A 57671-nucleotide genomic window follows, 5' to 3' on the forward strand; every position below is an offset into this window, starting at 1 on the left:
CAATGCCTTGCCTAAATCGCTTTTTATTCCAACTGACACTCGCATCTTGAGATGGCTTGGATATAGTGCTTTATCAGTTTAAAAAAGTGATGCATTCAACCATAAATGTAAAGCGATACTTGCAGCGTAACCTAGTGCAATAACTGGAGCCCACTTTAAATGGCCAAAGAAGGTATAATAACCACGAGCTTGCCCCATTAATGCAACACCCGCAGCTGAGCCTATAGATAATAAACTTCCGCCAACACCCGCAGTTAAAGTTATTAGTAACCACTGCCCGTGAGACATTTCAGGCTGCATAGATAGCACCGCAAACATAACAGGAATATTGTCTATTACAGCTGAAATCACCCCCAAAAAGATGTTTGCAGAAGTCGCTGACCAATTACCATATAGCATCTCAGACATAAGGTTTAAATAACCTAAAAAGCCGAGCCCACCAACACACATTACAATTCCGTAGAAAAACAATAAGGTGTCCCACTCAGCACGTGAAACTTTACTAAATACGTCAAACGGTACAACACTGCCCAGTTTAGCTAAGCGATCATTATCACCAATTTGTTCAGCATGTGCCTTTTTGCGTGCTAATGAACCAGGCAAAGTCATTCTTAAAAAATAACCAAAAAATTGTAAATAACCTAACCCCATCATCATGCCAAGTACTGGCGGTAGGTGTAAAAAACTATGACATGCGACAGCTGTTGCTATGGTTAATAAGAATAGACTTAAAATGCGAAGTGCCCCACGTTTTAGCTCTATTTCTTCGTACTGCGCCGAAGGCTGCTTATCGGCAACATAAAAACTCATAATTGCAGCGGGAACAAGGTAGTTTGCTAATGAAGGGATAAATAACACTAGAAATTCATTAAAATGAACAAGGCCTGCTTGCCAAACCATTAATGTAGTAATATCGCCAAATGGACTAAATGCACCACCAGCATTGGCAGCAATAACGATATTAATACAACTTAAGTTAATAAATGGCTTATCCCCTTGCGCCACTTTCATCACCACCGCACACATCAACAGTGCCGTGGTTAAGTTATCGGCAATCGGCGAAATGAAGAAAGCTAAAAACCCAGTGATCCAAAACAGGTTTTTATAATTGAACCCTTTTTGAATCATCCAAGAACGTAAAGCATCAAACACCCGTCGCTCTTCTAATGCATTAATGTAGGTCATAGCCACTAACAGAAATAACATCAGCTCTGCAAACTCTAACAAATTATGCCTAAATGCAGATTCGGTGATAGCGGGTATATCATTGTTTACATAATATGCGCCAATTAAAATCCAAATAAGACCCGCGGCAACGAGCACTGGCTTTGATTTACGTAAGTGGAGTTTTTCTTCAAGCATGACAACTGCATAAGCAATACAAAATATAAAAATGCACAGCATGCCGATAGTTGAGCTGGTTAGATCTAATTGGCCCTCACTCGCCCACGTTGGGGAGCAAAATAAAAGTAACACTAAGCTAAATAAATTAAAGCCTCGTAGTAAGTTTTTCACACGGTACGTCCTGTTTTAATTTCAAAAACGGTATTTTTATAACGATTTTTATTATTAATTCTTATGAATGGGGGGTTGTTATAAAAAAGTTGCTGTAAGTTACCATGATTTAACATTAAGGCTATTATACTCAAGTCTAAATATTCATTGTTAATAGTTATGTTTGTGATAAAAACTATGAATATTCCCAAACCAACTTATAGCACTTTTAACAACGATGAGAGTAAGTGTCTGTGAAACGCCCAACGGGTTGGTTTAAAAGCGATTTATACTGCGTTATTGATTTTAACAATAGAACCACTATTACTTGCAAACAATGCCTTGCCTAAATCGCTTTTAATTCCAACGACGCTCGCACCTTGAGGTGGTATGGGTATATATGTATGCTCTGATGGTAAATTCAGTAAAAATAACAACATTAAGGTATTGTATGCGATTCGGACCAGGCCTCTTAGTCACTGCCGCTTTTATAGGACCAGGCACAATTACTAGCGCAAGTATTGCAGGCGCAAATTTTGGTTTTACTTTGGCATGGACATTATTATTTTCAGTAATAGTCACCATCTCATTGCAATCAATGGCGGCACGATTAGGGGTAGCAACAGGACAAGACTTAGCACAAGCATTACGTGCTCATATACACACACCTATATTTAAAGTAATCGCAGCTATATTAGTGATCAGTGCCATTGGTGTAGGAAGTGCGGCTTATGAAGCCGGCAACCTAAGCGGTGCAAGTTTAGGTTTAATAGGTATTTTCCCAGAGGTTAACTCACACGTTTGGACACCCTTGATTGCCATTTTTAGTGCTTTGCTTCTTTATAGTGGGAAACATAAAATGGTGGAATCTGCACTTATAATACTCGTCCTTTTGATGAGCTTAGTGTTTATCTCAACATTGATAATTGCAGCCCCCCCAATTGAACACTTACTGAAAGGGTTTATACCGAGTATTCCTGAAGGCTCAATGACCACAGTACTTGCCTTAATAGGGACTACCATTGTCCCTTATAACTTATTTTTGCATTCTGGCATTCTGGCTGCAAAACACGACAAAAACAGCAATACCGACAAAGTCATTAAACAAACCAATCTCGATACAGGTATATCGATTACCTTAGGTGGGGTTATCACGCTAGCCATCTTATCTACAGCGTCGGTTGCATTTTATGGGACCGATGCGGGTAAAATCAGTGCTGCAAATATGGCTTCACAATTAGAGCCATTACTTGGTAATGCTGCGCAGTACTTTTTTGCAGTTGGTTTATTTGCCGCAGGTTTAACTAGCGCAATAACAGCACCATTAGCGGGTGCATATGCCGTGTGTGGTATGCTCGGATGGTCAAATGATATGAAGAGCCGTCAGTTTAAGTGGGTTGCACTGGTTATTTTAGTATTTGGGGCAACAGTTGCTTCTCTTCGCTTAGATCCTATTGCAGTCATCATATTTGCTCAAGCCGCTAATGGCTTGCTTTTACCTATTGTTACTTTTTACCTCGTTTGGCTGGTAAACCAAAAGGCGGTAATGGGAAAATACACCAACTCACTACTTGTTAACCTGCTAACATTACCAATGTTATTGCTTATACTGGGGTTAAGTAGCTACAAACTTATCAACATGATTGTTTAACAATAGTAGATTACTCCCTGAAACGTGCCGCTCTTATTTAGCTTTATGGGCTCATTAGACTTGGCTACACACTACTGGTTATAAATAGTCAGCGCCTTTTATTTAAAGGGCGCTGAGTTAACACTGAAAAAACAGAGCCGCCTACAGCACCTGCTAACAGTTGAGTATAAAATCCCCACCCTCTTGCGCCAGCAATAATATGTATATTCATAATTGATTCTATGACAATGAGGACGGTTGCAAACGCGACTATACCTGCCACTATAAATAATGGAAATCTTAAATTAGTATGTTTTTTCGCAAGCCATTGAGCCACAGTAAACGCTATAGCTAATGCAATGGCAATAATTGCCCCATAAGTAGGTAATAACCCTAACCAATCAGAAAGGGTTAAGCTAACACGATCACTTAAAGCAATTTCAACATCTACATTAACTAATTGATTGACAACGTATTGACTATGAAACAAGCTAGCAAGCGTGAATGTAAGTAACCAGGAAGCTAAAAATGAAGGCAACAAACGAGTTAAAAATGGCATGGTTTTCTCAACTTAAAATAAATCATCTCATTCACATTACCAAAGGCTTAAACACTAAACAATGTATCAGTTTTTTATTGCTCTTTGGCCTCTTTACAAGCTACGTAAACGCAGCTGCTATATTACCCACCAATAAGTACAACATTACAACAATTGCAGATGAGTTAAAGTCTCCTTGGAGTATGGTAAAGCTCCCTGATGGCACGTGGTTAATTACTCAGCGCGACGGCCATGTTGTTGTCGTCAAAGAAGGCCAACAGTCTAATATCAAATTAGACTTACCAGGGCTATATGTTGGCGGACAAGGCGGCTTACTTGATGTAGTGCTAGCACCGGACTTTATACGCTCTAAAGAAATTATATTTACTTATGCTCAAGGTAAACTTGATGCAAACCGCCTAGTTATTGCTAAAGCTATATTTGATGGTATCCAATTTTCAAAGCCAGATATTATTTATAAAGTCGCGACAGATAAAAATACACCGCAACACTACGCTGGCCGTGCACTTGTTTTACCCGATGATACATTATTAATTTCAAGTGGTGACGGCTTTGACTTTCGCGAACAAGCACAAGTCAAAACAAGTCAACTTGGCAAAGTATTACGCATTCATTTAGATGGCACTATACCTAAAGATAACCCGTTCATTAATCATGAAAATCGCCGTGCTCACGCTGTTTTTTCACTTGGCCATAGAAATACACAAGGGCTTATTTACGACTACGACGCTAATCACATCATTAGCCATGAACACGGACCTGCAGGTGGAGATGAACTAAATTACTTAACCGCAGGCACAAATTATGGTTGGCCAGTTATAACCTATGGCAAAGATTACTCACAAGCGCGCATATCTCCTTTTCAAGACTATCCTGGTATGAAAAAACCATTAGTCGACTGGACACCTTCAATTGCGCCTTCAGGTATGGCTTATTATGGCTCAAAACATTCAGCATTCCCGTCATTACACAAGCATGCACTGATCACCACATTAGTCGATAAAAAACTCTACGCCGTTGATTTAACGACAGGCCAGTTTGATCAATCGGCTGTTTTTCCTGAAATTTCTGGGCGTTTGAGAGATGTTTATATCACCCCACAAGGCAACATAGCCATACTTACCGACGGAAAAAGCGCCAACTTATTACTCATAAAACCTGAATAACCTAATTATAAATATACACTGAGGTGATTAAGCAAGTACTGTGTTTTTAAATTCTAATTAACGTAAAAGGTATCGATAAAAGATAACGCCTTGCTTACTTATTTGCTGTTGCGAAAATCCGCATTTCTCTAGTAGTTTTATCGAACCATTATTACTCTGGTCAACGCCTGCGATAAGCGATGACCATGTTTTTATAACCTTTGCTTCAGCGATAAAGCCATTTAATAGTTCACTAGCAAAGCCGACTCCCCACTCCTCTTTGGCAAGTAAGTAACCAATATGCGCACTCTGTTCAGTACCTGTAGAAATAAATAAAAAACCAATTATATGTTCAGGTGCTGTCCTGACGACCAACAAGCGGCTTTGCGAGAGCATGCTTTTCAACCAAACATTAGCTGAATCAACACAATTAACACTTTGAAAATGTGGTGGTAAACTTTCTACGACAGCGGAGGTTAAAATATGGGGTACGCGCTCTAGCAACTCATTGCACTTTAACAATGGTTGGTCGTGATCAATTTCTGTAACAATCAACCTGCTTGTATTAAACTCGATAGCCATACTCATTTCTCTTTTTATAACCAAACTAGCAAAAGATTGTCTATGTTAAAAACCTGAATTGGGTTGTTTCAAAAATTCAATTTCCTCAGCTGTAGAACTTCGCTTTAATATGTTGTTCCGATGCGGATAGCGGCCAAATTTATCAATAATTGCTTTATGTTTATATTCAAAGTCAATATTACTTTGAATACCAAGACGATTAAATAACTTAACGGCTTCTTGATGTATTGCCATTGATTCGCTGTGCATGAATGGCATATACAAAAATACGCAGTGTTGCGCAGAAAGTTGCGTGTCAAACCCTTTTTCAATGGCGCATTGAGCCAATGCAAGTGCCAGTGAATCTGAAGCAAAAGATGTGGGAGTATCGCGGTAAATGTTACGTGAGAACTGATCCAACATAATAATTTCAGCCAAACTACCTAGCTCAGTTTCACGCCAATGTGCCAACTCACACGCAATCGCTTGATTATGTAGTTTACCAAACCGGGATTTAATCATTTGATCAAACTCAGTGTCTTTTTGCCACCATTGTTTAGGCTCAAGTTCAGTAAACCAAAAATCAATAATTTCTTTATACATAATAATGCCTCATACACTAAAGAGCCGAGCCTAAGCTCAGGTTTTATAAATATTGCAATTTGATACTAACTTCGCCACCAACGTGAAAAAGCGAGTACAAGTAAAAAAGTATTGCTTGTTCTGGTTTTATGCATTTACGCTAAACGCTCATACAAACCTGATGCGCGGCTGACTGATTTATTCATCGCCATAAGTAATACTTTTTTATCGGCCACCAGCTCAAAGGTTTTCTTTGCACGGGTGATACCGGTGTAGACCAATTGGCGATTTATACCTGCGGTTGCTTGATTTGCAGGGGGTAAAACCATGGCGGTGTAAGCAAACTCTGAGCCTTGTGATTTATGTATGGTCATTACATACACTTTATCGTGGGCAGGGAGTCGTGCGGGTGAAAATGCACGTTCATTGCCCTGCTCGTCAATAAATACCGCTTTTAGCTGCGCGTTTTCATCATGCAGTAGAATACCAATATCGCCGTTGAACAGTTTTAATTGGTAGTCGTTTTGCGCAATCATAATAGGTAAACCTAGATAATGGCGGTTATTTGCATGGGTTTTGATTAGACCAAGATTATGTAATTGCTTTTCAATGCGCAAGTTTAAGCTGTTTACGCCATAATCACCTTCACGCACGGCGGCGAGTAATTGGTATTGTGTAAACGCATGATGAATATCTGCACTCGGCGCGCCTTGCTTAATGAGCTTTAAATACTCACTGTAATGGCGAGCAGCGCTTTGTACCAGTTTTTCAATTGGCTTAGTGACAATATCGTAATCTAAAACAACGTCGTTAAATTTGCCTGAATAGATTTCCTGCTCAACATAATTGAGCTTACCTGAGTTGTTGGTGTTAACCGCAAAAGCCAGCTCGCCAATACCACTTTTAGCATCAAAGCGATAACTATGTTGTAAAAACGCGATGCAATCGGCCAATGCAAATGGGCTTTGCTGCGATTGTAGTTTTTGCTCGCCATTAAAACACAACTGATTAAGCTCGGTGCAGCGGGTATCAGAATAACTCGGCGTTTGCCCAAGAGATAATCCTTGGCATAAGTCGCTCATTACACTGCCGGTATCTACCGACGCTAATTGGTCTTTATCGCCGAGCAATATTAATCTTGCGCGAGCAGGTAATGCCTCGATTAATTTAGCCATGAGTGATAAATCAACCATAGACGCTTCATCGATGATCAATACATCAACGTGTAATGGGTTGCTGCTGTTATGTTTAAATTTATTGGTAAAGGGTTTAACCCCAAGTAAACGGTGAATCGTTTGCGCAGTTTGCGGTATATGCGGCTCAACATTGTCTGGAATATCTGCTTTTAATTGCTGCTTAGCCCCTAGAATAGATTCACTTAACCGCGCGGCGGCTTTACCCGTTGGGGCCACCAGCTTAATGCTTAGCGGCGCACTTTGGTACAGTGATTGTAATATGGCTAATAGCTTGGTGACCGTGGTGGTTTTCCCTGTGCCTGGGCCGCCGGTGATAACACTAAACCCCTTTGTGGCCGCCATAGCACAGGCTACTTTTTGCCAATCGAGCCCTTCTTTTGGTGCTTTATCTTCAGGGAAATAATCATTGAGTAACTTGGCAAGCGCTGCATTGTCTATTTTAATTTCGCGCTTACTCATGCCTAATAACCGTGAAGCCAGCGTTTGTTCGTACCCTGCAAGGCGTGCAAAGTAGAGCCTAGTGCCAAATAAACACAGTGGTTTTTGCTCACCTACACTTGGGTGCGACTCTAAACAACGAACCGCTTGCTGAATATCAAACTCATCACTAAATGGGCTGATTGTATCGGGTGATGAGCCTTGTGCTTTATTAAAGTCAGACTTTCGTAAGTTAAAAGGATTTTGCCAATTTACATCATCTAAATTTAAACAGCTGTGCTGGCTTTGCCCTGCTAAGCACAGCAACAAAATTAAGTTAAATACATCGCTATTGTCAGCACTGCTCGCTGCATGTTCGGTTAAAAGCTCAGCGAGTTTTACATCAACCACTCGCAGGCGCCCTTCACTTACTAAAAAGTCAATTAACGGCACGGTATCTACTGTATTATCAGCCTCAGCGGCCATTAATGGTAATTCATTTATTGCATCAACTTCACTCATGATGCCTCTCCTTTTTTAACCGCGGGTTGAGTAAATAAGCCATCTAAAATAGCTACTTGCTCTGTGGTGAGTTTATTAAAGAAAATGCCTTTCCCTTCACCCATACCCCGTAAAAAGGTGTAGTAAACGCCGCCTAAGTGTTGCTCTGGGCTATAATTTGCAATGCGCTGTTTTAACAAACGATGAAGCGCCACTGTGTAAATTAAATACTGTAAATGGTATTGATGGCTGCTCATGGCTTGCTCAAGGGAGTCTTGTTCGTAGTCGCTTGGCTTGTTCCCTAAGTAATTCGATTTATAGTCCAAAATATAATATTGGCCTTCAAAGCAAAATATTAAATCAACAAAGCCTTTTAATAACCCTTTAACATCAAAAAACTCAAGGTTACTTTGGTTAAAACCAAAGTGTTTTATAAGTACCGCATTAAGCTGTTTGGCGTTTAAACTCTCAAGGGGTAAATTAAACTCCATTTCCACTAAGCAATCACTCGGCGGCAATACACTTAAACTGAGCCCTTCGTCATTCAGTGGGCATTGCAGGGCGCTGAGTATCCACTGCTCTGCAGTTTCTTGCCAACTGCTATCTATGTGGTATTTTTTTAAGCTTTTTTCTACAACACCCGCGAGATTTTGTTCATCGTTGCTTGGGTGCGTTATGGGGCTGGTGAAATCAATCTGCTCAAAAATTTCATGTAAGCAGCTACCGGGTTTTGCGCCCTTAGGGAAGCTGTATGGCGATTTAACATCTTCTTGCTCTGCGGCAAATTCGTCTTTTTCGTGATCTTCATCACTGCGCCCAGGTTGTATGTGATCAGTATGTTTTTTAAAACTCAAGGCACTAAAGCTGGTGGCACGCCAATCTTTTTCAATGTCTACGGTGACATTATTAACGCTGAGATTGTGACTTGAGCTTTGCGTTGAAGTCAATTGCAAGGTGCCCTGCTCTAGCAACTCATCACTGGTAAATTCAGTGTATTGCATTGCTTTGTTTTCATCACAAAATTCTTTTAAGTGGCTGCGCCATACTTCGCTGCTGGTAATATCAAGCCCTGCGAAGAGTACATGGCCCAACGAGCTGCTTTGTATTGCCAGTCGCTTACTTTGTCCTTGCCCTAGGTTATACATGCCGATGGCGCAAAAATGAATGGCGCGCGTGAGTGCCACGTACAATAAGCGTAAATCTTCTGCTAGGCGTTCTTGCTCGGCTTTTTGCAGGGCATCGTCGGCTTTACTTAAATCGTAAATAAGTTGCCCATCTTTATGATACAAAGCCTCTTTGGTTTCACGGTAGCCACTGGCAAATGGCATAAACACCAGCGGGAACTCAAGCCCTTTTGAAGCGTGCATGGTCACAATACGCACTAGGTTTGCGTCACTTTCAAGGCGAACTTGCACCGCTTCACCATCTTGTTGGCTAACCTTTTGTGCAAACCAACGTAATAGCCTCAATGTGCCCTCAAGCTCAATTTGCTTTTGTTGCAGTATTTCACTTAAATGGCGGTAATCGGTGAGCCAGCGCTCTACGTTATACCCTAAACCCTGCCACTTCGCGCTTAATTGATTGTGGCTCAACAGGTGCTCTAGCATCGCCATGGCACCTTGTTTGTGCCACAGCGCCGTTAAGTAAGCAAAAAAGTTAAGGTGCGATTGCCACTGCTCTTCATCGTCAGCCAGCGCGTAAATCTCGTTATAACTTAAACAAAATAGCGGCCCCGCCAATACACCGCGCAGTAATGATTCATTGTATTGACCATGCAGTGCGGTTAAAAAGTTAAGTAAATGATGGCTAAGCTCTTGGCTAAATACGCTGTCGCGGGATAAATACACACTGGCAATTTTAGCGTCGCTCAGCGATTTTTTAATAATTTGTGCTTCTAATCGGTCGCGTACCAAAATACAAATATCGGCAGCAGTTACCGGTGCCTCACCAATGCAGGCACGGCCCTCTTGTGCTTGGCTTAGCAAAGTGACGACTTTATTTGCAAAGTGGCTTGCTAAATGATGCTGCCCAACCCCTTTGTTGGTGGGTTTTTTACTGTCATCGGCGGCGGTGTCGGCAAATACACAAAACTCAAAAGCCTTGGCAGGTTTACCGTCAATTAAAAATGATTCATCGGTCTTTTTACCTTTGGCTGCAACCGGATTAAATGGAATGGCCTCATTATAAATAAAGCTGTTGTCGTGCTTGGCAAATAGCTTATTAACACTGCTTACTACATCACTGCTTGAGCGAAAATTAGTGCCTAAGGTAAATTGTTGCTCCTGCGCAACTTCATGCTTTGCACCAATATAGGTAAAAATATCAGCCCCCCTAAAGCCATAAATTGCTTGTTTAGGGTCGCCAATCATCGCAAGTGTGGTATTTTCTTGGCCATAAATTTTACTAAAAATACCGTACTGAATGGGGTCGGTATCTTGGAATTCATCAATCATCGCCACGGGGAATAACTGGGCTATTTTTTGCGAAAGTGTATCGCCTTGCTCACTGTTAAGCGCACTGTGTAAATTACTTAATAGATCATCAGGGGTGATCACACTTTGCTCTGTTTTACGTTTAACAATGGCTGTTTTAACCCAGCTTGCAGCATGTTGAGCAATGGCTATGCCAAGCCCTTGGTTAATGGTGCTGCTGAGCTTGGCAAGCTCATCAAACTGAGGCAGTAATTCATGGCTAAATAAAGGCTGATTTTTTTTATAGTTGCCCGGGTCACTTAAGTTATCGCTACTCCAAACTTCAAACGAATACTTACTTGTGCCAAATTTAAAAAATAATTCATCGCCACGGCAAAAATCCTCAAGGGCTTGTAGGCTGCCTTTACGTCCCGGAGTTTTAGAACCACTGAGACCTGACGCTTTAATTGCACCAATAAACTCGCTGTCTAAACACGCTTGTTTAAAAGTGGGTATTTTATCTAAGTACGCTTCACGTGCTCGCCATACATCATCAAGGTTAATCGTCGGTGTAATGAGCGCATTGCCTTTATTTAGTAGGCTCGATACTTGACTAAACAGTGATTCAGGGGCTGGGAATACATCTAAAATAGCGTCGGTTTTTTCTTTATTTAGCGGGTAGACAAAAGTACGCCAAAAATCTTTAATGGTCTCAAGTAAAATTTCGCGCTCATCGAGTATAAATTCTAAGTTAAACGCCACGCCAGATTCAAACGCATGTTGTTTGAGCATGCGCTGACAAAAACCATGAATAGTAAAAATGGCCGCTTCGTCCATCGATTTTGCCGCAGCATCAAGTAAATCAAAGGCGCGGTGTTTATCTTCGATGTGTGCAATGAGCTCGCTTACCAACTCATCTTTGGTTTTAAGCCCGAGTAATGCATCGCGCGCGGCGATTATACGAGCACGTACTCTGTCTTTAATTTCTTGCGTGGCGGCCTCAGTAAAGGTTACAACCAAAATTTGTTCAACACTCAGTGGCTTATTTACCTCACAATGCGGATCATCCGCTATTTGCATACCGAGTAAGTAACGTAAATACAAGCCGGTAATAGTATACGTTTTACCGGTGCCAGCACTGGCCTCAATTAAACTTTGCCCCGTAAGAGGCATGTTGAGCGGGTTAAGCGCTTGCATAATCGCTCTCCTTAGCGTTATCAATTAGTGGCGTAAGAAGTGTATTGCTCCAATGAGTAAATTCTTCTTGGCAATCTAATAGCGATTGCGTAGTTAAACGAATATACGGGTTTTCTCCCTCGCCGCGGCCTATGTATTGCGGGCTAAATTTATTAATCGCTTTATTAATATCGCCCTCAGTTTTTACGTATTCATAACTACTGGCCGGAAAAAACGCCACTGGCGATTGTCTAAGCGCCGCGTATAAACTAAACCATTGGTTTAATTGTTGCTGCGCATACTCAGTATCCATCGGCGCAAAAGCGATTTGTTTATCTAAACCTAAAATTAGGGTTTCCACAGGGTGACCCATCACTTGAGCCGTTAAATGATAAATAAAGCCCTTAATTAGATCTTTCGCTTTAATACTGGCACTTCTGTAAAACACTTGTTTTTGCATGTAAATATGATTGAGCCAGCCTTCAAGTTGGCTGCTTTGCGTTTTGCCATCAGCATCCTCACAGTTGAGTGTTAAAGACACTTCAACAGGTTCATTTTTGCCAGTCGCTATATGGGCTTTCACTTGTCCTGCAAGCGCATCAACCCGGTACTCCATGCTTTCAAAAATCAAATCACCGACATGAGCTTGAGGCAGCTCCCCTCGTTGCAGTATTTGTTCACGACTCAGGGGTCTATCGAAAATGGCCGCTTCAAGTATTTCATCTAAATAAAAATAGCGTTTTAGCGCATCAACACTAAAGGGTTCTTCATCTTTGGCCACATCGTTAAACTCAGGTAAGCGTAGGCCCAACGTTTGCTGATAAAAGCTTTCATGGGGGTTACAAACACTGCGAATAAACACATCAAGGTCGAGACTTTCAGGCATTGCCACATCAAGTTTGCTAAGTGGCTCAGGGGTTATTGCCTCTGCCGGCAACCATACTGGGTTATAGCTGTGCTCATTAACCGCTAATTGCGTTGGTGTTTGCTCGCTTGGCATATAGTAATGGTAATTAAATGGTTGAAGGCGCTGCGCTTTAACTAAACAGTCTGGCAGGGTTCGCTCGCTTTGCTCAGTTAAGGTAAAGCTTCTACCAATGTACTCTAATAACTCACTTACTAGTGTTGATGGCATACGTGGTTGGTTGTCAAAACACGAACGACCAATATAGCTCATATATAAATTATCTCGGGCACTGAGCAGCGCTTCTAAAAATAGATAACGGTCATCAAGTTTTCGTGATCGGTCACCTTTTTGCTTTTTAGAATACGGCACTAAATCAAAACCAATGGGTTGCACAGTACGCGGGTAGTCGGCATCGTTTAGCCCTAGCATACACACTACTTTGAATGGTACGGCGCGCATCGGCATCAAAGTACAAAAATTAACTTGGCCGACTAAAAATCGCTGGCCAACGCCCTTTTCTTGAATGCCTTGTTTGATTAAATAGCTGACAATGCGCTGCGACACCGCTTGAGTATAATCACCATTCTCATGGTGTTTTTTCAGCTCATCGAGCACTTTTTTAAGTACTAAAAGATCCCAGCTGTCATCGCTTTCACTTTCATAAATGGCTTCGAGCAGCTCATCTAAAATATCCGCTTTATTCGTGAGAGTATCATCTGGGCTTAAGCGTTCTTTAAATGTTTGCAGTACGTCAATAAAATGCACCAATTTATTGAGTGTATCGAGTGCCATGCCTTCAACTTCATCGGCGCTGTAAATGCCCGCAAATGGGATTTGCTCATCGCGCTGTGCTATCCCGAGCAATAAACGGTTTAAGCCATGTTGCCAGGTGTTTAAATCTATTGTTGGTAAGTCAAAGCCACTTTTATGCTCGGCGTTAATGCCCCACTTTACCCCTACTCGCTCCAACCAGTATTGAATTTGCTCGTACTCATGAGGCTCTAAACTAAACTTTTCGGCAATTTGTGTTACTTGCAGTAAATCTAAAATGTCAGACACGCCAAAACGCGAAAACGGTAAGTTGGCTAAACTGGCAAACGAGCTAAGTACAGGTTTTTCTTGCTCGATGGCTAAATCGGCTAACGCATACGGAATATGGCGCTTACCGTGAGCACCACCAAATACCGCCTCGATATACGGGCTATAGGTGCCTACATCTGGCATCATCACGATAATGTCTTTTGGTGTAAGAGCTGGGTTTTGATGAAACAAATTAAGTAAATAATCATGCAAGCGCTCAACTTCGCGCAGTGGCGTATAACAATCACTTACAATAATACTGCTGTCAGTCTCGCTAATCGGCAATTTACCTTCGTCATTGATAAACCACTCTTTATCTAGCGTTAATGCTTCACCTTTAAATGCGAGTTGGTATATTTCACTTTGAATTTGACCTAATAGTGAGTCATCAAAACTGTCGGTGAAGCCGTCAATCCAGCGGGCATCTAATTGTACTAGTTGCTCAAAATAATCACGGCCTAATTTACCCCACGATGATAAAAGTGGGTTACCAATAAAGTAATATTCATCATCGGGTTTACTTTGAGTATGCTGAGCGGCATCAAGTAACGGTGTTTTGGCGTATTTGGCGGTAATTTTTGCTGCGGTTTTTTCATCAACCACATCTCCCCAATAATGCTCACTGGGGTTAAAAAAGAATAAAAACACCTGTGTTTTTTTACTTAGTGCATCAAAAATTTCCAATTGAGAGCTGGCTATGGCAGATATACCAAATAGGCTAATGCGTTTTGGCAATAGGCTCTCGTCCATGGTTTTAAGTGCTGCCAGTAATTTGCCTTGCATATTGGCACGATGAAACTGGCTTTGCCCAAGCTCAACACTTAAAGCAACAATGCGTCGCCATAAATCGGGTTGCCAAGAAGAAATACTAATGTCTACGTCATCTAGTGCATCTTTGCCGCTATCCCACGTTGCAATCCAGTGCGGGCGATACATTAAATATTGGTCGTACACGTCGGCTATTTTTTCACAAAGGGCAAAGGTTTTTTGCCCGTCTAAATCACCTTCAAGATACGTTTTAAGGGGTAAATATAACGGCTCATCAATGCAATCAGGTAAAATGGTAAATATTTTCCATGCAAGGTTTGGTTTATTAAATGCTGACTCTTTAGGTACGTTTGGCAATAACTGTTGATAAAGTTGCCAAATAAAACTCGAAGGCAAAGGAAAGTCCACCTGCGCTGCAATACCGAGGTTTTCACTTAAGCCTATTTTTAACCATTGTGACATACCCGGCGATTGCACCAGTACCACTTCTTTTTCAAATGGGCTGGTTAACGGGTCTACAGTTAACAGCTTATGAAACTGAGCTTGCAGGGTTTCCATTCGGTTAGATTGAATAATATTGAGCATTACGACACTGTCCTTGCATGAGATAAAAACAGTGTAAGATATTTTCAATTATAGGGGTAGCCATTAACGGTTAATGGCTTCAATAAATCAGATGCTTAGCTTGATATTTAACCGTAGTAAGCTCACAACTTCAATCCCTTATGCGGTGAGCTTAGTGTCGTTACTAATATGGGCTAATACTGGATAAACTAAATTGGCTTTGCATTATAGTTTTGCCATCTATGCCTTTAAGCTGCAATGAGATATCTGGGTCTGCTTGCTGCCAATCAATGCTTAAATCGCCATAGTTAACTTGATGAGTAAAATCACCTACACGGTGTTTATTAGGACTAACATCTTTCCATTTTTCAGTTAGGCCAGAGCTTGTCATTTCAACTAATGGATAATCTAGGTTCTCTCTGTATTTTGAGATTTCGCCCCAGTGCGTATCACCACTTGCGATAATTACCCCATTCACTTTATGTTTTTTTATCAGTGAAAATAAACGATTACGGTCTTCAGGAAAGTTTGCCCATGACTCCCAACCAGTAAAATCAGGTAATAACTGCAAGCTTGAAGTGATAAGTTTAATTGCCGCAGGCTTTTTAAGCTCTTGCTCAAGCCAAAGCCACTGAGCCTCTCCCAGCATTGATGCGCCGCTTACCTCTGTTGGGCTGTATGGTCCTTGATTATTGGCTTTGCGCTGAGTGTTGTACTGCGTTTCGCTCACATGGTTAAGTGCATCGCGGTTCCAGCGTAAATCAGGCATGATCACTTGTACTGTTTGCTCGCCTTCACCATACATATACGAGGTATAGATACCATCAGGGCGTGTGCGGCGTATGGAATTTTTTGGTTCGCCAAAAAAATCGAGCATGATTTGTCGTGATTGCTCTTTGTGTGGGTACTCTTTCCCTGCATCGTTTTGGCCAAAATCGTGGTCATCCCACATGGCAATAATCGGCGTGTTTGCTTTTAACGTTTTAAACCCTAGCTTTGCACCCAACTTTTGATATTTGTTGGCGAGCACGGTCATATCATTGGTATCACCATAAATGTTATCCCCTAAAAAGATAAACAAATCGGCATTTTCGTTATTGATGGCATCAAAAATGGGAATTGCTTTGTCTTGATGACCACACGAGCCAAACAGAATTTTATTTGGTGCAGTTGCGGCTACTGCACTAAAGCTGAATAATATACATGTTATGAAGGCTGTTTTAAGTCGTTTCATTTTAAAACCTCGCTAATCGCAGGTGCCATATTTGGGTTGAGTTGCTGTGGGTTTTGCCCTAATGCTTTTAATACAGTGGCTGCCACCTGTGCTTGTTTAAATTCTTGCTCTGCTTTCATTAAACCAGTTTGCTTTATAGACGGTCCCATTGCTGCCAGCCATATATGTTCAGAGCCAACAATCCCATCAGGAAACGCCTTACGGCCTTGCTCTGATTGAGCCAGTGCACGTTTTGAGCTATGGTGCTGCCAATCATTAACATGACTGCCACGGCCATGATCTGTAGTAACAATCAAGGTGGTGTTATTTTTATATCCCTCCGTGGCTTGCAGCGTTTGCCATAAGTCCCTAATAAACGCATCACTTTGCTTAGCCGATTTTAAATAGTGATCGTAATCACCATCGTGGGCAAAATCATCGGTTTCTCCAAGGCTAATTACTAATAACTTTGGCTTTTTAGCCAGTAAAAAAGCTTTAGCAAAGCGATAGGTAAAGCTATCTAATCGCACATTATGCCAAGGACTGGGGACCTCATTTTGCATCGCGTTGAGTAACTGCGCATCATCTGAGAATTCAGCGTCAATAGGCATAAAGCCCGCATTCACGTATACGCCACTGCGCTTGTCATTTACGATATATGGAAATACATCCCAGCCACCAAATAATGCCGTTTTATTTTTGTATGCAGGCTGCTCGTGTAACAGCTCCAATATGGTTTTATTAGGGTTATAGTTTTTATCGTTACTATTAATGTTTTCATCAACAGTACCGGTTAAAATTTCGTTGTACCCCGGATATGAAAAGTACCATGGGTTACTTACCGACATCTTGGAGTCATTATTTCTATCACCAATAATGGCGCCTTTGTTTGCCATTGTTTGAGTAATAAATGGCATTAATAATTTCTGTCGTTGTTTTGGGTCTTTATGCCAAAATTCACTGTTTAATTGGGCTTGGTTTTTTACAAAGTCCGCGTTGTTTATTAATGCTTCATCTGCACCACTAAACACTTCTTGCCAACGTACACCATCGAGTGTCACTAACACGACATTTTGCGTGGCATTTACTAACGTGCTGGTTGCAACGAGCAGCCCTAAGAGCGTTATTTTTAATATTGTGTTCATAAAGTTACCTTAAAAAGCAAAAAGCCCATCAATGATGGGCTTTGTGATTTATAACTAATTTTTAAAAATTAGCAGTAAATGTCAGTGCTGCAGTACGTGGCGCACCAATAAAATAGGTAGAACCATTACCAGTACCACCGCTTAAGTATTGTTTGTCTGTCACATTTGTCACAGCAAAAGCAATATCTATTGATGTAAATGCGCCTGCATTTACCTCTGCGTAGTAGCCTGCGTTAAAATCAATCACTGTGTAACCATCAACCTCACTGCGTGCTCGAGTTTGCTCATCAGTCCATGCGCCGAGACGCTCACCAGTGTATTTAGCCGACACACCAAAGCGGAAATCTCCGCTGTAATAATCCGTTGAAAGCACAAACATATCACTAGGCGCATCAATAACATCATCACCCGCTCTAAAGCTTGGACCGGCATCAGCAATCAGTTCGCCATTAGCGTATGAACTTGGGTCGTCAGATGCATATTCGGAGCTATTATTAGTGTACGAGGTATAAATATTCCATTCATTGGTCAACATATAGCTTGCCGATAATTCAAAGCCTTGTGATTCAATACCACCTACATTAATGTATGAGCCATTAGTACCAATAGTGTAATCAATACCGCTGGTATCACTGCCAGGGGCAATAAAGGTAATACGGTTTTCAAATTCAATTGAATAAGCAGTGGCTGTTAGGCTTAAGCGGTCAGCTTGATAACGTACACCAAAATCAATATTCTCAGCCGTCTCTGGTTCTATATCAGTCAGCGCCGAGCTATCACGTTCAAGCACACCGTCTTTAATCGCGGCAAAGTTTTCACTGTAACTGGCAAATAATTCAGTGCTGCTACTAAGCTGATACAGCGCACCAGCGCTGAATAATACATCTGAATCGCTATTAATTTTATCAGAGGTTATATCGTTAAAGTGGTCGTATTTTTGTAGCTCAACTAAGTATTGCTTTGCACCGAGATTTAAAGTGAAATCACCTAATGCCACTGAGTCTTGGATATACCATTTGAACGTATCTGTATCAAACGTGTTTTTATACTGCGTCCAATATGGTGTGCTATCAAAGTGATGATACACGCGAGCATCAATCACTTTGTGCCAATCACGCGATTCATCACGCTCTGATTGCTCATACCAAATACCCGCTTCAATATCATGCATGCCAAACGTGACACTATAGTCTGCAGTTAAGCCTAAGCGGTTTTTATTATAATGAGTATGGCGATATGACATAACAGGGGTTGCTGAATCGTCATAACAAGCTGGGTTTAAACCTGGGCCTGACGCCCACGGCCAACTCAAACTCTCGGTACAGTTAGCATCAGGTGCGAGTGGGTTACCGACACTGTCTGCAAACCCGTATGACCCTGCATTCGAGCCGCCCTCTGTTGTAGGGTTCCCTTCGTCATCGACTGGAGATGTTAAATAAGGCGGGATCCAATCACCTCGGCCCGAATTTTTATGATAATAAGGGCTAATTGTCAGTAATGATGAAGGTGAAATCGCATATTCAAACTTTAGATAACCTAAGGTGTTTTCACGCAATGTGCCCCAACCTTCTGCAAACATTTGGTCAAAGTGCGGCGTACCTGTCCAATTCCAAGTTAGTTGGTCCCAATCGGGTGTTTGTGCGAACTGTTCAAGACTTACACTGTTGTAGTTAGTTTCGCTCACATCATCATACGATAAACGGCCAGTAACCGTTAATGCATCAAAGTTAGATACAAATTTAGCCTCGGCGTGTTGATTGTCTTTGCCGCCATTACTGCCATCACCAACCCAGCGGCTGGTGTCTGTTTGTGAATAACTTACATACGCTTGCGTGTTATCGAAAATAGTGCCCGTTTCATGTTTAATATAGTAACGCGTAGCGTCATGATCGCCATTGGTATAAGCAAAGGTGGTGCTTTTATCAAGGCTTGGGTCTTTACTGACAAAGTTAAATGTACCGCCTAAGGCTTCAAGCGATGCTGATGCGATATCAGAGGTGCCTTGACCGACTTCTACAGTTGCGAGGTTTTCGCTATCTAAATAACGGTTCGCTTTAGCACCACCGCCATAATTTGAGCCACCATTAGGTATTCCATCAATGGTCATACCTAATTGCTGTTGATTACCGTCGATGCTAAAGCCACGCATCGTAATAGTTGTTGACCAGTCATCACCACCAAAGGCATCACCTTCGTTTATGCTGATGCCGGGTAAATTATCAATCACTGATAACACACTCGATACTGAGCTTTGCTGCTCAAGCATTGCAGGTTCAATTACATTATTTGCGTAACTAGTTGGTTTTGCCACCACGGTGACTTCTTCGATTTCATTATTATTTGCATGACTGTTTGTGGAGAAAGCTAACGCAATCGCTAAGCTTAGTGCGCTTTTATTTTTAAGAATGTACATCATTGTTCCATTTGCAATTATAGTGTTGTAAACGGGAACATTATGGTGATAATAAGTGACAGAAAAACGCGTTTTTATTTACGTAACAGTTACCAAAATATGTACTATTTATGGCATAAAAAGTTATTTATTCAGTTTTGACGCAAAATCATGAATCTCACTCTTTGGTAGTGCAGGTGCATAGAGCCAGCCTTGTGCTGTTTGAATACCTAAACATTTAACCCAAGCAAGCTCCTCTTCAGTTTCAATGCCTTCAGCTACAACCGAAAAACCAAGCTGTGCAAAGATCTCTGCAACTTGCTGGTAAAGCACCTTGCCAGCTGGTTGTTCACATTGCAGCAAAAACTTGCGGTCTAGTTTGACATGTTTTACAGGTAAATTAGCCAACATTGATAAACTTGAATAGCCAGTACCAAAGTCATCAAGTACCGTTTCAATTTTATTTTCGCGCAGTTTATCAATGTGCTTAGTGACTAAAGATTGTTGCGTTAAATAGCTTGATTCAACAATTTCAATTTTAACTTGATCTGGAAAGTCAGAGAACAAATCACATATTTTATTGACCATTGATTCACTGGTTAACACATCAGGATTAACATTAATACTGATCACTGGCTCGAAACCTATATTCTGCCATTGCCGAAGATCGCGCTGTGCTTGTTCGATAACCCAGTGATCTATAATTGCTGTTTGCTTATGGGCAATTAAGGTATCTAAAAAGTAAGGCCCTGTTATCGTTCCATCTCTTTTTACTAACCGTAAAAGCGCTTCAAACCCATTCACCCGGCCTGTATTAATATCTATTTGTGGCTGGTAATAAAGCGCCAAGCGTGACTTAGAAATTGTGTTAAGCACATCGGTTAGGCGACCCATTGAGTTATTTGTTTCTCGTTGCTGTTGAATAAATCGCTGTTCTGACTTTGCAGCAAACCGTTCGCTCACATTTAGTTGGCCACTGAGTTTATAAAATGCTAGCTGATAATCATTGCGTTCACTGCTTAGCTTTAAAAATGGATAGTAAATACATGCATTACAGATTATTAAAAAAACCTGTAATATCGGCGCAACAAGATCGGTACCCACCATACTGCCATTAACGATTGTAGGGGTCATCCAACTTATTGACACCTCTTGATAGCCTACAGCGCCAGTTGAAATTAAAAAGTAACTTACAATAAAGTTGAAACAGGGAGCAAGTATAAAAGGGATTAATAAAAGCGGATTTAGAAAAACAGGTAACGCAAAAAGAATAATCTCACAAAAATTAAACGCCGAAAAAGGCAATGACAAACGCGCTATATTTTTCTCATGACTGGCGTTTGACATAAAAAATGCGGCAAGGATCAAACCAATAAAACAACCAGTTCCCCCTATTAATACAAATGTGTCATAAAAGGTTTTTGCTGTTAAACCAGGAAATATATCTGCATCTAAAAATGCTTGGTTAAACATCATTGAATAAACGTTGTCACCATGTACTCCGAAAAACCAAAAGCCATGTATCATCACCATACGTTTAAATAGTTGCTCAGAAACGGAGCTTCCGCTTTCCATAGGAACTAAATAAATTAGTAATGTTTGCATTATCTGTTCAATGATCGGCACAATTATAAACAGAGCAAAAAATGCGACTGTAAAAGGCAGGATCAGCATTAACTTTTCTTTTAAAAAATCGCTAATAAAGCTTGAATCAAAATATTTTTGTGGCAACACCCGATAAGATAACATTAACAAGTAACTCGTTAACGAAGGGATCAGTATAGCGTACGCTGATGCACCAGTAGCATCAACATAGACGCCCCCAGCGCTAAAAACGAGAAAGTCGCTATGGATGATAAACGAGATTATTGCCAACATGCTGCCAACCACAGCACTCTGCCCTAAATTTTTAGATAAATGATAACCAACAGATAACACCACCATCACCGGAAACAACAATAAAATTGCACGGGAGCTCTTTTGGACTATGCCATAAGTTGAATCTGCTGATGATAAAAAAGAAAAATTAAGGGCAACATTAAGTGCGAGAATAGCCAAAGCAGAGCAAACAAAATAAGGTAATAAAGCGATAAAAGATTCACGTAGCGATAGTACAAATCGCGAATGCGCAAAGCGTGAAAAACCATTATTTATGTACTTAATAGCCGCCAACTTTTAGTCTCGTAGAGATGTTTTTTTAGATTATAAGTTAATTAGCTATAAAAAGTTAGTTAATAGCTTGGCAGTAAAGAAAAATCCCCTTTTAGTATCAATCAAGTGCAGTATTTTTGTACTGCACTTAATAATTTATTCCCGTTATTTATACTAACTCACTCAGCATTGACTCATCATAAGCCACTAACTCTTCATCATTAGTCACTTTACTGATGTAATCTGGGTTCGCAATAAATGGGCGTCCGATTGCAATTAAGTCAAATTTATTGTCGCTAATTGCTTGTTTTGCTGTATCAAAACTGTAACTTCCAACACCAACAAGATTGCCAGTATAATGAGCTCTTAAGTATTCTGATGTAGTTTGGTTATCTAAGCTTGCAAAGCGCATGCTGTCGTCAAAAATACCGCCATGAACGTACGCTAATTCACGCTCATTAAGTGCCGCCAATAAAAAGTCGAATACCGCTTTGTCACGGCTATCCTCTTCCATATTAAAATAAGCTCCAGGCGATAATCTAAGCGCTGTTTTGTCTGCACCTACAGTGGAAATAACAGCATCTACTACATCAAGCGCAAAGCGCGACATATTTTCTGGCGTTTGACCGTACTCATCCTCACGTGTATTTGCTGCATAATGTAAAAATTGATCTATTAAATAGCCATTTGCCCCATGGATTTCCACACCATCAAAGCCTGCTTCAAGTGCGTTTTCTGCTGCTTTTGCATAATCGGCCACCAATTGCTTGATCTCATCAATTGTGGCGGCTTTAGGCGTTTGATAGGTTAACTCACGCATTCTTGGCACTGAGCCTTCAACACCAATAGCGGAAGGTGCCAATACGTCACCACCGTCAAAAAAGTAAGGATGCGCCACACGACCAACATGCCAAAGCTGAGCAAACATTTTACCGCCCTTCTCATGGACTGCATCCGTAACCTTTTTCCAGCCTTGTATTTGCTCACTGGTAAATAACCCCGGTGTATTTGGGTAACCTTGTGCATCAGGGCGAATAATTGTCGCTTCGCTAATAATTAGCCCGGCATCTGCGCGACGCGCATAATAATCGACCATGGCCTTTGTTGGCACTAAATTGTCATCGCTCATACAACGAGTCAATGGCGCCATCATCACGCGGTTTTGTAGTTCGATACTGTTATTTAACCTGTAAGGTTTTAGTAAATCGGTAGTCATTCTTACGATCCTTATCTTGAGTGTACATTCAAGATAAGGTCGTTAAAGCAATTATTCAAGTCTATTTTGAATAATTGTTCAAGATTAAGTAAACTGATACCACTTACTAAGTAAACATATCAATAGTAGCGAGAATCTATGCGGGTAGCCGAGTTTGACCGTGAGTTTGTTTTAAGACAAGCCATGCTTGCATTTACACAATGCGGGTATGCAAAAACAAGCATGCAAAAGTTAACCCAAGTAACTGGGCTGCACCCAGGTTCTTTGTATGCGGCTTTCAAAAATAAAAAAGGCGTGTTCTTAGCAGCTATAGAACAATATCAAACCGATAAAAATCAGCAATTCAATGCTTTATTTTGTGCAGACACGCTCGTTTTACCAAGCTTGCGCGCGTACTTAGAACTAGTCGTAGCAGAGTGTTTAGGAGGTGATAGCATGAAAGTGTGTTTACTCACAAAAAGTATATCAGAGGTTGAAGGACAAGACACTCAAATAAGCAAGGTGTTAAGCGACAATTTAAATGCCTATGAACAAGCCCTTGCTTTTCAATTTAACCGCGCAATAGAGCAGCAAGAAATACACTCGGAGCGCTCAGCTTCGCAACTTGCTCGCTTTTTTGCAATGAGTCTATACGGGCTTAGAACATACGCATTAACAAATAATAATCCCAAAGACATTAACCAGCTAGCCGATGATTTATTCAACGCTATTAGCAATTAATTTTTAAGCAATCGACAGGCTGTCATATTATTCAATATACTAGGGTCAACAGACCCTAGTTAACAAGACAGCCAAAAAATAAGTGAGCCTTTATATGAATAACGCAACAGCGAGCGCAACTGAAAAGTTCGAATCTATCTTAGGTTTAGGAGCAAAAAAAAGACTGGCATTTATGTTTGAAACCGTTCAAGAGCTTAAACAAATATGGATATTAAACGACGATGACGGTTGCGTGATGCTTGCTAATGAGGATGACGACTGCGTTCCTGTTTGGCCAGAACGTATTTTCGCAGAAGCCTGGGCAACCGGCGAGTGGGAAAACTGCACCGCGAAAGCAATTTCTTTAAAAGACTGGCAAAGCAGATGGACACCAGGGCTTGAACAAGACGACCTACTCGTTGCCGTATTCCCTACTGAAGAAGATGACGGCACTATCTTGTTTCCTGATGAATTTGATGCACAATTAAGAGCGAAAAAGAAACGCTTTTAATTTTCCTAATGTAAAAAGCAAAAAAGCGACCTTAGGTCGCTTTTTTTAAATCAAATGGCGGTGAGGGAGGGATTCGAACCCTCGTTAGGGATTAACCTAAACACACTTTCCAGGCGTGCGCCTTCAGCCACTCAGCCACCTCACCACATGCGTTATTCTGTAACGCGTTGCAATAGTATGAAATAGCGCACACTCGTGCAAGGTGTTTTTCAGCATTGCATTTCAATTGCTTAGTATATAAACAAAAAAGGCCGTTAATCTTTAAATTAACGGCCTTTTGCAATAACGCTTACGATATTAACGCTTTAATGACGCTGAAAAATCAAGCATACGGTTAAGCGACTTGAGTGCGCCTTCACGAAGGTCCATATCAACGAACACTTCTTTACCGTTTACATCTATTAAAGCTTCCTCAATGGCTTTGAGGCCGTTCATTGCCATCCACGGACAATGTGCACAGCTTTTACAGGTTGCGCCTTCGCCAGCCGTTGGTGCTGCAACAAATTCTTTATCAGGGCATAGCTGCTGCATTTTATAAAAAATGCCGCGATCAGTGGCCACAATAAACTTTTGGTTATCCATTGTTTGAGCCGCTTTGATCAGCTGACTTGTAGAGCCTACCGCGTCAGCTAAAGCAACAATTTCAGCAGGAGACTCAGGGTGAACCAATACGCCAGCATCAGGATACAACGCTTTCATATCTTTTAGTGCTTTTGTTTTAAACTCATCATGTACGATACACGCGCCATCCCACATGATCATGTCTGCGCCTGTATTCTTTTGAATATAAGCACCAAGATGCTTATCAGGGCCCCAGATAATTTTTTCACCCATTTCATCTAGGTGTTCAACTATTTCTAGCGCGCACGATGAAGTAACAATCCAATCAGCACGAGCTTTAACTGCTGTAGAAGTATTGGCATATACAACCACTTTACGATCAGGGTGCTGATCACAAAACGCTGAGAATTCATCAATTGGGCAGCCAATATCAAGCGAACAGGTTGCTTCAAGCGTTGGCATTACCACGGTTTTATTGGGCGTTAAAATTTTAGCCGTTTCACCCATAAAACGTACACCAGCAACGATGATCATATCTGCATCATGTTTTGCGCCAAAGCGCGCCATTTCTAAAGAATCAGCAACACAGCCACCCGTTTCTTCTGCAAGAGCCTGAATTTCTGGATCTGTATAATAATGGGCTACAAGTACCGCATTTTTATCTATCAATAACTGTTTTATTCGTGCCTTATATTGCGCTTGCTCATCGTTGTTTAACGGAGCTGGCTTAGGAGGAAAGATATATCCTTCAGGCATTATAGTTTGAGCTAGACTCATTTCTCGACCACTTAAGTTTACAGTGCAATTATGGGGCGAATTATACGAGAATCTAGTGCTAAATAACAGTAGGGTTAAAGAGTCTGTGAGAATTAAATATAAGGAGAGATGATATCAAGAATGGTGGGTCATGATGGACTTGAACCATCGACCAATGGATTAAAAGTCCACTGCTCTACCAACTGAGCTAATGACCCGCTCTTGATCTACTTTGAAGTAGGCACTGCGTAAATCCGCCGATTGAACCATTCAATATTAAAAAGAATGGTGGGTCATGATGGACTTGAACCATCGACCAATGGATTAAAAGTCCACTGCTCTACCAACTGAGCTAATGACCCGCTCTAATGCTACAAGTTAATGTAACTAAACACTAATACGTAAATCCGCCGATAAAAGACCACTCTATTCTTACATGATAAGAATAGATGGTGGGTCATGATGGACTTGAACCATCGACCAATGGATTAAAAGTCCACTGCTCTACCAACTGAGCTAATGACCCGCTCTGTGTCTAATTGCCACTAATTCATCCTGAAGCTTGGGCCCGGCTCGTCGTCCTGACTCGCATTCATAAGACTGCGAAACTTCGTTTCGGTTCTTATTCACCCAACTGAGCTAATGACCCGCTCTTTTTTCCGCAATTTGAGTGGTTGAACCATTCCTCTGCTGCGGGCGCTTATAATACTTATTTAAAAAATGAGTGCAACAGAAAATGTCTCTTTTTTTAAGTTTTTATGTCTAGTTGACCAATTTTAGACCGCTTATGACAAAAAGCAGTCTAATCAAGCTCATTCTACATTTTTGCTAGGCGTTCTGCGGCCAATTTTGCAGCAGTTGTGCTTGGGTATTGATTGATCAGTTCATTTAAAGTTTTTAACGCAGATTCTGTTAAACCTTGTTCATGAAGCAAAGTACCCAGCTTTAACATAGCATCTGGACGTTTATTTGAATTTGGAAATTCATTTACAACGACTTTAAAATGTTCTGAAGCTTGCGCTGAATCATTTTTGATCGACAACAGCTGCCCTAACCAGTAATGTGCATTAGAGGTATACACAGAATCGGGATAAGTAGTTAGAAAAGCTTGGAACTCTGGTATAGCTTGATCATAGCGTTTATCTTTCATTATTAACGCCACAGCACGATCGTAAGCTTCATTTTCTGACAAGTCAGTACTTATTGTTTGTGTTGCTAAAGGCTCACTGTAGTCTGTTTGCGGTGTTTGTGCTGGCTGTGAATATGCTTGGCTTACACGATTTTCAATTTCTTGATAAAGTTCGCGCTGGCGCTGAAGAACCTTTTCTAGTTTATAGCTTTGTTCTTCTGTAATACCACGCACTTGACTGACTTCATCTTGCAAAATATTGAGTTGCTGTTGTAACTCTACCTGCAACAAATTGCGTGATTGCATCATTTTTTCAAGAGCAGCTAAACGCTTCTCAACGCTTGATTGCGAGTTTGCAGCATCTGAAACAGGAGCGGGAGCAGCCCATAATTGGGTGCTCCCGCTTAAGATCATTGCTGCCAAAATAATTTTCGGCTTCATAATGTCTCTAATCTTAGTAAACTAATACCGCACGGCGGTTTTTTGCGAAAGCTGATTCAGTGCGAGACTTAACCATTGGCTTCTCTTCACCATAGCTCACAACTGACATTTGGCTAGCAGAAACACCTAAACTTTGTAGGTATTTTTCAACTGATTGGCCACGATGCTCACCCAGTGCAATGTTGTACTCTGGCGTACCGCGCTCATCTGCATGGCCTTCAATAAGCAGCTTAACAGATGGATTTTGTACTAAAAACTCAGCATGTGCACGTAATAATTCAGCATACTTGCCTTCAATTGTTGCTTTATCAAAATCAAAGTAAATAACTTGCTCTTGACGAAGTGACTCGTACTTTTGACGAAGCTCTTCTTGTGCTTGTTGCTCTGGCGTAATTGTAGACACTTCAACCGTGTCATTTTGCACTGTTTGCTCAGTTGCGCTTTGATTCGATTGGTTTGCAGCACCTTCATCAATATCTGATGATGAGCTACAAGCTGCTAAAGTCATTACAGGTACTGCGATTAACAGACCTTTGAGTATTTTATTAAGTTGCATTGAGTAGATTCCTATATTGTATAAACTAGCAATTTATTACTGTAAGTAAGGCGACCAAGCTGGCGCCTTTACTTCTCCATTTAGCACAGGCAAGCGTGCTTTAAAGCGACCATCCATTGATACTAGCGCCAGCACCTGTTTATTATTATGGAGTGTGCTATAGATGATCATTGAACCATTTGGCGCAATACTTGGAGATTCATCTAAACGCGTACGAGTTAGCACCTGAAAAGCGCCACTCGCCAACTCTTTTTTAGCGAGATGGTACTGACCTTGTGTACGGTTAACCATCACTAATTCTTTTCCGTCTGGCGTAATTGAACCGGCAAGGTTCATATCACCGTCGAACGTCATTCTTTTCGCTCTGCCAGTTTGTAAATTTAACTTATAAATCTGAGCATTACCACCCCTTTCAGAGGTAAACACAACATCTTGGCCATTTGGATGCCACGATGGCTCGGTATCTATACTACGGTGGTTTGTAAGGCGTGTTTCTTTGCCTGTACCCAAATCGCGCATGTACACTTCAGTTGCACCATTTCTGTCTTTAGACAACACAAGTAATAGTTTTGTACCGTCTGGTGAAAACTGAGGCGCGCCATTAATCCCTTTATGACTGGTGATCAATTCACGCTTACCCGTGTAAAGGTCTTGCATGTAAATTTGACTCTGGCGGTTTTCAAACGTCACATACGCAAGCTTAGTGCCATCTGGTGACCATGCTGGCGACATCAGTGGTTCTTTTGAACGTAATAAAACTTGTTCATTAAAGCCATCATAATCAGCAACAACGAGTTGATATGGCATCGGTTCTTGATCACGCACGATAACATAAGCAATTTTTGTTAAAAAAGCACCTCGTTCACCCGTTAGCTTTTCATAAACCACATCACTTATTCTGTGTGCATAACGTCTAAAGCCGTTTTCAGGAATAATGCTTTCGCGCGCTTCTTGAATATGATCTTGGCTTTTTACAAGCTTGCCGTTGCTCATCATTTGCGTTTCACCGCCCGTTATTTGGGCACGGATCACATCAATTAATTCATAGCTGACTAAGTAACGACCATCAGGTTGCTGCTCTACGTTACCAACCAAAATAGCCTCAACGCCGAGATTTACCCAAGCAGAGTAGTCAATATCGCCGTCTTTGCTTGGTAACTGTGGCATATCATCAACACTAATTGGTTTAAATTTACCACTGCGCATTAAATCTTGAGCAATCACTTCGCTCAGCTTTTGTGGAATAGGCGCTATACCATTGTATTTAAATGGGACAATTGCTATGGGTCGTGCACCATCTATACCGTCTGTTATCACGATTTCTAATGCTGCACTGGCAATGCCATGAAATCCCAGTAGTACAATAAAACAAGCAGTTTTTATCTGGTTAAACATATCAATCCTTTAAAATTGAGGCGCTATAGTTAAGTTAATATTTTTTAATTGCTCAAATACGTCACGGTCTTTCGAAACAGGCAGAGTATCGGCCATCCGTACCGCGCGCATTGCAGCTTCGCACACTAAAGTATCTCCGCCCAATGATTTTACTTGCGTTACAAGGCCATTAAAACCTAGACGTATATTAAGACGACACTCTTTACCTTTCATCTTTACATCTTTTAAGAAGTTTTGTTGTATACGCGCCATTATTAAAGCTTTAAATTTTTCTACTTCGCCAACCACTTGCTGTTGACGTACCTTGTTACGCGCTGCCTGCTCTTTTGCCAACTGATCTTGAAGCATCTGCTCCTGTAACGCTTTAAGTCGAGCCTCTTCAGCAGCTTCAGCACGTTCTTTAGCTTCTTGCTCTTCACGTGCGCGTTGTTCTTCCGCTTTTTTCAAAGCCTCTTCTTCTGCTTTACGTTTATCAGCTGCTGCTTTTGCTGCTTGTTCAGCTTCTTCCTTTTGCTTTTCAGCTTGCAGAGCTTTAGCACGCTCTTTTTGTTCAATCTCTCGCGCTTTTTTAGCTTGAGCTTGCGCCTGAGCGGTCTCTTTTTCTTTAGCTCTGCGTTCGTTCTCTAGCTTTTTAATACGCCTTGCTTCTTCTTCGCGTTGTTTACGCGCGTCATTGGCACGACGCTCAAGATCACGTATACGTTTATCTTCAGCACGTTTTTGAGCATCTTCTTTACGTTTCAGCTCAGCAATTTTTTGCTCAACCATCTTTTGATCAACTGTCACTGCCGCAACCGCATTATCGGCTTCGGGCATAGGCTCTGTGTTAAGTGTTACTTCTAACACTTTTGGACTGGGCATATGGAAGCTTGCCGATCCTATAATTCCACCAATAATGAGCAAATGTAACAACACAGATTTTATTATTGAAGCACCCATATTAGCCATTACTTCCTTCAAATGATTCTGTCATTAGACCAACCGAAGGAACACCTGCATTTTTTAAGAAATCCATCAATAATAAAACCTCTTGATAAGACACTTTGCCAGAGCCTTTAATCATCACAGGTGTCTCTGGGTTCTTCATTAATTGCAATTTAATCACAGCTGCAACATCGAGCGCTTCCATCGGCTCTTCTGGGTTTGTGCCTACACTAACATAATACTTACCTTGCGCATCTATAGACGCAATAATCGGCGGTGTATCTTTAGTATCAACCAGATCAGATTCTTCCATCTTTGGTAAATCAACTTTTACGCCGTGTGTAATTAACGGCGCGGTTGCCATAAATATAATAAGCAATACCAGCATGACATCGATGTAAGGTACTACGTTGATCTCAGCAACAGGGCGACGTTTATTACGCTGATACATTCGCTTTTGCCTCTATTTGTGTAGCTGCTTGACGGTGTAAAATATTCGCAAACTCTTCCATAAAGTTAATGTAGTTTGATTCAAGCTTTTCTACTTTATTAGAAAAGCGATTGTAAGCAATAACAGCCGGAATGGCCGCAAATAGACCCATCGCCGTTGCAATCAATGCTTCAGCAATACCTGGAGCAACCATTTGCAATGTCGCTTGTTTTACTTCACCCAATGCAATAAATGCATTCATGATGCCCCAAACAGTACCAAATAGACCAATGTACGGACTAATTGAACCAACCGTCGCTAAAAAAGATAAGCTAGATTCAAGTTTTTCAATTTCACGTGAAAGTGCTACGCGCATCGAACGGTGCGTGCCTTCCATTACAATACTTGCGCTTTGAAATGATGTTTTTTTATGGCGTGCGAATTCTTTAAAACCTGCGATAAACAATGCTTCAACACCCGTCACTTGGCTGCGAGAAGAAATTTCATTGTAAAGCTTACTTAGATCAATGCCTGACCAAAATTTCTGTTCAAAACGTTTTGCATTTATTAGCGCATCTGAAATTGCTTTTTTACGCTGAAAAATAATTGCCCATGACATAATTGACATACCCACTAGCGACAACATCACTAACTGTACCAATACACTTGCTTCGAGGATTAAATCTACAAAATTAATTCCTGATCCCACAATAAACTCCCAATTCGATTTCTTGTTAAGTACGCATTTTATAATGTGCGAGTATGACCAATGAAATAGTCAATAGTTCAGGCTAGTGTATCCACTGTGTCGTTCACTGACAACGATGTTGCTACGAATTAGCAGCAAAAAACGGTGAAAACCCAAACTTGCACTTTAATAATGTGTATCTGATTCTAAAATAACCACTGCATTTCAAGCGCATTGAACTTTAAGTTTGCTCTAAGTGCGCTTATTTATATATAAAAAACAACTAAAACACGCGCTTTATTCACATTTGGTGCATAAACACGCAAAACAACAGTTAATCATTCATGCTGCAAAAAATAAACTAATCATAAAGAGTTTTAGCTATTATTAATAAACCAATATATTACAACACCCTACAAGTACATATAAGATATAAAGTTTAAAAATAATTCAATGAATTATTTTATCGCATTATTTTTTTTAATCCGAAAAAGAAAATTTTCTAGTTTGAACAAAAAACAACTTTTGCGTATTATTCTCACATACCGAGCTGGCGCAGTAATAACAAAAGTTATTAAGCACTGTTCTTAGCAATATGATTCTGATTTTTCGTATTGCATTGCTTAAATGCCCCCATGATAAAACATGGCTAATTTAAGCTGTATACCCTGGATTACTTCCTTCAACTTGTTGTTTACCCGCATTCTTATGCGGGTTTTTTTTTGCTTAAAAAAACTTTATCAATATTGGCACATACGATATAGGCTGCTTGCTTAACAGTGAGTGAACTAACACTCGTTGATTACTCAATATAGCGTAATATACCCAACCACCCCAAAATGCAGAACCCAGGGTTTCACTCGGGCTTACTTTCAAAGCGCTACTTTGCAAGAACGGCCACCCCTTTTAAGAATGAACAACGATAAGAGAAGTAACGATGAAGTGCCCTAAGAGTTGGTGTGAGGCGAGTAAGATTAACAGTCAAAATTGGTATACAAGTGGGGTTGTTGCATTAATGACTACTTAAACTGAACTCTGGATAATAAATAACTTTTTATTTATATCAATACTTTAGTGTATCTCTTAACCAGAGTTCAGGTTACTTAAATTAATACAACCTGGGGAGGTTTAATCTTTCTTGGGCAATAAACCAAAGTGCGAATACGCAATTTCTGAGACAATACGCCCTCTTGGCGTTCGTTGAATAAACCCTTGTTGAATTAAGAATGGTTCAATCACATCTTCAATCGTTTCTTTTTCTTCGCCAATAGCCGCAGCCAAGTTATCTAAACCGACAGGGCCACCCATAAACTTTTCAATAATGGCGAGCAAGTATTTACGATCCATATAATCAAAGCCACTTTTATCTACATCAATCATATTTAAGGCAAGCTCTGCTACGCTAGCATTTACAGTGCCGTCTGATTTAACTTGTGTGTAGTCGCGGACCCGGCGTAATAGCCTGTTGGCAATACGAGGAGTGCCTCTTGAACGTTTAGCAATTTCTATTGCACCATCTTCACACATTTCTAAATCTAAATAATGTGCTGAACGGCCCACAATAGTTGATAAATCAGCAACTGAATAAAACTCTAAACGTTGCACAATACCAAAACGGTCGCGAAGTGGTGATGTTAGTGAGCCTGCACGAGTTGTTGCGCCAATTAAGGTGAAAGCAGGTAAATCTAGCTTAATAGAGCGCGCTGCGGGGCCTTCACCAATCATGAGATCAAGCTGGTAGTCTTCCATTGCTGGGTAAAGGATTTCTTCAACCTGCGGGCTTAGTCTGTGAATTTCATCAATGAACAACACATCACCTTCTTCAAGGTTCGTCAAAAGCGCCGCTAAATCCCCAGCTTTTTCAAGTACAGGGCCTGATGTGGTTTTAATATTTACCTTAAGCTCGTTGGCAACAATGTTAGCTAACGTTGTTTTACCAAGTCCTGGTGGCCCAAAGATCAATAAATGATCAAGTGCCTCAGCACGCGTGCGTGCAGCTTCAATAAATATTTCCATTTGCTGTTTTACATGGGGCTGCCCAGTATAATCAGCCAGCAACTTTGGCCTAATGGCGCGATCAACAACGTCTTCGTTACTTTGCTCGCTTGCGTCTATAAGACGATCCGCTTCAATCATGGTTTACTCACAACATTGATTTTAGAGATTCTTTTATTAGATTCTCTGTAGACATACCCGGCTTACTTACAGCTTTAACTGTTTTTTGAGCTTGAGCTAGTTTATAGCCCAAAGAGACTAATGCTGATACGGCATCATCTGATGCATTATTTGCAACCAACGTATCGTTTGCAACCGGTTCAATCACTGCATTATCGCTAAATGGTGTAAATAAGTCATTACCCCAATCTTTTAGTCTGTCTTTCATCTCGAGCACTAAACGCTCAGCTGTTTTCTTACCAACACCAGGCAATTTAACCAAGCTAGTTGCATCTTCATTATTAACGCAACTAACAAACTGTTGCGCCGACATACCTGATAAAATCGCAAGCCCAAGTTTGGGCCCAACGCCATTCGCTTTTAATAGTTCACGAAATAACGCACGTTCAACTTTATTGTTAAAACCAAATAATAACTGAGCGTCTTCTCTTACCACAAAATGTGTGTAAATTATTGCTGATTCACCCACATTAGGTAAATCATAAAAACATGTCATTGGCATGTTTACTTCATAACCAACACCACTTACCTCAATGAGAATCTCTGGTGGCTGCTTTTCAACTAACACGCCATTTAAACGACCTATCATATTATTTCCTTAATCTTCCTCTAACGGTTTTAGATGCACTGCCCGCTAGTTTTATTAAATTTTGTTCTGAGTGAGCGTGGCAAATAGCAATAGCCAATGCATCAGCAGCATCGGCCTGGGGGGTTCCAGGTAATTTTAAAATGTTTTTGACCATTTGTTGAACTTGTGTTTTATCTGCCCCGCCATGGCCTACTACCGCTTGCTTTATCTGCCGAGCTGAATACTCAAACACCGGCAGCTCCGCCATTGATGCCCCTACAATTGCAGCCCCACGTGCTTGACCAAGCTTAAGTGCAGAGTCAGGGTTATGTGCCATAAACACTTTTTCAATCGCAAAGGTGGTTGGAGTAAACTGCTCTATTAACTGGCTAACACCCTGATAAATCATTTTCAAACGAATAGGAAACTCATGCTCTGCTAACTTAATACAGCCACTGCCCAAATAGTTGAATTTTGCCCCATGGTGCTCGATTACACCATACCCTGTTAACCGAGAGCCAGGATCGATTCCTAAAATTATAGCCAACTATAAACCTGTTACTTAAAGGGTAATAACGCAATAATGCCAGAGCACTGTATAAATTACCAGTAAACATACTATTTTGACTTAACCGTTGTTTGTTTTTAAACCACAGATACAAAAACACCCGCGGCTGCGGGTGTTTTTATCTGTAATAAATCATATTAGGCAAGCGAGCGAAGTAACCCTTGGGTGTTCTTACGCATGGTTCTAGCAATCATCATATATCCCAATACCGACACAAATATTCCACCAGCCAGTGGGCCTAACACCCAAATGTGTGGATGCAGCTTACCTGCTAGTTCAAACATTTCCTTTTGTACTACAAGTAAAGCCAAGTCACTAATTAGCGCAGCAACAAAACCTGCGGATGCACCTAATAGTAAAAACTCATAAAGTGTTGCATTTTTTATCAGTCTGCCCTTGGCGCCTAATGTTCGCAAAATAACAATTTCTTGCATTCGTTCGCCCAAACTAGCTTGTACCTGCGAAATAAGCACTAATGCACCACACAGCACAACAATTGACAACACAAAGCCTATAGCCAGTGACACTTGTGAAATAGTAGATCGAATTTGTTTAACGAAACTATCTACGTCAATAGCATTTATTGTCGGATAAGTACGAAGTAACTCACTGAAATCACGCTTTTGTTCTTGTTCAATACGAACTGAAGAAATATACGTAGCAGGAAAATCAGCTAAAACATCAGGGCTTAGAATAATAAAGAAGTTAGGCTTTAAGGTTGCCCAGTTAACTTTACGTACACTGGTAATTTTGGCATCAAAAGACTGCGCACCAATCAAAAATGTGAGTGTATCGCCCATCTTTACATCGAGCCTAGCCAGCATTGACTCCTCTAAAGATGCCTCTGCAACAGCATCGTCACTAAACCATTGCCCATCAATAATCTCGTTATGGCTAGGTGCATCAGCAAGCCATGTTAGATTTAGCTCACGTCCAATACCCGAACGCGCCTCCTCGTCTTTTTTCTCGTTATCTTCAAGTGACACTTGCCGTGCTACCAACTCGCCATTTACCGCATTCACTCGGCCACGTATTGTTGGGTAGAACTCTGATACTTGAATATTCTTCTGCGCTAAATAGTTATTTACCTCTGGTAACTCTGACTGGGTTATATTCACCAAAAAAGCATTAGGTGCATCACTAGGTAGCTGAGACTCCCAATCTGAAATCATGTCATTTTTTAATACCACTAAAAACAAAAGCAACTTTATAGCAAGTGAAAAACTAATTAACTGCACCGCATTTGCGTTCGCCCGTTTCTGGATAGATGCAATAGCAAGAGACCAGCTACTTCCTGGACGAAGGCCAAGTTTACGGCCGCCACCGAATATGAGTCGCGAAAGGCCAAATAACAGCGCTATTAAAATTAAGGTAGAAATAAACAAGATAGCCGTTATTTTAAGGTTATTACTAAATAACCACATCAGTAAAAATACCGTTAGAGCTGACATGCCTAAATGAACTTTACTTACTAATAATTTATCACCAAGGTTTCGGCGTAAAACACGCAGGGGTGGTATATCAAAAAGATCAAGAAGTGGCTTTATCGAAAACATCACCGCACAAATAACACCGGTACTAATGGCAACTAACCAAGGTTTGGCACTCGCAGCAGGTAATGTATTGTTCATCGATTTTGCAAGGTAACTAGTCGCTATTTCTTGTAAGCCGTAACCAATCAATAAGCCCACCAACACAGATAAAACACACACCATTGAAAGGTGTAATAAATATATTTTTCGTATTGTTGTTCGACTACCGCCAAGGGTTTTCATCATCGCGACTGGATCGTATTGGCGCTCACAATAACGTTTTGCAGAAACCGCAATCGCCACGGCTGCTAAAATTATTCCTAGTAAACCTGCCAGCAATAAGAAACTTTCAGCACGATTTAAGCTATTAGCAATAGGCGACTGTCTGTCTTTGACGCCATACCATTGCTGGTTTTCCTTCATTTTAGGCTTTAACCAAGCGTAAAAATTGCTAATGTCGTCTTCATCGCCCGCGTAAAGTTGACGATAAAATACGCGGCTACCTGGCTGGATAACTTGTGTAGCAGAAATATCCGCCTCATTTAAAAGCACGCGACGACTACTTGAAAAAATATTAAACGGCGCATCCGGCTCCTCGACTAATACTTTTTCGATCACAAATTGCGCAGCGCCTAGTTCAACAATATCGCCTACTTCAACTTTTAAAGCATAAAAAACTGATTCACTAAACCATACGTGCCCCACACTGGGGCCTTGATTGGCTACTTCTACTGTGCCAGTTAGGCTGGATTTAACTTTTAACTCACCTTTTAACGGGTACTTAGGTGACACAGCTTTTACTGAGCTTAATTGCATTTCTTCGTTCGCAAAAAGCATGGTATCGAAGTATGTAAGTTTGGCTGTTTGTAAGTTATATTCTTGTGCTTTAGTCAAGTAATCTGAAGGAATAGCATGACTACTTGCAAGTACTCGGTCTGCAGCAATAAAAGCACTGCTTTTTTGTGCAATGCTCTGGCCTATGCGGTCGGTCACCATGGATAAAGTTAATACTGTGAGTACTGCTAACGCAATAGCGGCACAAATAACCGTTAATTCGCCCCGACGAAACTCACGACTAAACAATTTTAATGCTAATTTAGCCCACATTGGCAATAACCTCACTCGTGTCTTTTACCAACTGCCCTGCTTCTATTTGCAATATATGTTGGCACTTCTGTGCGAGTGTTTCGTCATGCGTCACTAACACAAGCGTAGTACCATGCGACTGATTAAGTTCAAACAATAAAGATTCAATCATCTTACCGTTTTTGCTATCAAGGTTAGCAGAGGGCTCATCTGCAAATAAAATCTTAGGCGTGCCAATAAAAGCGCGTGCAATAGCAACACGTTGCTGCTCACCGCCAGATAACTGTGATGGGTAATGCTCAACTCGATGGCTTAAACCTACTTTTTCAAGCAGCTCAAGTGCCTGTTGTTTTGCATTATGATCGCCAGCAAGCTCAGCAGGCAGCATGACATTCTCAAGTGCGGTTAAGCTTTGTACTAACATAAACGACTGAAACACAAAACCTACTTTCTCAGCCCTTAATGCAGCACGTGATTCTTCATCTAAGGTATGTAAAGGGGCACCGTCTAAATAGATTTCGCCTTTACTAGATTGATCAAGGCCAGCCAATAAACTTAGCAGCGTAGATTTACCTGAACCAGAAGTGCCGACAACTGCTACTGAGTCTCCAGACTTGACATTAAACGTGATGTCGCTGAGGATGGGCAAATCCCCTTCGAGGGTAGTTACCGTTTTAGAAAGACCTTTAACTTGAATTATATTTAATTGAGATAGCGCTGACATATGATGCATTCAATCCTACGTTTTTTATTTGTTTTACTGTTAGTAATCAAACCACTTACTGCAGCAGCTGACAACACAATTTTAATATTAGGTGACAGTTTAAGTGCCGCCTATGGCTTAAAACAAGAGCAAGGCTGGGTTAAATTGTTACAAGATAAATACGACGCTGAACAAACAAGCATCCAACTTATCAACGCCAGCATTAGTGGTGAAACTACAGGTGGTGCTCTGCGACGTTTAACAGGCCTACTTGATGAGTTCCAACCAAGTCATGTGCTTATTGAGCTAGGTGGCAATGACGGGTTGCGTGGTTTTCCTACAAAAAAACTTCAAAACAACCTTACCTCACTAGTTGATAAAAGCAAACAAAGTGGCGCGCAAGTAGCAATTATGGAAATTCATATTCCACCCAACTATGGGCCACGTTACACACAAATGTTTACCGAAAGCTTTAAACTAATTGCCGAACAAACCAACAGCCATTTAATGGAGTTTTTTGTCCTTAACGTTGCCACTGATAGCAGACTAATGTTAAGCGACAATATTCACCCAAATAAAGAAGCTCAACCCATTCTACGAGACGTAATGTATAAATCGATCAAAAATTGGTTAGCAGATTAAGTTTGCTGGGCACTATTTTGCCCAGCTCGTATAATAAATGTGCAAACAAACAAAAGCGTATTGATTTTTCGAAAAAAATACGTATATTGCTCGCATAGTCGGTATGTGGCGCAGCTTGGTAGCGCACTGTCATGGGGTGGCAGGGGTCGAGAGTTCGAATCTCTCCATACCGACCATTTAAATTCTATTTGTTTCAACTTGTTATAAATTAAACTCTCTTCTTTATCGCACTATTAACTTAGCATTTTTAAATATATGTCGCACATTTATCGCACGATACTTCCCTTAAATTATTTTATACTTTTAAGGTATAAAAGGGGGGGATATATAGGAAGACAGCTAATGGCACTCTACTGAACAAGTTTTTATTCTTCTTTTGAATTGTATTTTAAAGCTCAAAGTACAATAGAAAACAATTATGCAAACCAACGAAAAACAAAACCGCTTCACACTTACTCTTTGACGAAATTATTTGTGCAATTGTATTTGGCTCAATTCCCTGCCTTTTAGTCTTACTCTTTTCAGGCGTAGAAGGCCCGGTTAGCTTTTTCTAAGGGATTACGCCACCAGACCATCTGATATACTATTTTAATTTACTAACTCTTTTGCATAGTGTTGTTTGGGCTATTTCTAAATACAGTTTGTCTTTACCCGATTCTAGTAGAACATTTAAATACAGATTACATACACCTTCATACCAAATTGGTTTTAACCTAGTAGGTCTGTATCGAGCTGTAGCAGGTTCACTCCCTTTCATTGCAATACCTCTATTAATTTATGATTCGACTAGAGGTAGCATCCTTAAAGCTATATTTATGCTTTTACTTTCAATTGCTAGTTTACTAGCCGCCTACTGGCTAACATATTGGCAGCAAAAGACCGTACCAAGAATTAAAGAGTTTTGATTTATACTTCAGCCAACGAAAAGTTTGAAACTTAAGGCAACAACTAACTTGAAAAACGCCGGACACCTGTGAATTGGAAATTAAAAGAAAATAGGCAGCTTTGAGCGATCAACGGACATTCGACCTACCTCAGTCGAACGACTGCTTAGCCCAAAAATGCGAACATAGCTATTTATTGTGTATTGGTTACTTTATCTAATATCAATTAGCGAACCATGTACAATTATGAAACCTTAGGCAAACGTAAACTACAAGACTTGTAGATATAAGTATCACTCTTCAAGCAACTGCAATACCCCACATTCTTTAACTTTTCTATCATCTGTGCATGCCGAGGCCATCTCAGATAGGGTAGCCTTTAGCTCCTCAAGCTCTGCAATGCGATGCGTGACGTCAACCATATGTTGATGGATCAAATTGTTCACACTAGAACAACTTTTATCGGGATTATTTTTTGTATCCAACAGCTGTTAAATTTCTATTATGGTCAAATCTAATGAGCGACATTGTTTAATGAATCGCAGTGCTCTCAACGATGATGCGTCGTAAATTCTGTAGTTGCCTTCACTGCGATTGCAAGCCTCAAACAAATCCTGTTTTTCATAAAAACGGATCGTCTGAATAGAACACCCACTTTTTTTTGATAGCTCACCTATTTTCATAAACGTGCCTTTGTGTTGTTGACTCTATACTAGGTATAGACTTTACACTGTACCTATAGTTTTGGGAATAAGAGTTGAACAATGAGTGGTTGCGGCTGTGAAGTGGAAATCAAAGATGCCTCACAAAAACGGGTTCTGTATTGGCTGCTCGGCATCAATGCGACGATGTTTTTCGTTGAGATGACCGTGGGTATTTTGGCTGACTCTACTGCTTTAATAGCAGACTCTATGGACATGCTAGCGGATGCAGTTGTATACGGCATAGGTATTTATGCTGTGGGCAAATCTATACTTCACAAAGCCAAAGCTGCGAAAATCAGTGGTTACTTTCAGCTATTGCTGGGCGTAATTATTCTTATTGATATTACCAGAAGGTTATTCTTGGGCAGTGAGCCTATCTCATCACTAATGATAGGAATGGGGTTCATTGCACTAATTGCAAACGTCGTTTGCTTGGTGATCATTCGTAATCATAAAAACGACGAAGTACATATGCGAGCCAGCTGGATTTTTTCGGCCAACGATGTCATCGCCAACATGGGTGTCATTATCGCCGGAGTTTTAGTGGTATGGCTTGATAGCAGAGTACCGGATTTGGTTATCGGCTGTATTGTGTCGATTGTCGTGCTGCGCGGAGCGTGGATGATCCTCAAAGGTGCCAAGCAGGAAGTACTTAATAGCGAAGTACAGAAAGGTAAAGCGGGTGATCCACTATGACATACAACAAAGCGGTTAAGCCACATATCGATTCCAAATTAACAGATTACTCAGATGCAATGTCTAACAATAATGAGAGGCAGGCATTTGCAGCGCTGGAGGATGCGCATGTAATTGGTCAGCACTCTACTTATTATCATTGTTTAATTCATTGTAAAATGCTGCGACACGGTCTTCTAAACAAAGATTGGAGAGCCGTTTTTGGACAAGTAATAAGAATAGTTGGTGCTGCAACCAAAACAGCTATCGGCCTTGTACCTAAAGGGAATACAGGTGGCACTGACATCAGCCCCTTTAAGCGACTGCCAATCAGTGCTGAAAATCAAGCGATATTGGACAAAATCAACCATGCATAATCATAACCACAGTCACAGTGATAACAGCGCATCAAAACGTATTGGCTGGGCATTTTTCTTGAATGTCGTGTTCACTATCATTGAATTTATCGGCGGGTGGCTGACAAACAGCACGGCTATTATGGCCGACGCAGTGCATGATTTGGGCGATAGTTTATCCATTGGCACCGCTTGGGGCTTAAATAAACTCAGTGATAAACAAGCAACCAATACATTTTCCTATGGCTATAAACGCTTTTCACTTCTTGGTGCATTGATTAACGGGTTAGTGTTAACGACTGGCTCAATATGGATCTTATTCGAAGCTATCCCAAGGCTTTCTGCACCCGAAATGCCGCAAGTCGAAGGCATGATACTCCTGTCAATTTTTGGCATCGCCGTTAATGGATTTGCTGCGTATAAACTTAGCGAAGGGAATTCCTTAAACGAACGTATCTTAAACTGGCATTTACTTGAAGATGTATTGGGTTGGGTGGCAGTGCTGATCGTATCGATTGTGCTGATGTTTAAGCCATGGCCAATTTTAGATCCTATCTTATCCATTGGCTTCACGTTATTCATTTTATTCAATGTAGTTAGAAATCTAAAAGAAACCTTATTGTTATTCCTGCAAGCCACGCCCGATGCTAAGCAGATGGAGGAAGTGCGTAAAGTACTCATGTCATTTGATGATGTGGCGGATATACATCATTTTCATATCTGGTCTTTGGACGGTGAACATAGCGTCATGACGGCACATGTGGAGTTGAAACAAGATGTTTCGGTTTCTCAATTGAGAACACTTAAAGACGAACTTCGCCAAGGTCTTGATGAGTTTGATTTTGTGCACACTACCATTGAAATTGAATTTGCCAATGAAGATTGTCGTGATGAGTAATGTAATGATTGAAATACTTTGTTTCGGTTGGTCGATTGGTCTTAGTTCGATTACCTGTTAATATGAAAAAGATGAGAGTAGATAGATATGTTTAGTGTAAGGGTGACAAGTTACCTGCTGATTTCGCTGATTTTGTTTCAGTCGTTTTCTGCTGTCGCCAAGTCCTTGGATTTTCATGCTATCGACTCGCAACATCTAAGCGAAATACATGAACATCAGGCGGGAGATAACACCGCTTCTGTGAAGACGCATGCTCAACTGCAATCTAACGAACAACTTGATACTGATAACGCCCCCGTAGATATTTCTCACAATCCTGCTGATTGCCACCATTGTGGTCACTGTCATGGAACCCATGCCCAATGGCTTGGAAATAACACCGCAATTGAACTGGCTTCGGTTGCCACCCATCACGGTTTCTATTACTTATCAAAAGTAATAGATGCACCTGTCACGCAATTACTACGCCCACCTAAAGCATAACCCTGAACTAATCAAACACCGTTCGCCAACTGCTTGGCGATATATATTTTTGATAATTTAGGAATAAAACAATGATGCATATTTCATTGAGTCGCCCTATGCGTTTGCACGCTTGGGTGGTTTCCACGATGCTTGTTCTTTTGACAACACACACCGTGGTAGTAGCACAAACAAACAGTATCACCAATCGCGAAATGACCTTGCAAAGCGCCATACAGCGAACATTAGCGAATTCGCCCGAATTGCATGAGTTCACATACAAGCAACAAGCAATTGAGGGAGAAATTAAAACTGCTTCTCTCAAACCAGCCCTCAACGTAGGCATTGAAGTGGAAAACTTCTTAGGAACAGGCGAGGTATCGGGCATTAAGGACACCGAGCTGACTCTCACATTGTCGTCGGTCATTGAATTGGGCAATAAACTCAATTCACGTAAGGCGTTTGCTAAGGCGCAATCCACCTTAGTCGAAGCGCAAAAACAAGTGCACACCTTGGATGTACTGGCTGAAGTGACACGTCGTTACATCGATGTATTGGCGCAACAAGCGTTAATTGACGCGCAAAAAGATGCAGAAACACTTGCTCGATATACCTATCAAGCAGTCACAAAACGGGTGGATGCAGGTGCTTCCCCTGCATTTGAACAGAAACGCGCTGAAGCGGCTTTAGCAAGAGCTAGACTGGATGTGGTGACGGCACAGCAAACTAAGCAAGCCATGATAAATAGTCTGGCTATTCTGTGGGGGGAAAAAGATCCCTCTTTTACTGATGTGGAGGGTGACTTATTTGCGCTGCAATCGTCTCCTTCGTTAACCGCGCTTTTCACCACTCTATTGGACAGTCCCAATCTTGAGGTCTATACGCAAGGTTCGAGATTGCAGGCTTCCCAAGTCCGCCTTACTCAAGCAGCTAATCAATCGGATTTAAGCTGGACGGCCGGTATCAGGCGCATGAATGGCATAGATGAAACAGCCTTTGTAGCAGGCGTGAGTATGCCTCTGTTTGCCGGTGACCGAAATCTTGGCGAGTACGAAAAACAGCGAGCAATTCAGGCACAGCTGGAACAACAAAAAGAGTCAGCGACGCAAAGCCTATACCATCAGCTAAATATGGCCTTGATGGTCAGAAACAATGCGCTGCTCAATGTACAGACACTGCAAAACTCTATTATCCCACCCTTAGTTCAAGCGCTGGAATTAGTAGAACAAGCCTATATCAACGGTCGATTCAGCTACCTTGAATGGGTGAGTACACGTCAAGAACTACTCAATGCCAAACAAGCCTTAATTCAATCAGCGAAGCAAGCTCATCAGCGTGGTGCCGATATCGAATCACTGACTGCACAGCCTCTTGTGGATACGATCAACACCTCTTTTTCGAGAAAAACAAAATGAACAAAAATATATTAATTAAGAAGCAAAACACGCTGTTAGTTTTCATTGTTTGCAGTGCGTTGGGATTTTTTTCAAGCACCACAATACAAGCATCAGAAGGCGAGCATGGTAAAGAGGAAGCCCATAAGGATGAACGCGTATTCATGGCAGATAGCATGGCGCAAAAAATGGGCGTAATGACGCAAAGTGTGCAAACGGGTAGTCTCAATATTACCACCACTGTTTACGGAAATATAGTGACCGACCCTGCTTCACTGAGTCATGTGCGTGCACGATTCGACGGTATGGTGACTAAGGTCAATGCAAACTTAGGTAACAAGGTAAAAAAAGGCGAGACACTGGCGGTAGTTGAATCCAACGAAAGCCTGAAAAGTTATCCCGTTGCCGCGCCGTTTTCAGGCACCGTGATTGCCAGACATGCCAATGAAGGCGAGTTATCTAATGGCCAAGTGTTATTTTCAATCGCAAACTATGATGACGTGTGGGCACAGCTTAAAGTCTTCCCACAACAGCTCTCTGATATTGCAGAGCAGCAAAGTGTTCAACTTAGTGTGGCAGGCTCATCGTTAGAAACCACTATCCAGCATATCTTACCCTCGCCAGATGAAAAACCGTATGTATTGGCGTATGCCAAAATAGCTAATACCTCAGGTCAGTGGCCGGTTGGCGCGGCTATCAAAGGGCTTGTCACAATCAACAAACTTGATGTCGCCATGATGGTTCCTAAAGCTTCGATTCAAGAGTTTGAAGGGGCTTCTGTCGTGTTTGTCAAAGAAGGTGATGAATACCGTCCCGTGCCCGTTACCTTAGGTCAACAAGATAACTACAATATTGAAGTGTTATCAGGTCTGCACATTGCAGATGTGATTGTCAGCCAGAACAGCTACCTGTTTAAAGCCGATTTAGAAAAGTCGGAGGCCGGTCATGACCACTAATAACTCAATGCTATTTACTTGGTCATGCGTCTCAGTTATTGGGGGACGAACATATGATTGAATCCATATTACGTTTATCCATAGAGCGACGAGGGATAATGCTGATGTTGATCTTCCTTGTGCTGGGCATGGGGATATTCAGTTATCAAAAATTACCTATCGATGCGGTACCCGATATCACTAACGTGCAAGTGCAAATCAATACACAAGCACCGGGCTATTCGCCTTTGGAAACCGAGCAGCGGATCACATTCGTAGTAGAAACAGCACTGGCGGGATTACCTGACCTGTCCTACACCCGCTCTTTATCACGCTACGGCCTGTCTCAGGTAACAGCGGTATTTGATGAAGGCACTGATCTGTATTTTGCGCGTAATCTCATCAATACGCGATTAGGCGCAATCAAAAGTCAGCTACCAGAAGGGTTAGAGCCTGAAATGGGACCTATCGCTACTGGGTTGGGCGAAATCTACATGTATACCTTGCGAGCCAAGCAAAATGCGATGCAAAAAAATGGTGAGCCTTACAATGCAATGGCGCTTCGCGAGATACACGACTGGATTGTAAAACCGCAGCTCGCACTGGTTAAGGGGATCACTGAAGTCAACGCCATTGGAGGCTATGTTAAGCAATACCATGTGAATCCTGAACCACAGCTTATGCTGAATTTTGACATTAGTCTAAGCGATATCCATCGTGCTCTGGAGCGAAACAACACCAATCAGGGGGCGGGGTTTGTTGAGCGAAATGGGCAACAAATACTGGTGCGCTCACAAGGTCAACTTCAAACACTTAGCGATATCGAAAATGTGGTAATAAAACGCATTAATACTGTCCCCGTTGCGGTGAAAGACATTGGCAGTGTGGCTATTGGTAAGGAGCTGAGAACTGGTGCGGCAACGCAGGAGGGTGAAGAGACCGTTTTAGGTACGGCAATGATGCTAGTCGGCGAAAACTCACGAGCCGTTGCTCAATCCGTTGCCAAAAAGGTGAAGGACATTCAATCCAGCTTACCTGATGGTATTGTCATTGAGCCAGTCTATGACCGTACCCTATTGGTCGATAAAGCTATCGAAACGGTTCAGAAGAATTTAGTAGAAGGTGCGTTATTAGTCATAGTGATCTTGTTCATATTGCTTGGCAATATTCGCGCCGCGCTCATCACTGCGGCAGTTATACCGCTGGCGATGTTGGCGACCATTACAGGGATGGTTAATACAGGTGTGTCTGCCAACCTAATGAGCCTTGGCGCATTGGACTTTGGATTAATTGTCGATGGTGCGGTGATCATCGTAGAGAACTGTATCAGGCGGTTATCCGAGTCTCAGAAACGCACAGGCACAGTCTTGCCACTTAAAGAGCGGCTAGAACTGGTTTTTCAAGCGACCAACGAAGTCATTCGTCCTAGCTTATTCGGTGTATTGATTATTACTGTCGTGTATATCCCGCTGTTCTCATTGACAGGCGTTGAGGGCAAGATGTTCCAACCAATGGCGGCAACGGTCATCATGGCGCTGATAGCAGCGATGCTGTTCTCCATTACCATTGTACCTGCGGCAGTCGCGATGTTTATGGCAGGTAAAGTCAGTGAGAAAGAAAGCTTCATTATTGTTGCAGCTAAATCCGCCTATCGTCCTATCATTAATCTTGCACTGAAATTACGCTGGATAGTGCTTTTCGGCTCAGTCGTGCTGGTAGTGGGCAGCTTATGGTTGGCAACGCGATTAGGCTCTGAGTTTGTTCCCCAGCTTGACGAAGGAGACATCGCACTGCACGCCATGCGAATACCGGGCACAGGTATTGAACAAGCCGTCGCAATGCAAAAAACACTTGAATCTACCTTGATGGAATACGAACAGGTACTCACAGTGTTTGCGAAAACCGGTACCGCAGAAGTAGCTACCGATGCGATGCCGCCCAACGTAACCGATACCTTTGTGATGCTAAAACCACGAGCGCAGTGGCCTGATCCTAACCTATCAAAAGCTGATTTCGTGGAAACCCTTGAGCGAGATTTACAAGCGGTGACAGGCAATAACTATGAGTTTACCCAACCTATCCAAATGCGTTTTAACGAGTTGATAAGTGGGGTAAGGGCTGACCTTGGTATAAAAGTCTTCGGAGATGATTTAACCACGCTGGTTGCTTCTGCAAACGACATCTTAACGGTTTTACAATCAATTGACGGCGTGGCGGATGCACGACTTGAACAGGTCGATGATATCCCTATCTTCACTATCAACCCTAAGCTAGTCGAGTTGGCACGTTATGGATTGGACGTGGCCGATTTGCAGGAGTGGTTGGCGTCAGCTATCGGTGGTAATACTGCTGGCTTAATTTTTGAGGGAGATAGACGCTTTGAGTTGCTTGTGCGATTTGGTGAAGGTATCCGCACAGATTTAGATGCCATTGGCAGCACTCCTATCATTACATCGGATGGGGAATTTGTGCCGTTATCAGAAGTCGCTACGCTGGGGTACTCGTCTGTTCCCAATCAAATCAGTCGAGAAAACGGTAAGCGCAGAGTCGTGGTTACCGCCAATGTCAGAGAGCGCGACTTGGGGAGTTTTGTTGACGAAGCCAAAATCAAAATAACCGAACAGGTAGCTCTACCAGCAGGCTACTGGCTGGATTATGGCGGCACGTTTGAACAGCTTGAAAGTGCCAGTCAGCGACTGTCTATCGTGGTGCCGGCCACGCTTTTCCTGATACTTGTGTTACTAGTGGTGGTGTTTGGCTCATTTCGTGATGCCTTGATCATCTTCACTGGTGTGCCTTTAGCCTTAACAGGAGGTGTTTTCGCACTCTGGATGCGTGACATGCCACTGTCTATATCTGCCGGAGTCGGGTTTATTGCGCTCTCTGGTATTGCGGTACTAAACGGCTTAGTGATGTTGTCATTTATTAAACAGCGAGTACTAGAAACAGGTGACTTGATTAACTCAATCGTTGATGGAGCTATCACAAGATTGCGTCCGGTTCTGATGACGGCACTGGTAGCAAGTTTAGGTTTCATCCCCATGGCACTGAATGTCGGGACTGGCGCTGAAGTGCAAAGACCGCTTGCAACGGTAGTGATTGGCGGGATCATCTCGTCCACCATCCTAACATTGGTCGTTTTGCCTATTTTATATCGGATGATGCACTCGAAATTAACTAAGGAGTGAATGTTGGGCACCGTATTGCAGAAAATACGGTGCTCTTCGTCTGGAAATTTAAAACAACTGAAAATGATTACTGAACTGTATATTCACCAATAAGAAGCTGATTGTCCGGAATACTACAATTACCACCAATTCAATCAAGGTCGAATGATGATCTGCAAATGACACAAATTTAACAGTCAGGTCTAACGTTCGACTGTCCGCTTTTAGGCTCAAAGCAGACCGTTAGAGAATTTCTGCTCAACAACTGCAATTGGCACTAAGCGGTCGGGGCAACTAGTCCAGAAAGTTCTAAGCTGTATTGCCACTGTTGCATATTTTGCTGTTTAATTTCAATCTAAGTGCCCTGTCACATTATGTTATCCAATATCTTTTAACTGTTCTTAAACTAAGATTAGTAAAAAGTGCAACAGCCTGTTGAGTTGGTTTGTTGCCCGTTTCTTTGGTTATTTTTTTAACAGTTTTTTTAACAAGCTGCTGCGAATTACTTCGCTTTTTAATCGCAGTGTCTGTAGCTGCTTTTTTCTGCCTCTCCTTAATTTCATCGCTTGATAACTTCACTTTTGACTTAACATTTAAGTATTCAGGGCAAAAGCCGAACAAGTCTTCCAGGTAATCAGCTAGAGTCTCTTTTCTGTACTTATAGTGTGTTGTTTTTGCTGTTCTAGTTAAACTAACAAGCTCTTCTAATGATAAACCAATTAGTTCATCATTTATTTTTGTTAGCTTTTCAAATGCGGTGTTTTTATTCAGATGTTGAAACGCAACAAACAGGATAAACGCTGTTTTATCTCGCTTACCCTTTGGCACCCCACCCTGCTTATAAAAGTGGTTTTGAATACTGTTAATACATTTTAGCCACCATTCTTTAATGCTATGACCGTAGCGTTGGTGACCTGGTTGCTTTGGTTGCTTTGGTTGCTTTGCTATCTTATCTCTGGGGCTTGAAGCTAAACTAGTTTTGAATTCTAGTTGTGATTTCTCTATATCCTTCCGTAAATGACATAGATCTAAACACATCAACAGTTCATCAAATGTATATTTAGTACCAGAGCCAAAATACCTGGCATGCAATCCTGTTCTGCTGTGAACAGACCCTGGGACGCGCAAAAAGCCGCTAATTCTTTTTGTAGCCATAAGATCTATATGCCAAAAACTCTCTGACGTTCCAAAACTCTCAATTAGACTTTTAGCGATTTGTTGCCATATCAACTTGTTAATTGCGACTGCATCTACAGGATTGTAAATCCAATAAAGATGTATTCCACCTGAGCCAGAAAGGACATAGCCTGTTGGCGGCGGTAGCTTACTCAGTTTTAACCTATTGAATACTTCAGGAACAATTTTAGCCTCTGTCCTTCTAACATCAAATGGATCACATTTATGATTAAGATCAATTTCAATCCAATTCGCTGACAGTAGAGCAAGGTTGCTTTCCCTAGGCCAACTAAAAAATTCGTTTGGAGTGTAATAGCAGTCTACTGATTCACTTGTACTATACAATACTCCTCGAACAAACTTACTAGTGTCCCGTCTAAAAGCTCGAAAATCGGTTAAGCTTTTTGATTTACTGTTCCCAAGTAAATGAATAAATTTTTTAGACTTATGGCATTTACTTAGTAACCCTCGAACATATTTAGGTGTCTTAAATTCAATTAGAGAATAAAACTGACTCGGATAGGCAATAGTATATTCTGGCCACTCGAATTGTGGCCTTATTTTAAAGGCAAGCATATAATATGAAAATGCAAAGTGCGTTTGGGGTGTCGCCGGTCAAGCAGCCCCTTTCGCCTTCCTTACACCTCCACTCCTTCAAAGCGAGCAAGCCATTGCTCAACTGTTTCGCGTTTAAACAGGCGAACTCGTCCCAATTTAATAGAAGGTGGAGCTAAACGTTGAACTTGATAAAGGTTGGCATCTTTTCCAGACTCAATAGCCTTGCGCTGGGCGCTCAGACGATTATTAATTGTGCCTGTAGATAGGTGTAAAAGCTCTGACAGCTCTTTTACTGATAAGATCTCTGATGACTGCATATTCGCTCTCCAATACGTAAATTAGAGCAAAGAGATGCCACATTGCTCTGTGAGCCGTGGACTTGCTAGTACATATAATTAATATATGCGTACCCTAGTAACCTCTTTTCTACGTATTGAAAGCAGCCCCGAACATTGGGCGCCTGTTTTTTATTAACTTTACTATGTTCTGTGGTAAATCTTTTTATCTCTTTGCATTATAAGTAAGCATAATGACTATGCTTAAGATGAATTTAAATGAGATATAATGATAAATCAAGTGAACTTGAGGAATTAAATTGCTCTAAGGCTCTGCTAATGAATTACCGAGCGCTGGATTTTTAAACTATCACTGCAATCATCACAAAGCATAAGCATCCACTTAAACACTGATTGAACATGTGCCTCAGGGTAGTAATTATCAAACTTCTTCACTTTTTCTGATCGATTATAAAACGATGAAAAAGACTCTAGTTGTATATCCCAAACCTCTGATTGCTCGTTACTATAATCGTAAAACATGAAGTCTAAGGTAAGTAACTCACTAAGTACTTGTGCTTCATTAAGCTTACTTAGGTTATTTCTAATCGATAATAACTTATCACGGCTATTATCCTGACCTTGCAGTCTGATAAATAAAAAATCAATCGCGGGTAAAAATGAATAAACGTTAAAATTAATCATAAAAAACTACGCAGCTTTTCAACTGCGTAGCCTGTATTTTGTGTAAAAACCCACTTAACAATTGCACTTAACAAAGCAACTGTCAAAACTATTTGTAGAACTCACCACGACTATGAACGTCACGCGCTTCTTGCTCTGTGTAGCTATCACCACAATGATCGACATTTCCTGTTCCATCATTGTATTCATCAATGAACTTATCTTGCTCAGACTTATCATCAACATCCAGCAAAATATCAACCGTCACGGCTCCTATAAACTTAACTGCTTTCCACAACATTTGCTTCACTCGCTTCTACCTAAGTATTCCTTAGTATCGTGAACACATTAAAGCTAAGAAACTCTTAGTTTTCAAGTTAAGAATTAAATATAATGAAAACGAATGATGGTTCACCGTTTCCAAAACGGCTAAAAGAGGCAAGACTAGCAAAGGGACTTTCGCAAAAAAAACTAGGAATACTGGCAGGTATGGATCAGTTCGCGGCGTCGCCTAGAATGAATCAATACGAAAAAGGCGTACACTCACCCGACTTTCAAACAGTGCGCGCGTTAGCTAAAGTATTAGTAGTACCAACAGCTTTTTTTTACTGCGAAGAAGATAATTTAGCCGCTATAATTCTTAATCATAAAACTTATAACGTTAATTGATAACATAAGGCTCTAGGTGTAGAATTAAATGTAGACGATTTATTCGAGGTGGTAATAATGAGTAAAGATAAGAAAAAAATCACAAAAAGTATGATTTTGAGATCTGTTGCTAGTTCAACTGCCATTGAAACTGGCGCAACAGTAAAAACAATAGAAAAAAGGTTAAAAGCAAATAAACTTAAATATGAGTCTCTTTCACTCGCTATTTAATTATATCTTTCACGAGCCTTTCAATGTGTTGATAATCTCTGTTTACACCCGCTTGAATTGACTTGATGTAGAAATCTTTATGCTCATCCCACAAGCTATAATCAAGCGTTCCTTTTCCAGCTTTGCTACACAAAAAGTCCATTAACAGACGGCTTACCCTGCCGTTACCCTCACGAAATGGGTGAATTAGAATAAACTCAACATGGCTCTGAGCTAAAAATGACACAAGCTCTTCATCGGTCATTTCTGGTAAGTTATTAAATCGAGATAAATACTCATCTTCAAATACGCTAATATGCCTTTCAATTTGCAGAGGTGACATAAACTGAAATCCACCTTTGCCCATATCAACGCTTCTTATTTTACCTGCCCACTCGTATACATTACCTAGCCATTGTCTGTGCCAATTAGCAACATTTTGAAAAGAAAAAACGTCTTCTTCTGGCTCTGGCGTTGTAAATATTTTTTCATATAGTTTAACTAAAAGAATAGCCTCAACATCATCCATCTCTGCTGCATCAACAATCGCTAACTTGTTCGCTAAAACTAGTTTTTCAGACCCTAGTTGATATTGCGCTTCAATAGAATCAGTCTCGTATTTAGTCATTTAATTACGCCAGAAAATGATTAGTGTAAAAGTGCTTAACAACCAATGCAAGTAACCTTGGTGTAATAACTTTGCCAATTTATGTGATTGTTTAATAATTTGAAACCAATTTTAATAGAGGCATCATGAGCAATAGCCTCTCCTTAAATATTGGGGCTTCGCCCCTGTCCCCCGCTATGTCGAAGCCGAAAATCGGCTTACACATAGCGGGGGACGAAACATTTACACTCTTATATGCAGGTTTTATTTGCAGATTGAAAAATATTTCTAAAGTGGTAATCTTATTGTTACTGAAGCTTTAATTAGCCAGAAAAAAACAGGCGCTATTCTGCTGCCTTCAACACGTAGTAACGAGGTAAATGCTATCTTTTTAAAGGTAGTAACCAATCAAAAACGGCGCACTCCAGCTGCTGACAACACGTAGATATGAGGTTAATAATCAGGCGAGATCAGTCCGAGCCTTTCGCATATGCGAAAAACAGGGGCGAATAGGCTTAAGTGCCGCTGAGCTTTATTGCCAGTCAATCTTACAACCTTAATACGACTGGAGTGATCCCATGAAATTCGATGCACTAATCGAAGTCCAAAAACTAAAATTTGAAAGCAAGCTAATCGCTGGAAACCGTAAAAAAGCATCTAAGCTTGATAAACATAAATTTGAGCTAATAGAAATTTACAAGCAAGGGTCTAACATTGTCGAGCTTCAGCGCTGGCTAAAGCGTAAAGGTATAAATGCTCATTGGTCAACAATTCAAAGATGGATTAAAAAACATGGCTAAATTTGCGAAACCAAAAACTCAAGCACACAATGTCATAAAAGGGCTTACAAAAAGTAATCTTATAAAGTCTCTTGGAACTGCCAGAAACTACGAGCAATCACTTAACACCGTTGCCTCTTGGGCTAAAGATATTGGCATAAACGGTATTCAGGCAATGACAATCGAGCAAGCTCTCAATTATTTAGATTACCGAAAAGAAATAGTGGGTCAAAAATCACTGGATATGGAACGCCAAGCTATACAAGCAATGATGAGGCTAAACGGCAAACTTAAAGATAAGCAAACACTCCCTGTTATTAAATCAATTAATCAGCAAATTCTTAAATCACGCTCCTACACCACAGAGCAAGCACAAATAATAAGTAAGCACCAAACGTCTAAATATTCATTATCAACACAAATAGCACTCTCTGCGGGGCTTCGTGCACATGAATTGTTGACCATAGCCAAAGTTGAAGAACGCAAAGCAGATAAACGACCAGCTTTTGATTCAAAATGGTCTGGTAGAAACGGTGTGCTATATACCGTGACAGGCAAAGGAGGCTTAACACGCGAAGTACTAATACCTCACGATTTATCAGCTAAATTAGAACTTCGTAAATTTAAACAACCTGTCACTGTTGTTGATAGAAAAATAAACTACTTGCAGCGCTACGATATTGGAGGTGGAAAAAAGTGGTCGGATTCATTTAATAAAGCATCAAACCGTACGCTTTCATTTTCCAACGGTGCTCACGGCCTTAGGCATAGCTACGCACAAGAAAGGCTATTAGAGCTGATACTTAATCAATATCCATATCAAATAGCATTAGAGACAGTTTCACAAGAGATGGGACATTTTAGGCCGGAAATCACTGAGGTGTATTTACGTTAAGTTAAAGCTACCGTGAAGATAGCTTTAATTTCAAGTCTTATCTATTTCTTTGAAGATTTACTAGGTTTTAATCCTGGGGTGTTCCCTGGAGTATTTTTGTTATCACGTCTACGTTTATCAGGTTTGCCAGTTGAATCAGCAATTGGTTTTGGTCCAGGTTTAAGAGCCATAATCGTTATCCTTTCAATTAAGAGGAAGTCCCTCAATTATAAGTATAGCTTTAAACAAAAATTTGATGGTTGTTATTGATAAATAATTACTTATCCGCTAAATAAAAAGGTACAATTTTAAATGGAACCTGAAAATAACATGTTAGGAATACGTTAATATAATCACTTTAAAAAGCTTAATTTGACGCACTGAAACTATCTAGGTTTCAATTAAATATATCAATTGTACGCCTTGCAAAATAGCCATATAGTTAGGCCTAATAAGACCAAAGCTGCAATAATTGACAAATACAGTTTTATTTCAACTTGAAATTGTGCGCTCTCAATATTCCCTTTCGCATTTCGTATATCACTAGCTTCATCCTCATACGCCTTTGCTAGCTCGTCAAAAACACCTGAATATTCTTTATTCAATATCTTTAACGTTGAAAACTGTCCTACCAAATTAAAAATAAGCAAAGCAGCTAGCACTAATACTGTTATTACTACAGATACATTTTTTGCATAAGTCATGGTGTTTAAACCTGCCGTCTCAACTAGTTTTATTTGTGTTGTGGCAAACCAAATACCTGCGGGTAATGACAAAAGCTTAGTTGCAATATTATCGAAAATTTCATGGATCTTACTTACATACTCAGTTCGCTTCTCCATGTACTCTTTACGCGCTTTATCAAATGTGTAATTTTCGACATAGCCTTGATAGCTTAATAAAACATTAGAAATTAAAGAGCTCATATGTTGTATTAAATAGCTAAATCTTTGTTTTGGCGCTTTATCTTTGAGAAAAGATACTAATTCCTTACAGATCAGGCAAGTAATAGCTTCTTTGTGTAAATCTTTGCTCAGTAACTTGTCTATGGCCTGAAGATCAATTGAGTGTTCCAAATCAATTTCTCTTAAAACAAATTGAAAACTAAGAGGCCTATCATAAAAAATAGTTTTATCACCACCTTCGGTTAATTCGGCAAGTTCCGCTATTAACTTATAAACTTTATGAATACTAAGGTAGTTTCTATATTTTTCATCATTATTTGAAGGAGAAAATAAAAGAGCTGTATCTGTAAAAAAAATATACCTAACTGGCGACTTAACTCGTAACTCATTTGCTAAAATATCATTCCAATTAGAACAAATTGCATAGTCAGGTTTTATCTCCTGTGCTGATAAATCTACGTTAAATCGAATATTATCAGCGTAATGACCTGGTTTTAACTGGCTTAGATTAGCGCTAGAGGCCGGCTCGCCATTTTTAGTGAAGTCATAAGCTCCAGATGTTAAACCAGCCTCTTCAAGTATCTCTAGATTTTTTTTAAGCTCATCTGTTAAACGCAGCTCACCTTGAAACTCGCCCTCTTTTAAAGTGCGACACTCAAGCGCTGCAAAAATCGTTGAATAAGCTTCTAAAATCTGTTGTTGCATCAGCTAGTTTCACCATGCTCATCTTCTAACTCTTCTTCAATAGCACTTCGTAATGAATCTGGGATTTCTGAAAATGTAAGTTGTCCGTTCTCGTATTTTACCGTTGTGTTTAACATTTCTCTATCAAAACTAATTGAAACACCTTTTCCTCTACCTGATATTTTTCTGTAACTTTTCAGTACTTTTTGATCTATTGCTAATTCTTCAGGTAAATCATAATGCTCTCTAGCATGCTTGCAAAAATCCTCTGCCCTATCTGAAAAGACATGATTTGCCACATGGCTTAAGTGCAGTTGACTTCCTGCTTTCTGTTGTACCTTTATAAAATCATGTGCTTGAGCAATTTTCTGCGAAGCAACATCATCATCCATGTGACAAGTATCTTTTGCATAGTCATGGATTGCATTTTTTAATTTCTTAGTTTCTAAACTCGCAGCAAGTTTGTCTCTTTGGCAACCAATAAATTTTTCAAAGTAGTCTCTGACTTCCGCAGCTAAACCTGTTCTAAAACGAATATATCTAGAGCTTAAATCACTCCTCCATTGGCTTAAGTTCACCGCAGCACCCAAATGCAGCTTTTTCAAATCCAAAATCTCACTAGCCACTACCTCTAGATTATCAGCAACATCTATACCTTCCGTTTTATTTAAGATAGCTATAGCAAGCCAGTCATCGTTATTCCTTTCATACTGATAAAAAACTAAATACCCCCCCTTCACAGATTGTAACTGATCACCAACAATTACACTTTCAAACTTATCTGCAAGCTCTTTTGTTAAATCAACAAAGTTAGAGCAATTGCAATTATCATCATAGTACTTATTTAATTTTTGTTCGAAAGCTGGCTCTACAGTATTATCACCATCGACACCAAACTCCCCTATATTTAGGTGTGCATTAGAAAATAACTCTAAAAGCCCATCGGTTAATTGTGCAGCCATGCCTTGGGTACTATTTTCATTTTCTCGAAGCTTTTTTGATAGTCTCTCACCATCGTTGTCACGTTTAACAACATGAATAATTACATGCTTTATTGCCATAATTCGTCCGTATATTTTAAGCAAAGGAGTTTTAGTAAGGTAAGAAAAGCAGTTCTTTACTTGTTTTTTAGTTTTATAATTTCAAAAGACTCTAGATTGTTTAAATCCTGAATGCAAGCCAAAAGAAGCGAATCGGATAGATTGCAGCTGGTTAAAAAGCTCATACCCTTTTCAAGTAATCTACATGCAAAAAATATAAGTTAACTTCCTATAAAATCTAGTTTATCCCCCCAAGCAGCTAAAGCCCTCTTTCTTTTGTCCATATACTCCTGCATATTATAAACGCCCTGTACCCCCTGTAATTGATGATTGAGTATTTTTTCAATCACTATTGGGTCAGCTCCAATACCAGCATCCCCCAAGCGCGTTGCAACTGTTCTTCTTAAATCGTGAGGCACAAACTTAGGTACTCCAAGTTCCTCTAGTTTACGGCTGATAGAACGTGATAGTGAATGCCTATCAATTGGCTGTTCGCCTGGGCCTGATTTATTAGTTGTTGTGCTCGGGAACACATACTTAGAATTGAGATAGCCAAATGCTGCGCGCAACTCATCAAGTAAAATAACCATATTTTGAGTAATCGGTACTTTATGAGTTCTTTCGCCATTTTTATTTTGCTTCACGCGCTCGGCTGGGATTGTCCATATCATTTTATCAAAATCAAATTCTTGCCACTGTGCACCTGTAACCTCTATTGGCCGACAACCTGTTAAAGTTATACACTTTAGTGCGTAAATAACTTGCTGGCTTATACCTAGCTTTGGCAGGCGGTCAAATACTTGAATAACTTCGTCAAACTCTAGTGCTCTGGTTCGCGACTTTTCAAGGCCACCCACGCTTTTCTTTTTAACTGTGCTTATCGGGTTACCTTGGATTAAATCTCGCTCAACACCAAAGTTAAACATTTGCTTAAGGATAGATAGCGTTTTATTCGCCTGCGTTTTAGCGCCTCTATCAGTTATTGGATCAAGCACTTTTTTAAAAATTTCGCGGCGAGTTATTTCTTTAAGTTTATAATTACCAATAAATGGCAGAATGTCTTTATCAAACATTCTAATAACTGGGTCTACATCTTTTCGGTTGGCTTTAATGTCTCTTTCAATAAACTCATTCGCAAGTACTGCGATTGTCGGTGAGGTGATTTCTTGCTTTTCAATTAGTGCTGCTTTCTTTTTTTGTAAAAAAACATCAATACCGCGCGACACATCACCAATATATTGCTTAGCAAGCTGCCTAGCCTCACTAACTGTTATTACCGATGAA

Annotated in this window: 48 protein-coding genes, 5 tRNA genes and 1 pseudogene (1 of these 54 only partly in view); 17 read left to right on the forward strand and 37 right to left on the reverse strand. The window is 40.7% G+C overall.

The annotated features are described in order from the left end of the window. Positions 1-78 precede the first annotated feature (78 nt). The gene (gene nhaD / locus CSC79_RS11515; protein WP_099296019.1) at positions 79-1476 is read right to left on the reverse strand and encodes a sodium:proton antiporter NhaD; all 1398 of its coding nucleotides are present in this window, start codon (positions 1474-1476) and stop codon (positions 79-81) included. Between the two features lie 469 nt (positions 1477-1945). Here nhaD and CSC79_RS11520 point away from each other — a divergent pair, with 469 nt between their 5' ends. Further along, positions 1946-3145 carry an Nramp family divalent metal transporter gene (locus CSC79_RS11520; RefSeq protein WP_099295954.1) on the forward strand — a complete coding sequence of 400 codons (1200 nt, stop codon included), beginning with the start codon at positions 1946-1948 and terminating at the stop codon, positions 3143-3145. A gap of 88 nt (positions 3146-3233) precedes the next feature. Here the strand turns inward: CSC79_RS11520 and CSC79_RS11525 are convergent, their stop codons facing one another. Then, positions 3234-3683 (reverse strand): hypothetical protein, encoded by a 450-nt coding sequence (locus CSC79_RS11525; protein WP_099295955.1) that lies wholly within the window; start codon positions 3681-3683, stop codon positions 3234-3236. Here CSC79_RS11525 and CSC79_RS11530 point away from each other — a divergent pair. Beyond that, on the forward strand, positions 3653-4849 hold the full coding sequence (locus CSC79_RS11530; protein WP_099295956.1) for a PQQ-dependent sugar dehydrogenase: 1197 nt from the start codon (positions 3653-3655) through the stop codon (positions 4847-4849). The two genes, CSC79_RS11525 and CSC79_RS11530, sit on opposite strands and share 31 nt — an antisense overlap. Before the next feature lie 57 nt (positions 4850-4906). Here CSC79_RS11530 and CSC79_RS11535 read toward each other — a convergent pair whose 3' ends face one another. From CSC79_RS11535 to CSC79_RS11580, 10 genes are all read right to left on the reverse strand, one after another. Further along, entirely contained in the window at positions 4907-5410 is a 504-nt protein-coding gene (locus tag CSC79_RS11535; protein ID WP_099295957.1) for a GNAT family N-acetyltransferase, read from the reverse strand. Positions 5411-5455: 45 nt separating this feature from the next. Beyond that, positions 5456-5992 (reverse strand): DUF924 family protein, encoded by a 537-nt coding sequence (locus CSC79_RS11540; RefSeq protein WP_099295958.1) that lies wholly within the window; start codon positions 5990-5992, stop codon positions 5456-5458. A gap of 134 nt (positions 5993-6126) precedes the next feature. Then, the gene (gene recD, locus CSC79_RS11545; RefSeq protein WP_099295959.1) at positions 6127-8106 is read right to left on the reverse strand and encodes an exodeoxyribonuclease V subunit alpha; all 1980 of its coding nucleotides are present in this window, start codon (positions 8104-8106) and stop codon (positions 6127-6129) included. Further along, entirely contained in the window at positions 8103-11693 is a 3591-nt protein-coding gene (gene recB, locus CSC79_RS11550; RefSeq protein ID WP_099295960.1) for an exodeoxyribonuclease V subunit beta, read from the reverse strand. The genes recD and recB overlap by 4 nt, the downstream gene beginning before the upstream one ends. Further along, positions 11680-15012, reverse strand: a complete 3333-nt coding sequence (gene recC / locus CSC79_RS11555) for an exodeoxyribonuclease V subunit gamma (protein WP_099295961.1) — start codon at positions 15010-15012, stop codon at positions 11680-11682. The genes recB and recC overlap by 14 nt, the downstream gene beginning before the upstream one ends. A 163-nt stretch (positions 15013-15175) precedes the next feature. Continuing rightward, positions 15176-16225: an alkaline phosphatase D family protein gene (locus tag CSC79_RS11560; RefSeq protein ID WP_099295962.1), complete on the reverse strand. Its 1050-nt coding sequence runs from the start codon at positions 16223-16225 to the stop codon at positions 15176-15178. After that, positions 16222-17349, reverse strand: a complete 1128-nt coding sequence (locus CSC79_RS11565) for an alkaline phosphatase family protein (RefSeq protein ID WP_099295963.1) — start codon at positions 17347-17349, stop codon at positions 16222-16224. The genes CSC79_RS11560 and CSC79_RS11565 overlap by 4 nt, the downstream gene beginning before the upstream one ends. Before the next feature lie 61 nt (positions 17350-17410). After that, positions 17411-19762, reverse strand: coding sequence for a TonB-dependent receptor (locus CSC79_RS11570; protein WP_099295964.1), 2352 nt, complete (start codon positions 19760-19762; stop codon positions 17411-17413). Between the two features lie 123 nt (positions 19763-19885). Further along, complete coding sequence (locus CSC79_RS11575; protein ID WP_099295965.1) at positions 19886-21913, reverse strand: EAL domain-containing protein; 2028 nt, start codon at positions 21911-21913, stop codon at positions 19886-19888. A 148-nt stretch (positions 21914-22061) separates the two neighbouring features. Then, the gene (locus tag CSC79_RS11580) at positions 22062-23108 is read right to left on the reverse strand and encodes an alkene reductase (RefSeq protein ID WP_099295966.1); all 1047 of its coding nucleotides are present in this window, start codon (positions 23106-23108) and stop codon (positions 22062-22064) included. Between the two features lie 138 nt (positions 23109-23246). Between CSC79_RS11580 and CSC79_RS11585 the strand changes: the two genes are divergently transcribed. Continuing rightward, positions 23247-23828, forward strand: a complete 582-nt coding sequence (locus CSC79_RS11585; protein ID WP_099295967.1) for a TetR/AcrR family transcriptional regulator — start codon at positions 23247-23249, stop codon at positions 23826-23828. A gap of 94 nt (positions 23829-23922) precedes the next feature. Next, positions 23923-24318: a DUF2750 domain-containing protein gene (locus CSC79_RS11590; protein WP_099295968.1), complete on the forward strand. Its 396-nt coding sequence runs from the start codon at positions 23923-23925 to the stop codon at positions 24316-24318. Positions 24319-24373: 55 nt separating this feature from the next. On the opposite strand, the gene CSC79_RS11595 is transcribed toward CSC79_RS11590, so the two are convergent. The 16 genes from CSC79_RS11595 to CSC79_RS11670 all read right to left on the reverse strand — a co-directional run bounded on the left by CSC79_RS11595 (position 24374) and on the right by CSC79_RS11670 (position 37851). After that, positions 24374-24463, reverse strand: a tRNA-Ser gene (locus CSC79_RS11595). A gap of 152 nt (positions 24464-24615) precedes the next feature. Then, positions 24616-25656 carry a quinolinate synthase NadA gene (gene nadA / locus CSC79_RS11600; protein WP_099295969.1) on the reverse strand — a complete coding sequence of 347 codons (1041 nt, stop codon included), beginning with the start codon at positions 25654-25656 and terminating at the stop codon, positions 24616-24618. Positions 25657-25777: 121 nt separating this feature from the next. Beyond that, positions 25778-25853, reverse strand: a tRNA-Lys gene (locus tag CSC79_RS11605). Between the two features lie 68 nt (positions 25854-25921). Beyond that, positions 25922-25997, reverse strand: a tRNA-Lys gene (locus CSC79_RS11610). A gap of 88 nt (positions 25998-26085) precedes the next feature. Continuing rightward, positions 26086-26161 (reverse strand) — tRNA-Lys (locus CSC79_RS11615). A 291-nt stretch (positions 26162-26452) separates the two neighbouring features. Then, positions 26453-27205, reverse strand: coding sequence for a tol-pal system protein YbgF (ybgF, locus tag CSC79_RS11620; protein ID WP_099295970.1), 753 nt, complete (start codon positions 27203-27205; stop codon positions 26453-26455). 13 nt (positions 27206-27218) lie between these two features. Next, entirely contained in the window at positions 27219-27761 is a 543-nt protein-coding gene (gene pal / locus CSC79_RS11625; RefSeq protein ID WP_099295971.1) for a peptidoglycan-associated lipoprotein Pal, read from the reverse strand. A gap of 36 nt (positions 27762-27797) precedes the next feature. Then, positions 27798-29156 (reverse strand): Tol-Pal system beta propeller repeat protein TolB, encoded by a 1359-nt coding sequence (gene tolB, locus CSC79_RS11630; protein ID WP_099295972.1) that lies wholly within the window; start codon positions 29154-29156, stop codon positions 27798-27800. Positions 29157-29165: 9 nt separating this feature from the next. Beyond that, positions 29166-30095 carry a cell envelope integrity protein TolA gene (gene tolA, locus CSC79_RS11635; protein ID WP_099296020.1) on the reverse strand — a complete coding sequence of 310 codons (930 nt, stop codon included), beginning with the start codon at positions 30093-30095 and terminating at the stop codon, positions 29166-29168. Position 30096: 1 nt separating this feature from the next. Continuing rightward, positions 30097-30531 (reverse strand): protein TolR, encoded by a 435-nt coding sequence (gene tolR / locus CSC79_RS11640; protein WP_099295973.1) that lies wholly within the window; start codon positions 30529-30531, stop codon positions 30097-30099. Further along, positions 30518-31219, reverse strand: a complete 702-nt coding sequence (tolQ, locus tag CSC79_RS11645; RefSeq protein ID WP_099295974.1) for a protein TolQ — start codon at positions 31217-31219, stop codon at positions 30518-30520. Before tolQ ends, tolR begins: the two co-directional genes overlap by 14 nt. A gap of 1107 nt (positions 31220-32326) precedes the next feature. Next, positions 32327-33334, reverse strand: coding sequence for a Holliday junction branch migration DNA helicase RuvB (gene ruvB, locus CSC79_RS11650; protein WP_099295975.1), 1008 nt, complete (start codon positions 33332-33334; stop codon positions 32327-32329). A 7-nt stretch (positions 33335-33341) separates the two neighbouring features. Then, on the reverse strand, positions 33342-33962 hold the full coding sequence (ruvA, locus tag CSC79_RS11655) for a Holliday junction branch migration protein RuvA (protein WP_099295976.1): 621 nt from the start codon (positions 33960-33962) through the stop codon (positions 33342-33344). 1 nt (position 33963) lies between these two features. Beyond that, positions 33964-34488 carry a crossover junction endodeoxyribonuclease RuvC gene (gene ruvC, locus CSC79_RS11660; RefSeq protein WP_099295977.1) on the reverse strand — a complete coding sequence of 175 codons (525 nt, stop codon included), beginning with the start codon at positions 34486-34488 and terminating at the stop codon, positions 33964-33966. A 158-nt stretch (positions 34489-34646) separates the two neighbouring features. After that, positions 34647-37148 (reverse strand): FtsX-like permease family protein, encoded by a 2502-nt coding sequence (locus CSC79_RS11665; protein WP_099295978.1) that lies wholly within the window; start codon positions 37146-37148, stop codon positions 34647-34649. After that, positions 37138-37851: an ABC transporter ATP-binding protein gene (locus CSC79_RS11670; RefSeq protein ID WP_099295979.1), complete on the reverse strand. Its 714-nt coding sequence runs from the start codon at positions 37849-37851 to the stop codon at positions 37138-37140. The genes CSC79_RS11665 and CSC79_RS11670 overlap by 11 nt, the downstream gene beginning before the upstream one ends. On the opposite strand from CSC79_RS11670, the gene CSC79_RS11675 reads away from it, so the two are divergent. Next, positions 37852-38472: an arylesterase gene (locus CSC79_RS11675; RefSeq protein WP_099295980.1), complete on the forward strand. Its 621-nt coding sequence runs from the start codon at positions 37852-37854 to the stop codon at positions 38470-38472. 99 nt (positions 38473-38571) lie between these two features. Further along, positions 38572-38648 (forward strand) — tRNA-Pro (locus tag CSC79_RS11680). A gap of 1001 nt (positions 38649-39649) precedes the next feature. On the opposite strand, the pseudogene cadR reads toward CSC79_RS11680, so the two are convergent. After that, positions 39650-40039, reverse strand: a pseudogene (gene cadR, locus CSC79_RS11685) (Cd(II)/Pb(II)-responsive transcriptional regulator). 81 nt (positions 40040-40120) lie between these two features. On the opposite strand from cadR, the gene CSC79_RS11690 reads away from it, so the two are divergent. The 7 genes from CSC79_RS11690 to CSC79_RS11720 all read left to right on the forward strand — a co-directional run bounded on the left by CSC79_RS11690 (position 40121) and on the right by CSC79_RS11720 (position 47968). Beyond that, positions 40121-40756 (forward strand): cation transporter, encoded by a 636-nt coding sequence (locus CSC79_RS11690; RefSeq protein WP_058549646.1) that lies wholly within the window; start codon positions 40121-40123, stop codon positions 40754-40756. After that, positions 40753-41112 carry a DUF3703 domain-containing protein gene (locus CSC79_RS11695; protein WP_058549645.1) on the forward strand — a complete coding sequence of 120 codons (360 nt, stop codon included), beginning with the start codon at positions 40753-40755 and terminating at the stop codon, positions 41110-41112. Before CSC79_RS11690 ends, CSC79_RS11695 begins: the two co-directional genes overlap by 4 nt. Then, positions 41105-41989: a cation diffusion facilitator family transporter gene (locus CSC79_RS11700; RefSeq protein WP_058549644.1), complete on the forward strand. Its 885-nt coding sequence runs from the start codon at positions 41105-41107 to the stop codon at positions 41987-41989. The genes CSC79_RS11695 and CSC79_RS11700 overlap by 8 nt, the downstream gene beginning before the upstream one ends. 87 nt (positions 41990-42076) lie before the next feature. Beyond that, entirely contained in the window at positions 42077-42472 is a 396-nt protein-coding gene (locus CSC79_RS11705; RefSeq protein ID WP_058549643.1) for a hypothetical protein, read from the forward strand. 71 nt (positions 42473-42543) lie between these two features. Next, positions 42544-43866, forward strand: coding sequence for a TolC family protein (locus CSC79_RS11710; RefSeq protein WP_180270423.1), 1323 nt, complete (start codon positions 42544-42546; stop codon positions 43864-43866). Beyond that, positions 43863-44801: an efflux RND transporter periplasmic adaptor subunit gene (locus tag CSC79_RS11715; protein WP_058549642.1), complete on the forward strand. Its 939-nt coding sequence runs from the start codon at positions 43863-43865 to the stop codon at positions 44799-44801. The genes CSC79_RS11710 and CSC79_RS11715 overlap by 4 nt, the downstream gene beginning before the upstream one ends. Positions 44802-44854: 53 nt before the next feature. Continuing rightward, positions 44855-47968, forward strand: coding sequence for a CusA/CzcA family heavy metal efflux RND transporter (locus CSC79_RS11720; RefSeq protein WP_058549641.1), 3114 nt, complete (start codon positions 44855-44857; stop codon positions 47966-47968). A 351-nt stretch (positions 47969-48319) separates the two neighbouring features. Here CSC79_RS11720 and CSC79_RS11725 read toward each other — a convergent pair whose 3' ends face one another. The 4 genes from CSC79_RS11725 to CSC79_RS11740 all read right to left on the reverse strand — a co-directional run bounded on the left by CSC79_RS11725 (position 48320) and on the right by CSC79_RS11740 (position 50941). Next, complete coding sequence (locus CSC79_RS11725; RefSeq protein ID WP_143483829.1) at positions 48320-49468, reverse strand: hypothetical protein; 1149 nt, start codon at positions 49466-49468, stop codon at positions 48320-48322. 293 nt (positions 49469-49761) lie between these two features. Continuing rightward, positions 49762-49998, reverse strand: coding sequence for a helix-turn-helix domain-containing protein (locus tag CSC79_RS11730; RefSeq protein WP_058549639.1), 237 nt, complete (start codon positions 49996-49998; stop codon positions 49762-49764). Between the two features lie 294 nt (positions 49999-50292). After that, positions 50293-50661 carry a hypothetical protein gene (locus CSC79_RS11735; RefSeq protein WP_058549638.1) on the reverse strand — a complete coding sequence of 123 codons (369 nt, stop codon included), beginning with the start codon at positions 50659-50661 and terminating at the stop codon, positions 50293-50295. An 88-nt stretch (positions 50662-50749) separates the two neighbouring features. After that, a complete protein-coding gene (locus CSC79_RS11740; protein WP_058549637.1) occupies positions 50750-50941 on the reverse strand; it encodes a hypothetical protein in 192 nt (63 codons plus the stop codon). Positions 50942-51033: 92 nt separating this feature from the next. Here CSC79_RS11740 and CSC79_RS11745 point away from each other — a divergent pair, with 92 nt between their 5' ends. Further along, complete coding sequence (locus CSC79_RS11745) at positions 51034-51309, forward strand: helix-turn-helix transcriptional regulator (RefSeq protein ID WP_058549636.1); 276 nt, start codon at positions 51034-51036, stop codon at positions 51307-51309. A 57-nt stretch (positions 51310-51366) separates the two neighbouring features. Continuing rightward, the gene (locus tag CSC79_RS20100) at positions 51367-51519 is read left to right on the forward strand and encodes a hypothetical protein (RefSeq protein WP_165722308.1); all 153 of its coding nucleotides are present in this window, start codon (positions 51367-51369) and stop codon (positions 51517-51519) included. Here CSC79_RS20100 and CSC79_RS11750 read toward each other — a convergent pair. Further along, on the reverse strand, positions 51512-52126 hold the full coding sequence (locus CSC79_RS11750) for a Fic family protein (RefSeq protein ID WP_058549635.1): 615 nt from the start codon (positions 52124-52126) through the stop codon (positions 51512-51514). The two genes, CSC79_RS20100 and CSC79_RS11750, sit on opposite strands and share 8 nt — an antisense overlap. 557 nt (positions 52127-52683) lie before the next feature. Between CSC79_RS11750 and CSC79_RS11755 the strand changes: the two genes are divergently transcribed. Beyond that, the gene (locus CSC79_RS11755; RefSeq protein WP_058549634.1) at positions 52684-52905 is read left to right on the forward strand and encodes a hypothetical protein; all 222 of its coding nucleotides are present in this window, start codon (positions 52684-52686) and stop codon (positions 52903-52905) included. Beyond that, the gene (locus CSC79_RS11760; RefSeq protein WP_099295982.1) at positions 52898-53779 is read left to right on the forward strand and encodes a site-specific integrase; all 882 of its coding nucleotides are present in this window, start codon (positions 52898-52900) and stop codon (positions 53777-53779) included. Before CSC79_RS11755 ends, CSC79_RS11760 begins: the two co-directional genes overlap by 8 nt. Before the next feature lie 389 nt (positions 53780-54168). Here CSC79_RS11760 and CSC79_RS11765 read toward each other — a convergent pair whose 3' ends face one another. The 3 genes from CSC79_RS11765 to CSC79_RS11775 all read right to left on the reverse strand — a co-directional run. Beyond that, positions 54169-55368 carry a hypothetical protein gene (locus CSC79_RS11765; RefSeq protein ID WP_099295983.1) on the reverse strand — a complete coding sequence of 400 codons (1200 nt, stop codon included), beginning with the start codon at positions 55366-55368 and terminating at the stop codon, positions 54169-54171. Then, on the reverse strand, positions 55368-56408 hold the full coding sequence (locus CSC79_RS11770) for a nucleoid-associated protein (protein ID WP_099295984.1): 1041 nt from the start codon (positions 56406-56408) through the stop codon (positions 55368-55370). Before CSC79_RS11770 ends, CSC79_RS11765 begins: the two co-directional genes overlap by 1 nt. Positions 56409-56608: 200 nt before the next feature. Beyond that, a protein-coding gene (locus tag CSC79_RS11775) for a tyrosine-type recombinase/integrase (RefSeq protein ID WP_099295985.1) crosses the window boundary here: on the reverse strand, positions 56609-57671 show its 3' portion. The gene runs 203 nt beyond the window's last position; only the last 1063 of its 1266 coding nucleotides appear in the window; its start codon lies off the right edge, out of view; its stop codon occupies positions 56609-56611.

Source organism: Pseudoalteromonas sp. 3D05 (assembly GCF_002723455.1).
GTDB lineage: Bacteria > Pseudomonadota > Gammaproteobacteria > Enterobacterales > Alteromonadaceae > Pseudoalteromonas.

Excerpts from the sequence above, each read along its gene's own strand:
- CSC79_RS11520 (WP_099295954.1), top strand. The coding sequence starts at position 1,946 with ATGCGATTCGGACCAGGCCTCTTAGTCACTGCCGCTTTTATAGGACCA.
- CSC79_RS11530 (WP_099295956.1), top strand. The coding sequence starts at position 3,653 with ATGAAGGCAACAAACGAGTTAAAAATGGCATGGTTTTCTCAACTTAAA.
- CSC79_RS11525 (WP_099295955.1), bottom strand. The coding sequence starts at position 3,683 with ATGCCATTTTTAACTCGTTTGTTGCCTTCATTTTTAGCTTCCTGGTTA.
- CSC79_RS11535 (WP_099295957.1), bottom strand. The coding sequence starts at position 5,410 with ATGGCTATCGAGTTTAATACAAGCAGGTTGATTGTTACAGAAATTGAT.
- CSC79_RS11540 (WP_099295958.1), bottom strand. The coding sequence starts at position 5,992 with ATGTATAAAGAAATTATTGATTTTTGGTTTACTGAACTTGAGCCTAAA.
- recD (WP_099295959.1), bottom strand. The coding sequence starts at position 8,106 with ATGAGTGAAGTTGATGCAATAAATGAATTACCATTAATGGCCGCTGAG.
- recB (WP_099295960.1), bottom strand. The coding sequence starts at position 11,693 with ATGCAAGCGCTTAACCCGCTCAACATGCCTCTTACGGGGCAAAGTTTA.
- recC (WP_099295961.1), bottom strand. The coding sequence starts at position 15,012 with ATGCTCAATATTATTCAATCTAACCGAATGGAAACCCTGCAAGCTCAG.
- CSC79_RS11560 (WP_099295962.1), bottom strand. The coding sequence starts at position 16,225 with ATGAAACGACTTAAAACAGCCTTCATAACATGTATATTATTCAGCTTT.
- CSC79_RS11565 (WP_099295963.1), bottom strand. The coding sequence starts at position 17,349 with ATGAACACAATATTAAAAATAACGCTCTTAGGGCTGCTCGTTGCAACC.
- CSC79_RS11570 (WP_099295964.1), bottom strand. The coding sequence starts at position 19,762 with ATGTACATTCTTAAAAATAAAAGCGCACTAAGCTTAGCGATTGCGTTA.
- CSC79_RS11580 (WP_099295966.1), bottom strand. The coding sequence starts at position 23,108 with ATGACTACCGATTTACTAAAACCTTACAGGTTAAATAACAGTATCGAA.
- CSC79_RS11585 (WP_099295967.1), top strand. The coding sequence starts at position 23,247 with ATGCGGGTAGCCGAGTTTGACCGTGAGTTTGTTTTAAGACAAGCCATG.
- CSC79_RS11590 (WP_099295968.1), top strand. The coding sequence starts at position 23,923 with ATGAATAACGCAACAGCGAGCGCAACTGAAAAGTTCGAATCTATCTTA.
- nadA (WP_099295969.1), bottom strand. The coding sequence starts at position 25,656 with ATGAGTCTAGCTCAAACTATAATGCCTGAAGGATATATCTTTCCTCCT.
- ybgF (WP_099295970.1), bottom strand. The coding sequence starts at position 27,205 with ATGAAGCCGAAAATTATTTTGGCAGCAATGATCTTAAGCGGGAGCACC.
- pal (WP_099295971.1), bottom strand. The coding sequence starts at position 27,761 with ATGCAACTTAATAAAATACTCAAAGGTCTGTTAATCGCAGTACCTGTA.
- tolB (WP_099295972.1), bottom strand. The coding sequence starts at position 29,156 with ATGTTTAACCAGATAAAAACTGCTTGTTTTATTGTACTACTGGGATTT.
- tolA (WP_099296020.1), bottom strand. The coding sequence starts at position 30,095 with ATGGGTGCTTCAATAATAAAATCTGTGTTGTTACATTTGCTCATTATT.
- tolR (WP_099295973.1), bottom strand. The coding sequence starts at position 30,531 with ATGTATCAGCGTAATAAACGTCGCCCTGTTGCTGAGATCAACGTAGTA.
- ruvB (WP_099295975.1), bottom strand. The coding sequence starts at position 33,334 with ATGATTGAAGCGGATCGTCTTATAGACGCAAGCGAGCAAAGTAACGAA.
- ruvA (WP_099295976.1), bottom strand. The coding sequence starts at position 33,962 with ATGATAGGTCGTTTAAATGGCGTGTTAGTTGAAAAGCAGCCACCAGAG.
- CSC79_RS11665 (WP_099295978.1), bottom strand. The coding sequence starts at position 37,148 with ATGTGGGCTAAATTAGCATTAAAATTGTTTAGTCGTGAGTTTCGTCGG.
- CSC79_RS11670 (WP_099295979.1), bottom strand. The coding sequence starts at position 37,851 with ATGTCAGCGCTATCTCAATTAAATATAATTCAAGTTAAAGGTCTTTCT.
- CSC79_RS11675 (WP_099295980.1), top strand. The coding sequence starts at position 37,852 with ATGATGCATTCAATCCTACGTTTTTTATTTGTTTTACTGTTAGTAATC.
- CSC79_RS11690 (WP_058549646.1), top strand. The coding sequence starts at position 40,121 with ATGAGTGGTTGCGGCTGTGAAGTGGAAATCAAAGATGCCTCACAAAAA.
- CSC79_RS11695 (WP_058549645.1), top strand. The coding sequence starts at position 40,753 with ATGACATACAACAAAGCGGTTAAGCCACATATCGATTCCAAATTAACA.
- CSC79_RS11700 (WP_058549644.1), top strand. The coding sequence starts at position 41,105 with ATGCATAATCATAACCACAGTCACAGTGATAACAGCGCATCAAAACGT.
- CSC79_RS11705 (WP_058549643.1), top strand. The coding sequence starts at position 42,077 with ATGTTTAGTGTAAGGGTGACAAGTTACCTGCTGATTTCGCTGATTTTG.
- CSC79_RS11710 (WP_180270423.1), top strand. The coding sequence starts at position 42,544 with ATGATGCATATTTCATTGAGTCGCCCTATGCGTTTGCACGCTTGGGTG.
- CSC79_RS11715 (WP_058549642.1), top strand. The coding sequence starts at position 43,863 with ATGAACAAAAATATATTAATTAAGAAGCAAAACACGCTGTTAGTTTTC.
- CSC79_RS11720 (WP_058549641.1), top strand. The coding sequence starts at position 44,855 with ATGATTGAATCCATATTACGTTTATCCATAGAGCGACGAGGGATAATG.
- CSC79_RS11730 (WP_058549639.1), bottom strand. The coding sequence starts at position 49,998 with ATGCAGTCATCAGAGATCTTATCAGTAAAAGAGCTGTCAGAGCTTTTA.
- CSC79_RS11735 (WP_058549638.1), bottom strand. The coding sequence starts at position 50,661 with ATGATTAATTTTAACGTTTATTCATTTTTACCCGCGATTGATTTTTTA.
- CSC79_RS11740 (WP_058549637.1), bottom strand. The coding sequence starts at position 50,941 with ATGTTGTGGAAAGCAGTTAAGTTTATAGGAGCCGTGACGGTTGATATT.
- CSC79_RS11745 (WP_058549636.1), top strand. The coding sequence starts at position 51,034 with ATGAAAACGAATGATGGTTCACCGTTTCCAAAACGGCTAAAAGAGGCA.
- CSC79_RS20100 (WP_165722308.1), top strand. The coding sequence starts at position 51,367 with ATGAGTAAAGATAAGAAAAAAATCACAAAAAGTATGATTTTGAGATCT.
- CSC79_RS11750 (WP_058549635.1), bottom strand. The coding sequence starts at position 52,126 with ATGACTAAATACGAGACTGATTCTATTGAAGCGCAATATCAACTAGGG.
- CSC79_RS11755 (WP_058549634.1), top strand. The coding sequence starts at position 52,684 with ATGAAATTCGATGCACTAATCGAAGTCCAAAAACTAAAATTTGAAAGC.
- CSC79_RS11760 (WP_099295982.1), top strand. The coding sequence starts at position 52,898 with ATGGCTAAATTTGCGAAACCAAAAACTCAAGCACACAATGTCATAAAA.
- CSC79_RS11765 (WP_099295983.1), bottom strand. The coding sequence starts at position 55,368 with ATGCAACAACAGATTTTAGAAGCTTATTCAACGATTTTTGCAGCGCTT.
- CSC79_RS11770 (WP_099295984.1), bottom strand. The coding sequence starts at position 56,408 with ATGGCAATAAAGCATGTAATTATTCATGTTGTTAAACGTGACAACGAT.